General features: G+C 67.5%; 55 protein-coding genes (1 of these 55 cut by a window edge). 24 read left to right on the top strand and 31 right to left on the bottom strand.

The window, feature by feature from the left end; translation table 11 throughout:
- Positions 1–321: 321 nt before the first annotated feature.
- The 6 genes from KTR9_RS01835 to glf all read right to left on the bottom strand — a co-directional run bounded on the left by KTR9_RS01835 (position 322) and on the right by glf (position 8,606).
- Complete coding sequence (locus tag KTR9_RS01835; protein ID WP_004021369.1) at positions 322–1,311, bottom strand: alpha/beta hydrolase; 990 nt, start codon at positions 1,309–1,311, stop codon at positions 322–324.
- Positions 1,312–1,681: 370 nt separating this feature from the next.
- Positions 1,682–3,811, bottom strand: coding sequence for a flagellar motor control protein ZomB (gene zomB, locus KTR9_RS01830; RefSeq protein ID WP_014924963.1), 2,130 nt, complete (start codon positions 3,809–3,811; stop codon positions 1,682–1,684).
- On the bottom strand, positions 3,798–4,718 hold the full coding sequence (locus tag KTR9_RS01825; RefSeq protein WP_014924962.1) for a decaprenyl-phosphate phosphoribosyltransferase: 921 nt from the start codon (positions 4,716–4,718) through the stop codon (positions 3,798–3,800). The genes zomB and KTR9_RS01825 overlap by 14 nt, the downstream gene beginning before the upstream one ends.
- Positions 4,715–5,473: a phosphatase PAP2 family protein gene (locus KTR9_RS01820; protein ID WP_014924961.1), complete on the bottom strand. Its 759-nt coding sequence runs from the start codon at positions 5,471–5,473 to the stop codon at positions 4,715–4,717. The genes KTR9_RS01825 and KTR9_RS01820 overlap by 4 nt, the downstream gene beginning before the upstream one ends.
- Positions 5,454–7,397, bottom strand: a complete 1,944-nt coding sequence (locus tag KTR9_RS01815; protein ID WP_010844446.1) for a glycosyltransferase — start codon at positions 7,395–7,397, stop codon at positions 5,454–5,456. The genes KTR9_RS01820 and KTR9_RS01815 overlap by 20 nt, the downstream gene beginning before the upstream one ends.
- Entirely contained in the window at positions 7,398–8,606 is a 1,209-nt protein-coding gene (gene glf, locus KTR9_RS01810; protein WP_010844445.1) for a UDP-galactopyranose mutase, read from the bottom strand.
- 135 nt (positions 8,607–8,741) lie between these two features.
- Here glf and KTR9_RS01805 point away from each other — a divergent pair, with 135 nt between their 5' ends.
- The 5 genes from KTR9_RS01805 (at position 8,742) to KTR9_RS01785 (ending at position 12,759) form a co-directional block, all read left to right on the top strand.
- Positions 8,742–9,524, top strand: coding sequence for a glycosyltransferase (locus tag KTR9_RS01805; protein ID WP_014924960.1), 783 nt, complete (start codon positions 8,742–8,744; stop codon positions 9,522–9,524).
- On the top strand, positions 9,521–10,471 hold the full coding sequence (locus KTR9_RS01800; protein WP_014924959.1) for an acyl-CoA dehydrogenase family protein: 951 nt from the start codon (positions 9,521–9,523) through the stop codon (positions 10,469–10,471). Before KTR9_RS01805 ends, KTR9_RS01800 begins: the two co-directional genes overlap by 4 nt.
- The gene (locus tag KTR9_RS01795; protein ID WP_014924958.1) at positions 10,471–11,250 is read left to right on the top strand and encodes a PIG-L deacetylase family protein; all 780 of its coding nucleotides are present in this window, start codon (positions 10,471–10,473) and stop codon (positions 11,248–11,250) included. Before KTR9_RS01800 ends, KTR9_RS01795 begins: the two co-directional genes overlap by 1 nt.
- Positions 11,251–11,330: 80 nt before the next feature.
- On the top strand, positions 11,331–11,966 hold the full coding sequence (locus tag KTR9_RS01790; RefSeq protein ID WP_014924957.1) for a class I SAM-dependent DNA methyltransferase: 636 nt from the start codon (positions 11,331–11,333) through the stop codon (positions 11,964–11,966).
- 109 nt (positions 11,967–12,075) lie between these two features.
- Positions 12,076–12,759 carry a GAF and ANTAR domain-containing protein gene (locus tag KTR9_RS01785; protein WP_014924956.1) on the top strand — a complete coding sequence of 228 codons (684 nt, stop codon included), beginning with the start codon at positions 12,076–12,078 and terminating at the stop codon, positions 12,757–12,759.
- Between the two features lie 30 nt (positions 12,760–12,789).
- Here KTR9_RS01785 and KTR9_RS01780 read toward each other — a convergent pair whose 3' ends face one another.
- On the bottom strand, positions 12,790–14,373 hold the full coding sequence (locus tag KTR9_RS01780; RefSeq protein WP_014924955.1) for a SpoIID/LytB domain-containing protein: 1,584 nt from the start codon (positions 14,371–14,373) through the stop codon (positions 12,790–12,792).
- 497 nt (positions 14,374–14,870) lie between these two features.
- Between KTR9_RS01780 and KTR9_RS01770 the strand changes: the two genes are divergently transcribed.
- Entirely contained in the window at positions 14,871–16,598 is a 1,728-nt protein-coding gene (locus tag KTR9_RS01770) for a peptidoglycan recognition protein family protein (RefSeq protein WP_014924954.1), read from the top strand.
- 7 nt (positions 16,599–16,605) lie between these two features.
- On the opposite strand, the gene KTR9_RS01765 is transcribed toward KTR9_RS01770, so the two are convergent.
- The 5 genes from KTR9_RS01765 to KTR9_RS01745 all read right to left on the bottom strand — a co-directional run bounded on the left by KTR9_RS01765 (position 16,606) and on the right by KTR9_RS01745 (position 21,373).
- On the bottom strand, positions 16,606–17,445 hold the full coding sequence (locus tag KTR9_RS01765) for a Cof-type HAD-IIB family hydrolase (RefSeq protein ID WP_014924953.1): 840 nt from the start codon (positions 17,443–17,445) through the stop codon (positions 16,606–16,608).
- Positions 17,445–18,257 (bottom strand): lysophospholipid acyltransferase family protein, encoded by an 813-nt coding sequence (locus tag KTR9_RS01760; protein WP_044505648.1) that lies wholly within the window; start codon positions 18,255–18,257, stop codon positions 17,445–17,447. Before KTR9_RS01760 ends, KTR9_RS01765 begins: the two co-directional genes overlap by 1 nt.
- Before the next feature lie 90 nt (positions 18,258–18,347).
- Complete coding sequence (locus KTR9_RS01755; protein ID WP_044505647.1) at positions 18,348–19,118, bottom strand: lysophospholipid acyltransferase family protein; 771 nt, start codon at positions 19,116–19,118, stop codon at positions 18,348–18,350.
- A gap of 119 nt (positions 19,119–19,237) precedes the next feature.
- Complete coding sequence (locus KTR9_RS01750) at positions 19,238–20,041, bottom strand: PucR family transcriptional regulator (RefSeq protein ID WP_238554014.1); 804 nt, start codon at positions 20,039–20,041, stop codon at positions 19,238–19,240.
- Positions 20,042–20,308: 267 nt separating this feature from the next.
- Positions 20,309–21,373, bottom strand: a complete 1,065-nt coding sequence (locus KTR9_RS01745) for an alpha/beta hydrolase (RefSeq protein ID WP_238554012.1) — start codon at positions 21,371–21,373, stop codon at positions 20,309–20,311.
- Positions 21,374–21,575: 202 nt separating this feature from the next.
- On the opposite strand from KTR9_RS01745, the gene KTR9_RS01740 reads away from it, so the two are divergent.
- The 4 genes from KTR9_RS01740 to KTR9_RS01725 all read left to right on the top strand — a co-directional run bounded on the left by KTR9_RS01740 (position 21,576) and on the right by KTR9_RS01725 (position 25,794).
- Complete coding sequence (locus KTR9_RS01740) at positions 21,576–23,180, top strand: Rieske 2Fe-2S domain-containing protein (protein WP_014924948.1); 1,605 nt, start codon at positions 21,576–21,578, stop codon at positions 23,178–23,180.
- Positions 23,181–23,203: 23 nt separating this feature from the next.
- On the top strand, positions 23,204–23,818 hold the full coding sequence (locus tag KTR9_RS01735) for a TetR/AcrR family transcriptional regulator (RefSeq protein ID WP_014924947.1): 615 nt from the start codon (positions 23,204–23,206) through the stop codon (positions 23,816–23,818).
- 92 nt (positions 23,819–23,910) lie between these two features.
- Complete coding sequence (locus KTR9_RS01730) at positions 23,911–25,338, top strand: lipase family protein (RefSeq protein ID WP_014924946.1); 1,428 nt, start codon at positions 23,911–23,913, stop codon at positions 25,336–25,338.
- A gap of 243 nt (positions 25,339–25,581) precedes the next feature.
- Positions 25,582–25,794, top strand: coding sequence for a hypothetical protein (locus KTR9_RS01725; RefSeq protein ID WP_014924945.1), 213 nt, complete (start codon positions 25,582–25,584; stop codon positions 25,792–25,794).
- A 78-nt stretch (positions 25,795–25,872) separates the two neighbouring features.
- On the opposite strand, the gene KTR9_RS01720 is transcribed toward KTR9_RS01725, so the two are convergent.
- The 4 genes from KTR9_RS01720 to KTR9_RS01705 all read right to left on the bottom strand — a co-directional run bounded on the left by KTR9_RS01720 (position 25,873) and on the right by KTR9_RS01705 (position 29,152).
- The gene (locus KTR9_RS01720) at positions 25,873–26,379 is read right to left on the bottom strand and encodes a GNAT family N-acetyltransferase (RefSeq protein ID WP_014924944.1); all 507 of its coding nucleotides are present in this window, start codon (positions 26,377–26,379) and stop codon (positions 25,873–25,875) included.
- Between the two features lie 40 nt (positions 26,380–26,419).
- On the bottom strand, positions 26,420–27,673 hold the full coding sequence (locus tag KTR9_RS01715; protein ID WP_014924943.1) for a lipase family protein: 1,254 nt from the start codon (positions 27,671–27,673) through the stop codon (positions 26,420–26,422).
- A gap of 77 nt (positions 27,674–27,750) precedes the next feature.
- Positions 27,751–28,638 carry a hypothetical protein gene (locus KTR9_RS01710; protein WP_044505643.1) on the bottom strand — a complete coding sequence of 296 codons (888 nt, stop codon included), beginning with the start codon at positions 28,636–28,638 and terminating at the stop codon, positions 27,751–27,753.
- A gap of 97 nt (positions 28,639–28,735) precedes the next feature.
- Positions 28,736–29,152: a VOC family protein gene (locus KTR9_RS01705; RefSeq protein ID WP_014924941.1), complete on the bottom strand. Its 417-nt coding sequence runs from the start codon at positions 29,150–29,152 to the stop codon at positions 28,736–28,738.
- A 73-nt stretch (positions 29,153–29,225) separates the two neighbouring features.
- On the opposite strand from KTR9_RS01705, the gene KTR9_RS01700 reads away from it, so the two are divergent.
- Positions 29,226–29,801: a TetR/AcrR family transcriptional regulator gene (locus KTR9_RS01700; RefSeq protein WP_014924940.1), complete on the top strand. Its 576-nt coding sequence runs from the start codon at positions 29,226–29,228 to the stop codon at positions 29,799–29,801.
- Positions 29,802–29,883: 82 nt separating this feature from the next.
- Here the strand turns inward: KTR9_RS01700 and KTR9_RS01695 are convergent, their stop codons facing one another.
- From KTR9_RS01695 to KTR9_RS01685, 3 genes are all read right to left on the bottom strand, one after another.
- The gene (locus tag KTR9_RS01695) at positions 29,884–30,819 is read right to left on the bottom strand and encodes a hypothetical protein (RefSeq protein WP_010844421.1); all 936 of its coding nucleotides are present in this window, start codon (positions 30,817–30,819) and stop codon (positions 29,884–29,886) included.
- Between the two features lie 14 nt (positions 30,820–30,833).
- Entirely contained in the window at positions 30,834–32,093 is a 1,260-nt protein-coding gene (gene serS / locus KTR9_RS01690) for a serine--tRNA ligase (RefSeq protein ID WP_014924938.1), read from the bottom strand.
- Between the two features lie 66 nt (positions 32,094–32,159).
- Positions 32,160–32,573, bottom strand: a complete 414-nt coding sequence (locus tag KTR9_RS01685) for an ankyrin repeat domain-containing protein (RefSeq protein ID WP_014924937.1) — start codon at positions 32,571–32,573, stop codon at positions 32,160–32,162.
- Between the two features lie 81 nt (positions 32,574–32,654).
- Between KTR9_RS01685 and KTR9_RS01680 the strand changes: the two genes are divergently transcribed.
- Entirely contained in the window at positions 32,655–33,626 is a 972-nt protein-coding gene (locus KTR9_RS01680) for a cation diffusion facilitator family transporter (protein ID WP_014924936.1), read from the top strand.
- Between the two features lie 229 nt (positions 33,627–33,855).
- On the opposite strand, the gene KTR9_RS01675 is transcribed toward KTR9_RS01680, so the two are convergent.
- Together KTR9_RS01675 and KTR9_RS01670 are read right to left on the bottom strand one after the other, a co-directional pair.
- Positions 33,856–34,875 carry a crotonase/enoyl-CoA hydratase family protein gene (locus tag KTR9_RS01675; RefSeq protein ID WP_014924935.1) on the bottom strand — a complete coding sequence of 340 codons (1,020 nt, stop codon included), beginning with the start codon at positions 34,873–34,875 and terminating at the stop codon, positions 33,856–33,858.
- On the bottom strand, positions 34,868–36,517 hold the full coding sequence (locus KTR9_RS01670) for an acyl-CoA dehydrogenase family protein (RefSeq protein ID WP_014924934.1): 1,650 nt from the start codon (positions 36,515–36,517) through the stop codon (positions 34,868–34,870). Before KTR9_RS01670 ends, KTR9_RS01675 begins: the two co-directional genes overlap by 8 nt.
- A 122-nt stretch (positions 36,518–36,639) precedes the next feature.
- Here KTR9_RS01670 and KTR9_RS01665 point away from each other — a divergent pair, with 122 nt between their 5' ends.
- The 4 genes from KTR9_RS01665 (at position 36,640) to KTR9_RS01650 (ending at position 39,622) form a co-directional block, all read left to right on the top strand.
- Entirely contained in the window at positions 36,640–37,386 is a 747-nt protein-coding gene (locus KTR9_RS01665; protein WP_083888923.1) for a PaaX family transcriptional regulator C-terminal domain-containing protein, read from the top strand.
- Between the two features lie 109 nt (positions 37,387–37,495).
- On the top strand, positions 37,496–38,653 hold the full coding sequence (locus KTR9_RS01660; protein ID WP_010844414.1) for a septum formation family protein: 1,158 nt from the start codon (positions 37,496–37,498) through the stop codon (positions 38,651–38,653).
- 4 nt (positions 38,654–38,657) lie between these two features.
- Positions 38,658–39,008 (top strand): metallopeptidase family protein, encoded by a 351-nt coding sequence (locus KTR9_RS01655; protein ID WP_010844413.1) that lies wholly within the window; start codon positions 38,658–38,660, stop codon positions 39,006–39,008.
- A 113-nt stretch (positions 39,009–39,121) separates the two neighbouring features.
- Entirely contained in the window at positions 39,122–39,622 is a 501-nt protein-coding gene (locus KTR9_RS01650; RefSeq protein ID WP_010844412.1) for a hemerythrin domain-containing protein, read from the top strand.
- A gap of 34 nt (positions 39,623–39,656) precedes the next feature.
- Here KTR9_RS01650 and KTR9_RS01645 read toward each other — a convergent pair whose 3' ends face one another.
- The 3 genes from KTR9_RS01645 to KTR9_RS01635 form a co-directional block, all read right to left on the bottom strand.
- Positions 39,657–40,127, bottom strand: a complete 471-nt coding sequence (locus KTR9_RS01645) for a hypothetical protein (protein ID WP_049942554.1) — start codon at positions 40,125–40,127, stop codon at positions 39,657–39,659.
- A 203-nt stretch (positions 40,128–40,330) separates the two neighbouring features.
- A complete protein-coding gene (locus tag KTR9_RS01640) occupies positions 40,331–40,675 on the bottom strand; it encodes a hypothetical protein (protein WP_014924930.1) in 345 nt (114 codons plus the stop codon).
- 548 nt (positions 40,676–41,223) lie between these two features.
- Positions 41,224–41,505: a hypothetical protein gene (locus tag KTR9_RS01635; RefSeq protein WP_014924929.1), complete on the bottom strand. Its 282-nt coding sequence runs from the start codon at positions 41,503–41,505 to the stop codon at positions 41,224–41,226.
- Positions 41,506–41,780: 275 nt separating this feature from the next.
- On the opposite strand from KTR9_RS01635, the gene KTR9_RS01630 reads away from it, so the two are divergent.
- Complete coding sequence (locus KTR9_RS01630) at positions 41,781–42,530, top strand: hypothetical protein (RefSeq protein WP_148281135.1); 750 nt, start codon at positions 41,781–41,783, stop codon at positions 42,528–42,530.
- Positions 42,531–42,556: 26 nt separating this feature from the next.
- Positions 42,557–43,072: a hypothetical protein gene (locus KTR9_RS01625; RefSeq protein ID WP_231632762.1), complete on the top strand. Its 516-nt coding sequence runs from the start codon at positions 42,557–42,559 to the stop codon at positions 43,070–43,072.
- Between the two features lie 235 nt (positions 43,073–43,307).
- On the opposite strand, the gene KTR9_RS01620 is transcribed toward KTR9_RS01625, so the two are convergent.
- Positions 43,308–43,646 carry a hypothetical protein gene (locus tag KTR9_RS01620; RefSeq protein ID WP_044505638.1) on the bottom strand — a complete coding sequence of 113 codons (339 nt, stop codon included), beginning with the start codon at positions 43,644–43,646 and terminating at the stop codon, positions 43,308–43,310.
- Between the two features lie 366 nt (positions 43,647–44,012).
- On the opposite strand from KTR9_RS01620, the gene KTR9_RS01615 reads away from it, so the two are divergent.
- A complete protein-coding gene (locus KTR9_RS01615) occupies positions 44,013–44,603 on the top strand; it encodes a hypothetical protein (protein WP_014924926.1) in 591 nt (196 codons plus the stop codon).
- A 217-nt stretch (positions 44,604–44,820) separates the two neighbouring features.
- On the opposite strand, the gene KTR9_RS01610 is transcribed toward KTR9_RS01615, so the two are convergent.
- From KTR9_RS01610 to pheA, 5 genes are all read right to left on the bottom strand, one after another.
- Positions 44,821–45,846, bottom strand: coding sequence for a methionine synthase (locus KTR9_RS01610; RefSeq protein WP_010843961.1), 1,026 nt, complete (start codon positions 45,844–45,846; stop codon positions 44,821–44,823).
- A 25-nt stretch (positions 45,847–45,871) separates the two neighbouring features.
- A complete protein-coding gene (locus KTR9_RS01605; RefSeq protein WP_035717971.1) occupies positions 45,872–46,843 on the bottom strand; it encodes a putative oxygenase MesX in 972 nt (323 codons plus the stop codon).
- Between the two features lie 224 nt (positions 46,844–47,067).
- A complete protein-coding gene (locus tag KTR9_RS01600; RefSeq protein WP_044505632.1) occupies positions 47,068–48,021 on the bottom strand; it encodes a LysR family transcriptional regulator in 954 nt (317 codons plus the stop codon).
- A 236-nt stretch (positions 48,022–48,257) separates the two neighbouring features.
- On the bottom strand, positions 48,258–48,917 hold the full coding sequence (locus tag KTR9_RS01595; protein ID WP_010843964.1) for a histidine phosphatase family protein: 660 nt from the start codon (positions 48,915–48,917) through the stop codon (positions 48,258–48,260).
- Entirely contained in the window at positions 48,917–49,885 is a 969-nt protein-coding gene (pheA, locus tag KTR9_RS01590) for a prephenate dehydratase (protein ID WP_014924924.1), read from the bottom strand. The genes KTR9_RS01595 and pheA overlap by 1 nt, the downstream gene beginning before the upstream one ends.
- Before the next feature lie 154 nt (positions 49,886–50,039).
- Here pheA and KTR9_RS01585 point away from each other — a divergent pair, with 154 nt between their 5' ends.
- From KTR9_RS01585 to KTR9_RS01575, 3 genes are all read left to right on the top strand, one after another.
- Entirely contained in the window at positions 50,040–50,792 is a 753-nt protein-coding gene (locus tag KTR9_RS01585) for a DUF2470 domain-containing protein (protein WP_014924923.1), read from the top strand.
- Between the two features lie 73 nt (positions 50,793–50,865).
- Positions 50,866–51,663 (top strand): CPBP family intramembrane glutamic endopeptidase, encoded by a 798-nt coding sequence (locus KTR9_RS01580; protein WP_014924922.1) that lies wholly within the window; start codon positions 50,866–50,868, stop codon positions 51,661–51,663.
- A gap of 121 nt (positions 51,664–51,784) precedes the next feature.
- A complete protein-coding gene (locus KTR9_RS01575; RefSeq protein WP_014924921.1) occupies positions 51,785–53,032 on the top strand; it encodes an oxygenase MpaB family protein in 1,248 nt (415 codons plus the stop codon).
- A gap of 100 nt (positions 53,033–53,132) precedes the next feature.
- On the opposite strand, the gene KTR9_RS01570 is transcribed toward KTR9_RS01575, so the two are convergent.
- Positions 53,133–54,536 (bottom strand): APC family permease, encoded by a 1,404-nt coding sequence (locus tag KTR9_RS01570; RefSeq protein ID WP_014924920.1) that lies wholly within the window; start codon positions 54,534–54,536, stop codon positions 53,133–53,135.
- A gap of 288 nt (positions 54,537–54,824) precedes the next feature.
- Between KTR9_RS01570 and KTR9_RS01565 the strand changes: the two genes are divergently transcribed.
- Both KTR9_RS01565 and KTR9_RS01560 read left to right on the top strand, forming a co-directional pair.
- Complete coding sequence (locus KTR9_RS01565) at positions 54,825–56,048, top strand: LCP family protein (RefSeq protein WP_014924919.1); 1,224 nt, start codon at positions 54,825–54,827, stop codon at positions 56,046–56,048.
- 95 nt (positions 56,049–56,143) lie between these two features.
- On the top strand, positions 56,144–56,546 hold the 5' portion of the coding sequence (locus KTR9_RS01560) for a ferritin (protein ID WP_010843972.1). It continues 134 nt past the right edge of the window; the window shows 403 of its 537 coding nt (coding positions 1–403); it begins with the start codon at positions 56,144–56,146; its stop codon lies off the right edge, out of view.

Below are 56,546 nucleotides of genomic sequence, written 5' to 3'. Positions count from 1 at the left end.
GCTGTGACACGTGGGATTTGTGTGACAGTTGATATCTCGCCCTGCTCCCTGAGGAGCGCCCGGAGCTTGCGGAGGGCGCGCACGAAGGGTCCGGCGACCGAGGTTGCGAAACCCTTCGTGACGCTCGCAAGCTCGCTCCTCAGGGAGCAAGGATTGACGCTCGCAAGCTCGCTCCTCAGGGAGCAAGGATTGACGCTCGCACGCTTGCTACTCAGGGGGCAGTGGTAGCGCAGAGGTTTTCGCAGGACCCCACAACACGACGACGCCCCGCCCGGAAACCCGGGCGGGGCGTCGTGCGGCCGGAGGACCGGCGATGTCAGATCAGCGGAAGAATCCGCGGTTCTTGGCGTTCCAGATCATGTCCTGCCAGTAGCCCCAGGCGTGGGTGCCGTTGGCGTAGTAGGTCATCAGCGGGACGCCCTGCACGAAGGCCGCGGCCTCGAAGGCCTTGGACTGCGTGAACGCGAGCAACTCGAGAGTCGAACCCTTGAACAGATCGTCGAACACGTTGGGCAGTGCGTTGTAGCGGCCGAAGAGACCGTTACCGGAACCGACGAAGACCTTCATGCCGCGCATCAGGCCGATGTTCCAGAAGGGATCGTTCTGGAACCAGCGGATGCTCCACGGCGGGCCCCACATCGCGTCGATGTTCCATGGCTTCGGGTCGACGTCGAGCATCGCCAGACGCAGCGCGGTACGCATGCCGGGTGCGCTCAGGAAGTTGTAGCCCGAGAGCGAGCCGGCGCGGTCGAAGTGCTGGCGGTTCTGGGCGCCGAGGACGAGCGCGGCGTTACCGCCCATCGACAGGCCCATGATGGCGTAGCGCTTCGACGGTCCGACGCGGAAGCCGCGGGCGTCGAGTGCGCTGATCAGGGTCCGGCTGATGACGCAGTTCCAGCGGTACCGGTAGGGCTGCCGGTTGAAGTTGCTGGGCGCATCCCAGTCCGTGTAGAAGCTCGCGGGTCCACCGATGGGCTCGACGACGTTGACGCCGGACTTCACCATCTCCTGGACGTTGGTGTTGATCTCCCAGCCGCTGTAGTCGTACTGGGCGCGCATGCCGTCGAGAAGGATGACGGTCTTGTAGTTGCCGGGCTTCTTCCAGGCGCGGACCTTGACGTTCGGCATCCCGCAGCCGTTGACCCAGAACTCCTGCTTGCCGACCTGCGTTCCGCCGATCCGGGCGTTGGCCTGGCCGGCGACGACACCGGTCAGTCCCACGACTGTCAGGATGGCGACGAATGCGGCGATCAACCGGTTGCTCATCCGGTTGCGCGCAGGCCTCGGCGCCTCGGTGGCAGCTTCACGCATGTACAGAATCTCCCTCTTCAGCCGATCGACCGGAACTCGTAGTCCCTAGCGGCCGACCGATCCTTGTGCGTCACACATTTGTCGTCCCCCGGCTCATTGCGCGGCGCGACGTCGTTCACGAGTCGTTCTCGCATGCGATTCACCGTCGGCGAGCCTATTCGATGCCCCCGAACGTGACAAACCATGTGATAGCGATCACAACCCCCGTCACTTCGGCGTCCCAGCAGTTCAGAACGCCTCCGTCACGACCTTTCTATCGGCCGCTCCCACGGGGACGTTACCGATCCGAGATGTTCCGCGGCAACTCCACAGGTTCGACCCCGCGTTTTCTATGCGTTCTCTTGGTGTCGTGTGCTGGGGTGGGCGACGCTCAGCGCGGGTTCACCGGCGGGGGCATCTCCAGGCCGCAGCGCTGGATCTCGTACTCCGGCTCGCGCTGGATTCGATAACTGTTGAAGGTGAACGCCTGACGCAGGTTGTGTTTGAAGCGATCGAAGGACCACGGGGCCTCGAACGAGGCGAACCGGTCCTTGGTCTCCGGGCACTGCAGGGCGACCTGGGCCTGGCGGACCAGGTCCTCGTCGAGATACCCGGGCAGCACGGGACGCCGCGGGAACGCGCCGGCCTCGGCGACGACCCATTCGCTCGGCAGGATCTTGTCGTGCCCGATGCGGCCGTCCTCGAGGCGCTCGGTGTGCGCGGCGAGCGGGTACGCCAGACCCATCTGATCGATGACGCGCACATCCAGCGGTGCGTTCATGCTCGTCATTCCCAGATTGAGGAAATAGACGGTCACCTGCCGCTCGGCGCCCTTCGGCATGACCGGAGGCAGCTGCGCCACGTACCACTCGTCGTAGTTGAACGACGGCAGGATGACGCCGCCGTCCTCGCGGTACTCGTCGATCTTCTCGACCATCGCGCTCATACGCGGATAGTCGAGGTAGTCCTCGGCGGTCACCGGATTCTCGTTGCCCATGTTGGTGACGTAGAAGCGACGCTCGTCGACGATGCCGCTGCGGCCGATGTCGATGCCGGCGTTCGGCAGGACGTTGGCGTGCGTGGCGACCGCCCACACGACGACGGTGATCCACATGCCGCTCATGGCCACCGCGCCGACGAGCTGGGCCCGTGCGCGACGACGATCCGCCGGCCCGGGTGCGGCCGGCTCAGGGACGGGGCCGAGGTCCGGATCGTCGCCGACGGGATCGGAGATCACCGAGTCGGAGTCCTTCGGCGACCGACGACGGAACGCCGCGCCGACGTGCACGGGAATCGTCACCGGCACGACCATCAGCGGCAGCAGGGTGACGAAGACCGGAACCAGCAGCACCCGCCCGTGCATGAAGTCGCCACCCTGACGCGTCCAGTAGACGATCAGCACGATGCCGGCGAGCACCACGACGGTCACCACCGCGGTCGAGGACTGCAGCCGCCGCGACCATCCGGCGAGACGCGACGACCACGACGCCGTCGCGTCGGCATCAGCGGCGTCGGCTGGGTCGGTGGTCGCCTCGGCGACCGGGGCGTCGGAGCTCGTGGTCCGCATCCGGCCGCCGACGACCAGCAGCACGCCCGCCAGCATCACGAGCACGGCAGGCAGCACCAGCACGTAGGGGCCGAAGAGGTTGGTCAGATACGCGAAGCCCTGATCCCACTTGGCGCCGCTGGCGTCTTTCGCGACCGCGGGATTGGGAACCAGCAGGGCGTAGTAGCCCATGCGGAAGATCTGGTAACCGACCGGTAGCGCGCCCGCGACCACGACGACACCCAGTCGCATCTTCCAGCCGAGCGGCGCGAAGAACACCAGCAACAGGACCAGGCCGCCGAGTACCGCCAGTTCGGGACGGATCAGGGGGGCCAGTCCCGCGGTGAAGGCCAGCGCGAGAGTGGCCGCCGCGGCCCTGCGGCTCGTCTGCACCGCCGCGCCCCCACGGCTCGTGTGCGGGCCGCGACGGGCCCACGCGACGAGCTGACACCACAACAGCGCCGCCCAGAAGATGCAGAGGCCGTTCTCCAGTCCGCTGGTCGCGAAGTCGCGGGCGGGCGGGATGGCGATGTAGATGACCGCTCCGAACGGCAGCAGCAGGGTCCAGCCGTCGCCGGTGAGCCCGCCGACGCGAGTCCCGAACAGACGCGCGCTGCCGTACATCGCGATCGGGATCGCGGCGACCGAACACACCAGCGCCACCCACAGCGCGACGTACTCGAGCTGACCGTCGGTGATCCACGCCCAGAACCACAGCAGATAGGTCCAGGCGGTCGAGGTGTTCGCCTCGACACGCTCCCCGGCGTTGAACACCGGGCCGTTGCCGGCGAAGAGGTTGCGCAGCGTGCGCAGGACGATGAGCCCGTCGTCGGCGATCCATCGGCGCTGCCACGCGCCGATCGCGAAGAAGGTGGTGACGACGACTGCCCCCACGACGAAACTGACGGCCGCAACCTTGTTGCGGCCGGTGCTCAGCGCCCGGAAACCGGTTGGCGATCCATCAATTGACTGCATAGACCGCGACACCCACACACACCAGCCACGCCAGGGCGAGCAGCTGCAGGACACGATCGCCCAGTGCGATCTCCTCGGGCTCACCCGCGGCGCCGCCGTCGACATCGACGGCGTAGCGCAGGATCGCCACCGTGAACGGCACCATCGAGATGGCGTACGCGACGTTGGTGTCGTGGTCGGAACCCTTGTCGAAAGCCCAGAGGCCGTAGAAGATCACGACCGCGGTCGCCGACAGCGTCCAGACGAACCGCAGGTAGGTGGTCGTGTAGTACTCGAGCGCCTTGCGGATCTTGGCGCCGGTGCGTTCGGCGAGCTGGAGTTCGGCGTAGCGCTTGCCCGCCGCCATGAACAGCGAACCGAAGGCCATGACGAGCAGGAACCACTGCGACAGCACGATCTCGGCCGCGACGCCGCCGGCGATCGCGCGCAGCAGGAAGCCCGACGACACGATGCAGATGTCGATGACGGCCTGGTTCTTCAGGCCGAAGCAGTAGCCGAGCTGGATGACCAGGTAGATCGCGATGACCACGGCTGTCTGCCAGTTCGCCAGGAAGGCGATGCCGATCGAGCCGGCGAGCAGGACGACGGCCAGGACGTAGGCGAGCCGCACCGGGACGACTCCGGCGGCGATCGGCCGGAACCGCTTGGTCGGGTGGTTACGGTCGGATTCGACGTCCATCGCGTCGTTGACCAGGTAGATGCTCGACGCCGCGAGGCAGAACGCGACGAAGGCGATACCGGCGGAGGCCAGCACCGAGGCGTCGGTGATGTTGCCCGCGGCGAGCGGAGCGGCGAGCACCAGGACGTTCTTGACCCACTGCCGCGGCCGGACGGCCTTGATCAGCCCGGACGTCAGGTTCTTCGGCGGTCCGAGAACCTTCCCGTGCTCGATCGGCTCCTCGCTCATGCACTCTCCCTGTGTCGTGTCACCCGCGCGATGACGGGGGACGCGGCAAGACGCAGCGGCCCGCCGGGTACCGCGGCCGTGAGGCCGAGGCGGGCCAGAAGGCGCGCCGCGCGGCGGGCACGCCCGTGGTCCGGGTCGTTCCGGGTGGGTTCGAGCAGCACCTTATCGCCCGCGATGACCGCCGCTGCGCTCGCGGCACCGATCGCGGCACCCGCGGTCACATCACTCGGGTAGTGGACACCCAGCACCAGTCGGGACACGAGCATCGGCGGCACCAGGACGGCGGGCAGCACCTTCGGGTCCCAGCCGGCGGCACGGCCGATGAGGATCGCCGCCGCGGTCGTCGACGTGGCGTGTGAGGACGGGAAACTCAGCTTGCTCGGCGTCGACACCCCGATCGCGATGGCCGGATGGGCGGGACGCGGACGCCGCACGATCCGCTTGATGATCACCGACGCGGCGTGCGCGCCGAAGGCACCCACCCCCGCCTCGAGCCAGAGCTGTTGCGCACGGACGTCACCGCGGCGGCGGGCCAGCGCCCAGCCGGTACCCGAGATCGCGAGCCAGCCCAGCGCGTGCTCGCCGACGTGCGACAGGCCGCGCGCCGCCGGACGGACGCCGGGGCGGGCGCCGATCCCGGCCTGGATCGCGACGAGTGCCTTCTCCTCCCCGCTCAGGGGACGCGGGATGTCGTCGGCCGGGACCCGGCCCGTCTCCTCGACATCGTCCAACGGATTACTCAATTCCGAAGACACCCGCCCAGCTCTCCTTCGATGTCAGATCGCGGTGCGCAGACCTGTACTGCTGCTTCATCTCCGGGAACTTCTCTTGCAGTTCCTTCACGAGGGCGAAGTGTTCGCGCGCGAGCTCGATCATCTTGTCGCGATCGCGCTGCCGATAGACGACGCCGCGGCCGTCGGCGGTCGTGACGGTGACGCCGTCGACACGCCCGAGCGAGAACCACCGCGCCTCGATCGGCGGGAAGTTGGCCTGCGGCACCTCGTGATGCCGGGGGTCGGCCGGACGAACGTTGTTGACCACGGCGCCGGCCAGCGCCTTGATCTTGCTGATGGGGTTCAGCGGGATCGAAGTGCCCAGATGTGTTGCCTCGCCTGAGGTCCGGGGCAACTCGGTCGCCGACGGCAGGACCACCGCATCCGGATACTGCTTGCGCATCTGCGCGACCTTCGGCAGCGCGGTCGGCAGCAGGCTGCGGATGTGATCCGGCCCGGCCAGGAAGTCCCGGATCGCCTCGTTCTGGATCGCGACGGTGGAGTACTCCAGGCACAGAAGATGTTTGGCGGTCGCCTTGGTCATCGACCGGACGATGCCCTTGATCGGGCCGTCATGGTGGATCGACGCGACGACGAGCCGGTTGCGCAGGTGGAAGTACGCCTGCCAGTCGATGGCGTCGTCCTTGTCGCTCCAGGCCATGTGCCAGATGGCGATTCCCGGCACGGTGGCGGTGGGGTAACCGGCCTTGGCCGCGCGCAGCGCGAACTCCCAGTCGTCCCACTTGATGAACAGCGGCATCGGCAGACCGATCTGCTCCGCACACTCGCGCGGGATCATGCACATCCACCAGCCGTTGCCCTCGACGTCGATCCGCCGGTGCAGGTTCTTCGAGTTCTCGCGGTCACGCAGCGGGTACTTGGAGAAGTTGTGGTCGTATTCGACGAAGGGCGCCGCGGTCCACATGAAGGTGTCGCGGCGGATCACCTCACCCATGCAGTGCAGGTGACTGCGGTCCTGCAGGTTGAGCATCTGGCCGCCGACGAGCATGGGCGCCTTGGCGAATCGCGACATGGCCAGCGCGCGCAGGATCGAGTCGGGCTCGATCGCGATGTCGTCGTCCATGTAGAGCACGTAGGGCGAGTCGGTGAGCCGCAGCGCCTCGTACATGATGCGCGCGTACCCGCCCGAACCGCCGAGGTTGCCCTGGTCGAAGATGTGCAGGCGGTCGCCGAGAGCCGCGGCGGCCTCGGTGTAACCGGGTTCGTCGACCACCTTCTTCGTACCCTGGTCGGGCATCATCACCGCGTCGATCACCTCGTCGACCATCGGGTCGGAGGTCAACGCGGCCAACGCGTTCACCGCATCGGTGGGGCGATTGAACGTCGGGATCCCGACCGTGACGCGCTTGGTCTCCGCGTCCGGGGTCGGCGCCTCGACGGACGCATACCAACCGGCGGAGACGATCTCGGTCTCGGTGTCGGTGGTGACGTCGAACCAGATCCAGCCGCCGTCCTCGAAGGGACCGAGATCGAGCTCGAATTCGACCACGCCGCGGCCGGTTTCGTCGGTGTCGACGAGGTCACCGCCGATCCCGATCCGCGACCCGTCGATCTTCGACCGGTACAGGTCGACACGGCAGGTGCCGATCACCTCGACCCGCAACACCACCGAGTCGAGGATGCTCCAGCGACGCCAGTAGGCCGCGGCGAACGCGTTGAAGTAGGTTTCGAAGCTCACCTCGGACTCGGCGCCGAGGAGCACCGAGGTCCGGCTCGGGGCGTGTGCCCGGCGGTTGTTGCTGTCGGACTCGACGACATAGAGCGAACGGACGTCGAGCGGCTCCCCGGCACGCGGGAAGATCACCCGCTGCAGAAGGGATTTCGCTTTCGACGGTCCAACGCCCGCGTCGGGGATGTCGGACTGGTTCACGGGAGTCACCGTCATCTATTCGGCTCCTGCGGGATCGGCCACCAGCGGCGCACCATCACGCAGATGCGGTGCCAGGGTGTTGTCGAACATGGTGAGCGCGCTCGCGATCGCCATGTGCATGTCGAGGTACTGATAGGTTCCGAGGCGGCCGCCGAACAGCACGCCGGCGCTGGCAGTCTCGGTGCGCGCGAGTTCCCGGTAGGCGGTCAGCATCGCCCGGTCCTCCGGGGTGTTGATCGGGTAGTACGGCTCGTCGTCGTTCTCGGCGAATCTACTGAATTCCCGCATGATGACCGTCTTGTCATCGGGGTAGGAATCCCGTTCGGGGTGGAAATGCCGGAACTCGTGGATACGGGTGAACGGGACATCGGCGTCGTTGTAGTTCATCACCGGGGTGCCCTGGAAGTCGCCGGTGTCGAGCACCTCGGTCTCGAAATCGAGTGTGCGCCAGCCGAGTCGGCCCGCCGAATACTCGAAGTAGCGGTCCACGGGGCCGGTGTAGACGATCGGGGCGTCGGGACTGTCGGCTCGCAACTGATCACGCACATCGAACCAGTCGGTGGACAGGCGCACCTCGATGCGGTCGTCGGACGCCATGTTCTCGAGCCATGCGGTGTAACCGTCGACCGGGAGACCTTCGTACGTGTCGTTGAAGTACCGGTTGTCGAAGGTGTAGCGGACCGGCAGTCGAGTGATGTTGCCCGCGGGCAACTCCTTGGGATCGGTCTGCCACTGCTTGGCGGTGTAGTGCTTGATGAAGGCCTCGTACAGCGGACGGCCGATCAGGCTGATCGCCTTCTCCTCGAGGTTGCGCGCCTCAGCGGTGTCGATCTCGCTGGCCTGCTCGGCGATCAGCTTCCGCGCCTCGTCGGGGCTGAAGTACCGGCCGAAGAACTGGCTGACCAGTCCCAGACCCATCGGGAACTGATAGGCCTGTCCGTTGTGCAGTGCGAACACGCGGTGCTGGTAGTTCGTGAAGTCGGTGAACTGGTTGACGTACTCCCACACGCGCTCGTTGGACGTGTGGAACAGGTGCGCCCCGTACTTGTGGATCTCGATGCCGGTCGTCGGTTCGGGTTCGGAGTACGCGTTGCCGCCGAGATGCTCGCGTCGGTCCAGCACGAGGACCCGTTTGCCCAGCTGCGTCGCGGCCCGTTCGGCGACGGTGAGGCCGAAGAATCCGGAGCCGACGACGATCAGGTCATAAGTGCTACTGGTTGCCACGGGTCCTCAGGGTAACGGACCCTTCCTGAGGAATCTCCGAGCCACGTGGCCTGGCACGGAAGCCGGGTAATGTTTCGATCATCGGCCTGTAGCCTCCGGGCCCGTACCTTTTCCTGTGACCAGTTCGGGGTTTGAGTGACGCCGCTGTTCGTTCGACCGCCCGACGACGGGGCGCCCGCCGCCCTCTCGCGGCCCCCCGGGGAACAGACCGACGCCCCTCCGCACGCGGTCGAGCGCATCGTCGTCGTGGTGCCCGTCCACAACGAGGCCGAACGTCTTCCCGCGTGCCTCGACGCTCTCGAGGCCGCGGCGACGGCGGTGGAGATCCCGGTGGAGGTGGTCGTGGTGCTCGACGCCTGCGACGACGACTCCGCGACGCTGCTCACGGCAGGTGTGTCGATCGTCATCGTCGACGTGCGGAGTGTCGGGGCGGCTCGTCGAGCCGGCTTCGCGGCGGCGGACTCCCCGGCGACCCGGTCGCACACCACCTGGTTCGCCACCACCGATGCCGATTCGACGGTTCCACGCGATTGGCTCGTCGAACACCTCGCCGCCGCGGATGCCGGTGCGGACGCATATGTGGGCACCGTGGTCCCCGACGGTTTCGACGGGTGGCCGGCGGGGACCGGCGCGAGGTACCTGCGGGAGTACGACGCCAATCGCGGACACGGCCACGTCCACGGCGCCAATCTCGGCGTCCGGGCCTCGGTGTACGACGAAGTCGGCGGGTTCTCGGCGCTCGACGCCGACGAGGACGTCGATCTCGTCGACCGGTTGCACGCCGCGGGGGCGGTCATCGAACGGGGCGCTCACGCCCCGGTCCGCACGTCGACGCGGTGCGACGGTCGGGCACGCCACGGATTCGCCGGCTACCTGCGGCACCTCGCCGGGGACCAGGCCGACGAGGTGGCCGGGTGACGCCCGCACGGGCACGGGCACTCCTCGACGATCCGTCCGTCGCGCTCCCCCGCCCCGGTGAGGGACGCACCCTCGACCGGTTCGCCACCCTGGTCCGTGCCTGCTCCGACGACATCAGCACGGGCCGGCTCCTGGAGGCGCACGCCGACGCCGACGCCATCCTCGCGGAGATCTGCGGCGGTGGAACCGCTCCGGGAGAGTTCTGGGGTGTGTGGGCCGCCGAGCCGCGCGGCACCCGCGTCGACGCCCGGCCCGGCGCACAGGGCTGGGAACTGAGCGGGGTCAAGGAGTGGTGCTCCGGAGCCACCTCGTGCACCCACGCGCTGGTCACCGCACACACCGAGGCCGGCAATCGGCTGTTCGCCGTCGACCTCGGCCGCCCGGGGGTGTCCGCGGACAGCTCGGGGTGGGCCAACACGGGTATGCGCGACACCGACACCGGGACCGTGACCTTCGACGCAGTGCCCGCCGACGCCATCGGCGAACCCGGCGACTATCTCGACCGGCCCGGATTCTGGCACGGCGGGATCGGGGTCGCCGCATGCTGGTTCGGCGGGGCCCGCAAGGTCGCGGCACCGCTCTACCGCGCCGGTTCCCGCACCGACGACCCGCTGCTCCGCATGCATGTCGGCGCCGTCGACGCCCTTCTCGCATCCGGGTGGGCGCATCTACAGACCGCGGCTCGCGAGATCGACGCCGACCCGACCGGGCCGTCGAAGCGACTCGCCTTCGCCGTGCGCTGGTCCGTCGAACAGATCGCGACCGCGGTGATCGACCGGATGGGTCGCGCGCTGGGCCCCGGCCCGCTCGCCGCCGACCCCGACCACGCGCAGGCGGTCGCCGATCTCGTCGTCTACATCAGGCAGTCCCACGCGGACCGGGACCTCGCGGTGCTCGGCGGACTGACCGGGGGACGCATCCCCGGTCCGGGACCGGAGCCGTCGTGATGACCGACGATCCCATGTCGACCCGACGCTTCGGATCCACCCCGACGTCGGCGGACGGCACTCCGGAATCGGAGTGGCAGGAGTGGTTCGCCGCGCGTGGACCGTGGCCCGACTTCGAGCCGGACGTCCGTCGGCTCGTCGTCCTGGCGGCCCACCCCGACGACGAGATCCTCGGCGTCGGCGGTGTGATGGCGTCCGCCCACCGGCGGGGTGTCGAGGTGGTCACGGTCTGTCTCTCCGACGGCTCTGCGTCGCACCCGGCTTCGCCCACCCTGTCCCCTGCCGAGCTGGCAGTACGTCGACACGCCGAAGTGGACGCCGCGACCGCGATCCTGGGACTCGGTCCGACGCGATGGTGCGGGCTCGGCGACGGCACCCTCGCGAGCCGCGAGGACGAGATCGAGGCGATCGTCGACGCGACGCTCACGGAGAGCCCCGACATCCCGACAGCACTGCTCGCCGTGTGGGCGCACGACGGTCATCCCGACCACGAGGCAGTCGGGCGATGCGCCCGACGTGTCGGCGCTCGGCTCGGTGTCCCGGTCTGGATGTACCCGATCTGGATGTGGCACTGGGCGAAACCCGACGACCCGGAGATTCCGTGGGAGCGGATGCGGACCCTTGTCCTCGACGACGACGTCGCGACCGCCAAGCGCGCGGCCGTGCAGGCCTTCGAGACCCAGATCCATCCGCTGTCACCGGCATCCGAGGACGCCGCCGTACTCGGACCGCACATCCTGGACCGGCTGCTCCGCGACCGGGAGTTCGTCTTCGGGTGACCGGACATCGCCGAACAGGCGCGGGCCGGGCAGCGCGACCGGGCGAGAACAGAACGGGCGAGAAACAGGACGGCGAGGGCATGACCGACGACATCACCGAGGGCGACCGAAACGGACTGCCCGACAGCTATTTCCACGAGATGTATCAGGACAGCGATGACCCGTGGGGCTTCTCGTCGCGGTGGTACGAGCAGCGCAAGTACGCCCTGACCCTCGCGGCGCTGAGTTCCCCCCGATACGGGACGGTGTTCGAGCCCGGTTGTTCGATCGGTGTGCTGAGCGCCGAGTTGGCCAGGCGCGCCGACCGTCTGCTGTGCACCGACGTCAGCCCGCGCGCGGTGGAACTCGCCCGTCGCCGGCTCGACGGTCACGCCTCGGTCGAGGTGCGCGTCGGCGACATCGTCTCCGATTGGCCGCCCGGCCGTTTCGACCTGATCGTCCTCAGCGAAGTCCTCTATTACCTCGATGACACGGACCTCGACGACCTCATCGCACGTCTCCCCGACGCGCTGACACCGACCGGCGAAGTTCTGGCCGTCCATTGGCGGTGGCCGGTCGAGGAATATCCGCGGACCGGGGACGAGGTCCACGACGCGCTGCGGAGGTCGTCGTTGACCACGTCGGCGGAGTACGAGGACGCGGACTTCCGGCTGGATGTGATGACACCGTCACCTGGCACTTCAGTTGCGCAACGAGAAGGGATAGTCGGCGTCTGACCCGCGCGGGGTACGGCATAATGGTCTTTTCGACATCGGGTGTGTTCGAAGCCGCGCTCAGCTGTCGGCCCCAGCTGAGGCGCGCGGATGATGTCTCAGAGGAGGCAGGATGACTGAGTTGGCGGACTTCGGCGCGCAGATGACGCGCATCGCCGGTGAGATGCGCAAAGAGAGCGACGACACCGAGGCGGCGTTGCGTTCCATGACCAAGTTCGCGGTCGACGCGATCCCCGGAGCAGAGTATGCAACCGTGACCCTGGTCTCCGAGGACACGGTCGAGACACCGGTCATGGTGGGTGATCTCGGTGGCGAGGCGGACAGGCTGCAGCGTGAGCTCGGCGAAGGACCGTGTCTGCGCGCGGCAGTCGGCGTCCTCACCGTCTGCATCCACGACATGCGCACCGAGCCGAGATGGCCCGCCTTCGCCTCGGCTGCAGCCGAACTCGGTATCCGGTCGATGGCCTGTTTCTACCTGTACATAGACGGTGACAACTCGGGCGCCCTGAACCTGCACAGCACCGTCGCGAACGCGTTCACCATGGAATCGCTGCAACTGGGTGAGCTGTTCGCGGCCCACGCCGCGACGGCGTTGGGGGCGGTGCAGGAGAAGGAGCAGCTCAGGACAGCCCTGAGCTCACGAGACATCATCGGTCAGGCCAAGGGCATGATCATGGAACGGTACCGGCTCGGCGCGAACGAGGCGTTCGCGCTGCTCGCACGGCTCTCCCAGGACACCAACACCAAGCTCGTCGACGTCGCCGTCCAGATCGTGGAGGCCGGACCGGAGAGCTGAGGTGAAGCAGGGCTCCCCCAGGTACCCCGATCAGCGAAACGCGTCGCGCTTCGGGAAGCCCAGCGCGGGGATGCCACCGCGATCCTGGTAGCGCTCGAGCCCCTTGCCGACGAGTACCCGCGGTCCGGTGGCCGGGGTGAAGAACATCATCCCCTTCTCGAAGAGCTGGGTGACGCCCGCGGCGTCCGACGTGAGGGTCGGTACGCCCAGCACCTGACCCAGCGGTCCGGTGATCCCGCCGAGGTCCGCGAAACGTCCGTTCATCGCAGATGTCGCCATGTCGAGGAACTTCGACGAGCCGGGCAGGAACTGCTCGGCGAGCTGATTGAGGCTGCCGAAGTCGATACCACCGCCACCGGGCGACGCCGGACCGGTGGGCGGCTTGACGATCCGGGGCGGTGCGGGCTGACCCTGTACCGCGAACCACGACGACTTCAGCTGCAGCTTGGTACGCGCTTCCTCACCGCTCACCTCGGCGGTTCCGCCGGAACCGACCGCGCGCACCTTGATCGCACGACCGTGCTCGGCGCCCAGACCGTTGGCCTCGATGACCTCGAAGCTCCGCAGGGCACCGACACCGAAGGCCGATCCGATGCTGCCCGCACTGACGGTGGCGGTCCAATTGTGGTTGGGCGACACCGTGTCCCCCTCGTCGATGACCGCCGGGAAACGGCCACCCGCGGTGTATCCGCCGGTCGACGCGGAGAACTCCGTGAAGGCTGGCTGCCCGTTCTGCAACAGGATCTGGCCCGCGGTGGCGTCGGCGGCCGCGTTGGTCCGCCGGTCCTCGCCCGCGACGCCGCCGTAGACCTGCGAATTCTGGGTGTCGTCGATCTTCTTGCCGCCCGCGATCGCCGCGAGCGCGTAGGTACGGGCGGCCACGGCTTGCGCCTGCAGCGCCGCCGCGCCACCGGAGTCGCCCCATGCGGGCAGGCTCTCGCGTGGGATGACGCCCTTGACGTAGTCGTCGACGTGGATGCGGTTGACCACGCGCCCACCTTCGAGACCCATGGCCCCGCGATAGGCCTTGTTGGAACCGCAGAACTTGAGGAACTCACCGGCGGGCCGGTTGGGGGCCATGCTGAGAGGTTCGACGAATGTGGCCGGTACCGACCGCACCGGTCCACCGCCGCATCCGCTGAGGATGGTGGCCGTGCCCCCGGACAGGCTGACCGCCTGCCCGGGAGCCACCGTCTGACCACCGACTCGCATGCCGGCGTCCGCGTGCACATTCACCGAGCCCTGACCCGTGAGGGCCACCTGGATCTCGGGCCTGTCCACCTTCCCCGCGGTGGTGCCACCGTAGTAGTGGCGCAGGATCTGCTGTGCGGTCCAGCCCTTACGGGCGTAGCCGTACGCTCCCCATTGCCCCATTCCGCGGCCGTGGCCATGACCGTGCCCGATCAGCGTCACCGTCGACCCGACCGAAAGCTCGACCTGATCGGCCGATTCCGATGAACCCGCGACAGCGAGGCCACCGGCGAGCAGTGCGGGCGCCAGCCCCGCCGCGGCCCAGGTCAACGCTCGGTTACGGGCCCGTCCGGGCCGCGCACCGCTCGCCGTCCATCTCGGCAGAAGCCGTGTAGGTCGGGCTTTGGTCACTGCTGAACACATCCTTCGGTCGCGACGACACCAGCCGCGGGCGCCGCAACGTCGCGACCCCCGTAACGCCTGTGACTGATGTGACGATTGGGACTTAAGTGACCCTAGTGAACGAAGATGCGGATCACCAACCCGAGGGGATCACAACCGGATCACGAGTTGTCCGGGCCGCCGTGACCTCTGGCAGGGACCTCCGGCCGGGACCGGAGCGGCGGCTCGGATTCGTATGTCGTTGCGCTCCGATTCCGGGCTCGATGCCATACGGATGAACGCGCGTCGACACATTGATCACTTCTGTCACACAGATAACAAGAGCATCACGAGTTACCGGGTCGCGGCGTGTGTCGCCGTCGCGATCGGTGGCCGACAGCGACGATGACCGCCGTACCGAGCACAGTCGATGACGCTTCGGCGACTTCGGCTGCGCTGATGTCGACGGCTGACCGGACCCGACCACACACCCAGACCACGGGCGTGCCGCGGTCCGACCAACCTGCGAGGAGACCTGAGTGCGTTACCCCAGACCGAAACCCTCGATCGCGCTCGCCGCGATCGCCGCCGCGGTCGTCGCGACTCCGTTCGTGGTGATCGCGAGCGAGTCCGAGCCCCGGCTCGTGGACAACAAGCAGACGGTCTCCAACACCGAGATCGAGCAGGTCCCGCTGCGGGAACTGCCTGCCGCCATCGTCGACGTCGCGACATCCGGACTCGCCGCGGCGGGTGTCGAACTGCCGCCGATCGATCCGGACGCGTTCCCGCTGCCGGATCTGACCGTCCCGTTGCCAAAGGGTCTCGTCCCGGGCGCAGGTGGGGCGTCGACGAGTGCCGACCCGTCCGCGTCGCCGGAGTCGTCGACGCCGGAATCATCAACGTCGGAATCGTCGGTGCCGGAGACATCCTCGTCGGAGACGTCCGAGTCCTCGGCAACCCCCACCACCGATGCGCCCACCGGCGAGCGTCGGGCACCGTCGACGACGCGGGAGGCCCCCGACGACCCGACGGTCCCGGTTCCGCGCGGTGAGCGGACGCCCGGCAACCCGACCGGTTCGCCGTCGGCGAGTACGACGCCGGCGACACCCACGATGGCCGACGGGCGCGAGGTCGGGGCGGCGGTGACGCACATCGTGCGCGACGCGCCGATCAAGATGGTGGCTTTCACCTGGGACCGCCCGGTCGACGTCGATCTGAAACTGCGAGCCAAGAACCCCGACGGCAAGTGGGGACCGTGGACCGTCCTGGAACAGATCTCGCGCGGACAGGCGCCCAGCGCGAAGAATCCGGTCGGTACCGAGCCGGTCTGGGTCGGCGACGCGCGTGAGGTCCAGGTGGCCGCGAGCAAAGACGGACTCGCGATCCCGGCCGCCGAGACCCGGGGCGGCGATCTCGCCCAGCTGGCCGTCGGCACCGCGAGCACGGTGGTGACGAAGCTGGCCACGACCGCCCTGAACACGCTGAAGGCGACGCTCATCAGCCCGGAGAGCCTGCTGGGCCTGGGCTCGTCGCTGCTCACACCACTGACCGGCGGACCGCAGGTCGTGGCCCGCCAGGCCTGGGGCGCCGACGAGTCCATCCGCTGTTCACAGCCGGTGTACTCGCCGCAGATGCGCGGCGCGATCGTGCACCACACAGCCGGCAGCAATGACTACACCCCGCAGCAGTCCGCCGAGATCGTTCGGGGCATCTACGCCTACCACGCGCGCAGCCTGAACTGGTGCGACATCGGCTACAACGTGCTCATCGACAAGTACGGCCAGATCTTCGAGGGCGCGTTCGGCGGGCTCGACCGCAACGTCGAGGGCACCCACACCGGCGGATTCAACAAGGAGACCGTCGGGGTGTCGATGATCGGCAACCTCGAAGAGGTGCCGCCGACCGCGGCGATGGTGTCGGCGACCGGCAAGTTCCTGCGCTGGCGCCTCGGCAAGGCCGGCCTCAATCCCGCCGGTACGGCGACCTTGACCTCAGAGGGCTTCTCCGGCACCAAGTTCGCGGCGGGGACGCAGTCGAACCTGCCCGTGATCTCCGGGCACCGGGACTACAACAGCACAAGCTGCCCGGGCGTGCACGGCTACGCCGCACTGACCGCGATCCGGGCGCTCGCCGGGGGTGCCGCACCGGCACCGGAACCGGCGCCGCCCGCGGATCCCGCCGCCCCGGCGCCCCCGCCCGGCGAACCCGGTGCGCCCGCGCCGCCGGCCGATCCGGGTGCGCCCGCGCCGGTACCGCCGGCGGCCTGAGCCGGGTTCAGCGCTCGGCGAACCAGCGCTCGAGCACCTTGGCGACGCCGTCGTCGTTGTTGCCGACGGTGACCTCGTCGGCGGCCTCGAGCGCCGCCGGGTGGCCGTGGCCCATCGCGACGCCGTGCCCTGCCCAGGTGAGCATCTCGGCGTCGTTCGGCATGTCGCCGAACGCGATCACGGCGTCGACGGGCAGTCCGGTGAGGTCGGCGAGGCGCGCGAGCCCCGATGCCTTGTGGGTACCCGGCACCGACAGTTCGATGAGTCCGTTGTCGGTGGAGAACGTGACCTGGGCGAGGTCGCCGACCACGGGCCGCAGACGACGGGCCATCTCATCAGAGGCCATATCCGGTTTGCGGACAAGGAGTTTCACCGCCGGGTCACCGAACACCTCGTCGTCACCGACCTCGACGTGGTCGGGGTTGAGCCAGGCGTGTTCGTAACCCGAACTGGCCACGAACGGCGCGGTCGCCGCGTCGTGCGCGGACCGGCCCGCCCGCTCTGCCGCGATCCCGCATCCCGGGATCTGTTGGTAGGCAATCTCTCCGAGCTTGACGAGCGCGTCGGGTTCGAGGTTGGCCGACCACAGCACACGGTCGTTTTCGGCGTCGTAGATGATGGCGCCGTTGGCGCACACCGCGTACCGGACGAATGCCTCGGTGCCGGTGAACTGATCGGTGATCTCCGCGATCCATCGCGGGGGCCGTCCGGTGGCAAGCACGAACTCCACTCCGGCGGCGCGGGCGGCCGCCAGCACGGACACCGTGCGCGGGGAGACCCGGTTCTCGTCGTCGATGAGGGTTCCGTCCACGTCGCTGGCGATGAGTGTGGGTGGACCGAATGTCATCAGCGTCTGCTTCCTCTCGACCGAGCTCTCTCGGCGGCTCGTTTCGCCCGCGCCTCGGCTTTGCGCAGCGCCTCGTCGGCTTCGATCACGGCGGCCTCCTGGGGTGTCGGTGCCGAACCGCCCAGTCGCGACGGGACCCAGAACTCACCCCGTGGATGCGGTCCGTAGGAGTCCTGGACCTCGTGGAGCATCGAGTTCATGGTTTCGCGGAGCCTCAGCGTCTCACGCTCCGGTGTCTCGTCGAGTCGTGGGGTGAACGGCAGGCCGTACCGGACGTGTACCGGGAGACGGCTGCGCCCGATGTTCCGCACTCCCCCCTTGGTCCACTGGCGATGGGCGCCCCACACGATCGCCGGGATGATCGGGACGCCGGCCGCGGTGGCCATCCGGGCGGCCCCGCTCTTGAACTCCTTGAGCTCGAAGCTGCGGCTGATCGTCGCTTCCGGGTAGACGGCGACGATGTAGCCGTCCCGCAGGCGACCGAGCGCGGCGCGATAGGCCTCGGCGCCGCGCGACCTGTCGACGGGGACGGTCCTGGTGTGGTTGACCAGGAACCGCATGATCCCGATGTCCATCACCTCGGACTTGATCATGAAGCGGGTGCGGCGGCCGGCGCGCTGGACGCCGAGCGCGAGCGGGAGGAAGTCGGCGTAACCGGTGTGGTTGACACACAGGACGGCGCCGCCCGAGTCAGGGATGTTCTCGATGCCGGCGAAGTGCAGGTCGAGGGCCTGCGCCCGGACGAGCCCGTTGGCGATGAGTTCCAGGGTGCGATACACCGGCTCGCGGTGTCCGTGCCTCCCTGCGCTCATGCGTCCAGGTTAACTGGGCGCCGCGACACCCCCGGCGACGTCGGACACCGGCACCCCGGCCGGTCGACGGCCAGACGACCAGACGGCCGGTCAGACCACTCCGGGATCGTCTTTTCGCGGCTCGCGCTTGGCGGCGCGTTCGGCCTGCTCCTGGGCATCCATGCGGTTGGCTTCCTCGAGCGTCGGCGCGGAACCGCCGAGCCGGGCGGGAACCCAGAACTCGCCCTTCGGGTGCTCGCCGTAGGCGTCCTGGAGTTCCAGGAGTTTTGCGCTCATCACCTTGTGCAGCTCGGCGGTGAGGGCGTCGGCGCTGCCCGTGGCCTCGAGGGGCTCGCACACGCCGATCGAGATCTTGTACCCGGTTCGACCCAGTTGCTTGGGATGACCCTTGGTCCAGACGCGCTGGGCGCCCCAGATGACGGTGGGGACGATCGGCGCGCCGGATTCGAGGGCCATCCGAGCGGCGCCCGACTTGAAGGCCTTCAGCTCGAAGCTCCGACTGATCGTCGCCTCGGGGTAGACCCCGACGAGTTCGCCGCGCCTGAGGTAGTCCACCGCATTGCGATAGCTGTCCGCCCCCTGGGCGCGATCGACGGGAATGTGCTTCAGCGAACGCATGATCGGACCGGAGATCTTGTTGTCGAAGACCTCCTTCTTCGCCATGAAGCGGACCTTGCGGCGCCCCTGCAGGAAGGCCGGGATACCCGCATAGGTGAAGTCGAGGTAGCCGGTGTGATTGATGGCGACGACGCCGGGGCCCTCGGCCGGCACGTGCTCGACACCCGACACCGTGAACTTCAGACCTTCGGCCAGCCACAGCAGCCGGGCGGCGGTGATCACGGAGTCGTAGACGGGTTCCATGCGAGAGAGCTTAGCCACTCCATTCCGAGCCCTGGCGATCGTCCGTGGTGATTGCCGACAGGAGGTCGACGGCTGCTCGTGGCTGAGCTGGAGTCGACCGTGGAGCAGTCATGCACTGTCTAGAAGTGGCCGACTGTCATCATCATCGCGGTGGCACGTGCACGATTCTCGATCGCGTCGACACCGAAACCCAGATGGTCTGACAGCTTGGTCAGTCGGTATGCGACGGTGCTGTGATGCAGGTGCATCCTCTGCGCCGCCGCTCGCAGACTCGTCGCCTGCAGATATGCCCGCAGAGTCGACAGCAGCTCGAGGCCCTGGGAGCTCTCGCGCAGTTCGGTTGCTCGGGCGACATCGGGAACGAGCTCGAGGGGCAGCTCATTTCCAGGGGCCAACAGGTTCAGGGCGCCGAGGTCGTCGGCTCTGACCACGGTGACGGGGCCACCGGCTTGGCGACGTGCAAATCTTGCAGTGCCGACGAGGACATGCGCCTCGGACGCCTCCGCCGCGACAGAAATACCCATCCGCACGGACCGTGAAAGCGCCGTTGTGACGAACTCGGGCGTAATCGCGAAGGACGCCGGTACGAGCGCAATGACCTCGCCCTCCACCTCCACCTCGGTTGCGCGACCCGATAGACGCTCACCTGGCAGCAGCAGGCGTGGACCATCATCGGCGGCGTACGCAACCACACGCACCGGCGTCGACGGTTCGATCCTCAGAGCGGCGCAGGAAGTGAGCACCGCCAACTCATCCGGCGGAAACAGCAGGTTCAGGGTGTGTTCCACCTCGGACAACACACGTCGCTGTTGGAGGATGATCGCGGCGGTCAGCGCCATCCGGTCCACGAGCATGTCATCGAGCGGCAGAGCCGGACCCGGGCGCTCGATCCAGACCGAGCCGACGACCACATCGTCGACCACGACCTCCTGCGACGCGCTGGGCGCTTGTCGATTCGGCGGTGACCACCGCCCCCGTGCATCGCAGCGACGCGGATCGGAACGGATTGACCCGTCTGCGATGTCGATACCCACCACGCAGTTGGCCAGCGCAGCACTCGCCCGCAACATCGCGGCGGTATCGGCGCCGTGTCTGATGAGCGCGTCGAAGTAGTCGATCACCCGCACCAGACCCGCCGAATCTGCATCGAGTTCGGCGAGTCGGTACATGAGTCCCTGCATTCGGCAACGCTACGAGGCCTGTGACCCCAGGCGCAAGCCTCGCCGCAGGGCTCCGAACGCCTCTGCCGTCGCTCTCTTGCTGACCTCCGCTGTCGCCACCATTGCGGAACCGTGGAAGGTGCCGGGGAACGAATGAAGCTCGACACTGACACCCGCGCGAAGCAGTTTCAGAGCATAGTCGATTCCCTCATCACGGAGGGGATCCAACTCCATGGTGCAGATATAGGTGGGGGGAACGCCGGAGAGGTCGGTTGCGCGGGACGGCGCGGCGTAGATCGACACATTCTGGTCGTCGGGTCCGGTGTAGGTCTCGCCAAGGTAGTACTTCCAGGACAAGATCGCATTGCCCCGGTGCCATACCGGCGTGTCGACGAAAGCTGTCATCGACGCGCTGGTCAATCGGTCATCCAGTTCCGGGATGTCCAGCAGCTGAAACGCAACGGGCACGACGCCCTCGTCTCGGGCCCGTAGGACGGTTCCGGCGGCGAGCCCACCACCTGCGCTCTGCCCGCCGATCGCTATGCGGGAGGGATCGACACCGAGTTCCGCCGCATGGTTGTGGACGTGAGTCAGAGCTGCGTAACAGTCGTCCAGCGGGCCCGGGAACGGTGTCTCTGGCGACAGCCTGTAGTCGACACTGGCGACTGCGATTCCGAGTTGCCGAACCGCTTCGACACAGTAGGGATCGGAGTCCGACGCCATTCCCGTGGCGAAGCCACCCCCGTGAATCCACAAGAGAACGGGCAGAGGTCCTTCGGCTGTCTCCGGAGTGAAAAGGCGGATGTCGACATCGGGATCCCCGCCGATTCCCGGTACCGACAGCTGCTGTCGGCGGACTCCTTTCAGTGACAACTCCGCCAACTGCGGGGCGACGAGCGTTTCGAGCGTTCGACGCGCAGAGGCAAGATCAGAGAAGTCCATATCCGGGATCATCGAGACAGCTGCCGCGAGTTCGGGGTCGAGCTGTGGGAATTTTGTCGTCATGACCCCAGCATCGCCCCCGATGTGGTCCCCGTCACCAGCTGCGCGTTGAGCATTCCGGCAGCTTATTCCGACGAGTGTCGGAGCAGTCACCTGTCTCTGCCCGGGGCGACGCCCTCGAACGTTCGGTACCTAACCCGTGGATTCCGGCCCCGTCGCCCGTCATTCGTGAGTGTCGTCACCGTCGGGCCTGGTCAGGACTCATGGCCCACGCACCCGCCCGGCACGGCTCGATATCCTGGACGTTTGTAGTGCCCTGCCGCGCAGCCCCGCGCACACCATGAAAGGCCCCTTCGTGCAGATCACCAGCATCGGTCATGCCGGTTTCCACATCCAGACCACCGCCGGATCGATCCTCTGCGACCCCTGGGTCAACCCGACGTACTTCGCCTCCTGGGTGCCCTTCCCGGACAACTCCGAACTCGACTGGCAGACGCTCGGCGATTGCGACTACCTGTACGTCTCGCATCTGCACCGGGATCACTTCGACGAACGCAACCTGCGGGAGAACGTCAACAAGGACGCCACGGTTCTGCTGCCCGACTACCCGGTGCCGGATCTGCGCCGCGAACTGGAGAAGCTCGGGTTCACCAAGTTCGTCGAGACCACCGACTCGGTCAAGACCACGGTCACGAACGACAAGGGTTCGCTCGACGTCATGATCATCGCGCTGCGCGCGCCCGCCGACGGCCCGATCGGCGACAGCGGGCTCATCGTCTCCGACGGTGAGACGGTGTGCTTCAACATGAACGACGCACGACCGATCGACCTCGACGTGGTCGGCGAGGCGTTCGGGCCCGTCGACGTCCATCTGCTGCAGTACTCGGGCGCGATCTGGTACCCGATGGTCTACGACATCCCGCGGAAGTCCAAGGCCAACTTCGCCTCTCAGAAACGCCAGCGCGGAATGGACCGCGCGCGTTCGTACATCGAACAGGTCGGGGCGACCTGGGTGGTCCCGTCGGCCGGACCGCCCATGTTCCTCGACGAGGACCTCTTCTACCTCAACGACTTCGGGTCGGGTGAGACCGCGGACGTCACCTCGATCTTCCCAGACCAGGAGACGTTCCTGGAGCAGATGCGCATCCACGGAACCGACGACGGCGAGAAGCACCGCGGCCTGATGATGGTGTCCGGTTCGGTCGCCGAGTTCTCGGGTCCGGTGCTGAACGAGGTCACGCATCCGTACGCTCCCGCCGACGTCTTCGGCGAGAACAAGCGCGCCTACCTCGAGCGGATGAAGGAGAAGTTCGCTCCGGTCATCGCCGCGGACAAGGCCACGTGGGCGCCGGCCGACGGCGAGCCGCTGATCGGCGCGCTCCGCGAACTGTTCGAGCCGATCATGGCGCAGTCGGATCTGATCTGCGACGGCATCGGATACCCGGTCGGACTGGTGATGACGCCGGGCGGCGGCGCGGCCAACGAGGCCACCGAGACCGTCGTCCTCGACTTCCCCAACCGCATCGTGCGCGAGCCCAAAGAGGGAGAGGGCAAGTACCGCTACGGATTCCGGATCGCCACCGAGCTCGTGCGGACCGTCCTGCGCGACAACGAACCCGACTGGGTCAACACCATCTTCCTGTCGACCCGGTTCACCACCTGGCGGATCGGTGGCTACAACGAGTTCCTCTACACGTTCTTCAAATGCCTGACCGATGAGCGGATCGCCTATGCCGACGGCTGGTTCGCCGAGGCTCACGACGACTCGGCGTCGATCACCAAGGACGGCTGGGAGATCCAGCGGCGGTGCCCGCACCTCAAGGCCGACCTCGGCAAGTTCGGGGTCATCGAGGGCGAGAAGCTGACCTGCAATCTGCACGGATGGCAGTGGGATCTGCCCACGGGACGCTGCCTGACGTCGAAGGGCCACGACCTCCGCGCCTCCAGGCTCGACTCCTAGTCGCGGGCGGATCACGACCAGAGATGACATCCGAGCGCACGTACGGCGGCCGCGCGGTGAGCGACCGCGCCGCCGAACGCCGGCAGCGCTTCCTCGATGCCGCGCTGGTCGAGTTCACCGACACCGGTTATGCGAAATCGTCGGTCACATCGATCTGCCGGGTGGCGGGACTGTCCCGCCGGCAGTTCTATGCGGAATTCACCGACCGCGAGGAACTGCTGGTCGCCCTGTACGACACCGTTCAGGGCGCCGCGCGCGTAGCGGTGGCAGAAGCACTGGCCGCGTGTCCTTCTCGCGACCTCCGCGACCTGAGCACTGCGGCGATGCGCGCCTACATGGAATCGGTGGGCACCGATCCCCGGCGCGCTGCGGTCTCGTTCGTGCAGATCGTCGGGGTGAGCTCACGCGTCGAGCAGCACCGCCTCGACGGCCGCGAGGAGTGGGCGGACTTCTTCGTCGCCGCCATGGCCGATTTCGCCGGCCGCCCGGCAACCGAGAGACAGCGCCATCTGGCCATCGCCTTCGTCGGCGCACTGACCGGACTCGTCCACAGATGGAGCGAGACCGCAGATCCCGCCGCCCTCGATGACATCGTCACCGTGCTGGCCGACATCCTGCTCGCCTTCGCGCGTCTCTGATACCCCGGTCGTCCATTGTGTTCTGCGACACATCGGGTGTATGTTCTGCCGCAGTGTGAGACACGGTCGTCTCACTTATTGAGGAGGAATCCATGCGGGGATGGGTACAGCGCGGGCTCGCGCGACTGCTGATCGCGATGATGACGGTCGCGATCACGGCCGTCGCGGTGGTGGGAGGCACGATCAGCGCCGGGGCCGCGAATGCCGTACCGGTCGCCCCGCCGCTGCCGTTCCCGGTTCCGCCCGCGATTCCGGAGTTCGACAAGGCCTTCTACCTACCCGACCGGTCGGTGGTCGCGGCCAAGAAGCCCGGTGAGCTCATCGCGGCGCGTCGAGTGCATGTGGCGGCCCTGTCGGTGATCCCGGTCAACGTCGACGCCTGGCAGATCTCGTACCGTTCGACGAACACGCGAGGTGCGCCGATTCCGGCCGTGGCAACGCTGCTCAAACCCAAGGGACCGGCCAAACCCGGACCATCGAAACTCGTGTCCTGGCAGTCCGCGGAGGACTCCACCGCGATGTACTGCGCGCCTTCCTACGCACTCCAGCAGGGGTCGATCCCGGGCCAGCTCACCGGGTCGGTGGACTCGAGCTACGAGGTCCTGCAGATCACCTCGCTGGTCGGTGCCGGCTGGTCGGTCGTCATCCCCGATCACCAGGGTCCCGAATCCGCTTTCGCGGCAGGGCCTCTCGCGGGTCGCATCACCCTCGACGGCATCCGGGGCGCGCGGGACTTCGCCCCGCTGGGACTCAAGAACGACCTGCGTGTGGGTCTGATGGGTTACTCGGGCGGGGCGATCGCCACGGGTTGGGCGGCCGAGCTGCATGAGGCATACGCCCCGGAGCTGCCGATCGTGGGAGCCGCCGAAGGCGGTGTGCCCGCGGACATCCGCGCGCTGGTCGACCTCGCCGACAGAAACGCGGCGTCCGGGCTGATCATGGCCGGGATCATCGGGGTCAGCCGTGAGTATCCGGAGCTGGAACGCTTTCTCCGACGCCACATGAATCCGCTGGGCACAGCGTTGCTGGCGAGCAAGAACCCGCTGTGCCTCACCTACCAGGCGGCGCTTGCACCCTTCGTGAACATCAAGGGCCTGGTGAACCTGCCCGGCGATCCACTCGATCATCCGGTTCCGCGAAAGGTGCTGGGAAAGCTCAGAATGGGAGAAACGACGCCCGACTTCCCGATGTTCATCTATCAGTCGAACCCCGACTGGATCGCCCCCGTGGGGCCGGTCAATGAGCTGGTCCGCACCTATTGTGACGATGGCGCGAGTGTGCGGTATGTGCGCGACCATTTCAGCGAGCACATCACGCTCGCCGTCGAGGGTTTCGCCCCCGCCATCGTCTGGCTACGGGACCGTCTCGACGGCAAGCCGGCGCAGAGCGACTGCACCACAAGCGATCAGGGATCGATGGCTCTCGACCCGGCCACCTGGCGCGCGTTCGTCAACCTCGTGGGCAACAACCTCGCCCTGGCGATCAACCAGCAGTTGGGCAATCCGCCGCGGGTGCCGTGACCCTCCCCCGGCCGGCTCCAGAGCGGGCGGCGTGTTTGCCGACCACGGATGTGGGTAGACCTCCAGCACGGCAGAGAGCCGCCGAGTCGATCGTTACCGACCCGTTGCATGCAGACACGATCCGACGTCGACGAACGCGCATCGAGACGACGGAGGCAAGTCGATTCATACGATGGCGTCAGGGCTTTCGGCCCGCGAGGACGTTAGGACCGGACGTCGAACTTCGACCGTGAGGAGAACATCATGGCCCAATACCGCGTAGTGGACGCCAGCGAGAACGTCGTCGAGGAGAAAGAGTTCGACGACGCCACCAGCGCCTACGACTGGTTCAAGACCGTCGCCGCCCCGGACGACAGCCTGGGCACCGTCATGCAGGTACACGATGCCGGTGAGTGGAAGAACTTCGAGGTGTCCGACGGCGGCACCAACGCCAGTCCGTCGGCCGACGCGGACTGAACCTCCCCCTCGGCGGGGGTTCCGTCGACATCGGTTTTCGCGCCCCAGGGATCGTTCCCTGGGGCGCGCGATGCGTCTTCAGACCCTGAACGCCGCCGGATAGGCGATGGTCCCGCGCGGGACGGGGCCGTCGTCGAGCGGCAGTGCCATCATCGCCTCGTCCGGGACGTCGAACGGCGCACGAATCCCGAAGCGCGAGGCCGGAACGAAGCCGAATCGCGGGTAGTACCCGGCATGACCGAGGACCAAGACCAGGTGCTCGCCGAGATCTCGGGCAGCGGCGAGACCGGCCACGAGGGTGGCCGACCCCGCCCCGGTCCGCTGCCGCGACGGCAGGACCGAACACGGTCCGAGCGTGAGTGCGGGCGCGCCGTCGATGTGGCACCTGGAGAACAGTGAATGCCCGACGAGGACGTCTACGGCGTCGGTCGCGACGATCGACAGGCCCTCGATCCAGGCGTCCGGGTCGGCGCGCAGCTCGTCGACGATCCGCGCCTCGTCGGCGGTCGGGAAGGCCGCGATCACCACTTCCCGGATCGCGTCGGCGTCCCCCGCGCGCTCGGCGCGGGTCGTCCACCGGCTCACCGCATCGCCCGACTCCGGCGCAGGTTCGCGAGAGATTCCGTCACCGGCCGCACCCGCCGGCAGGCTGCCCGGAGAATCGGCGGTCGAGGAAACCGAGTGCTTCGGCGCTCCACGGGATGAACGCGCGGGTGTGATTCGAACCGCGGTACTCGGTGAACGTCGTCGGCACCCCTCGGCTGCAGAACGTGCCGGCGAGCCGGGCGACGTCGGCGGCGATCATCACACCGTCGCCGGTGCCGTCGACATTGCCGACCCCGAGCATCATCGGACTGCGCGGGGTGCCGAGCGTGCCCATCACGTTCTGCGCGACGGCCTGTCGCACACCGGGGACGTCCAGGAGGCCGCCGACCGTCGGTACGAGGAGCTGATGATCGGTCAGACCCGGGTACTTGTCGGCGAATGCCTCGATGCACTCCCCCGCCACCTGTCCGAGTACCCGCTTGCCTTTCGGGGAGAGGTAGGGCTGCAGGTCGATGCCGTACGTCTCGCCGTACACCGCCATCAGTGCCGGGATCACCCCGGCCCAGTCCTCGCTGCCGTTGACATACCCCAGGTTGTTGGCCGGGTTCACCACCACGCCACCCGCCGCGGCGCCGACGATGTTCAGGTCCGGCGCGTACCGCGGAGCCAGCTCCGCGCCGAAGCCGGTGGGGACCGAACCGCCGGAGTAGCCGAACAGTCCGACGGGCGTCCGGGCCGGTGCACGCAGGTGGGCCAGCGCAGTGCGGACGCCATCCAGTGCCGCGTACCCCGACTCACGCGCCATCGTCCAGCGCAGCCCGCGGCCCTCGTAGTCGGGAGCGGCGACGGTGTAACCGGCGGCGAGCAGCCCGGAGATGAGGGTGATGTCGATCGGCGCCTCCTTCGCGTTCCCACCACGCAGCGTGTAGGACGGGTCGCACTGCGAGCCGAGTGCGTCGTAGAACGAGTGGTAGGAGACGACGCGCCGCGGCGTTCCCGCACCGGCGCCCGGGGGCGAGATGACCGTGGTGACCGTCGCCGTCGGTCGGCCGAACTGGCTCGTCGTCCGGTACAGGATCTGGGTCGCCGTGATCGGGACACTGGTTCCGCGCCAACCTAATTCAACGTGACGCGTCCGCAGGGCAGCACCCGGTGAACGCGATTCGTAACCGGCAGGCGGGTCGTAGAACGGGTCCTGGGACGGCAACTGCGCCGGCGCTCCCACAGGTGCGGGGACGGGCGCGGCCGACACCGTGGGCGCGAGGACGGACAGGGTCGTCGTCAGCCCGAGGATCGCGGTCAGCGCTCCGAGGCTGCGGGAGAGAAGCCGCATGGGTGGTAATCATGCCCGATATGCGCCGTCTACAACGCCTTTCGTTCCGACTCCGCGGCCTGGCCCGGCTCGCCGTGTCACCCGGTGGCGGCGTCCCTCACCGGACTCTCTCCGGCCCGCTCGACCGCCTCGACCACCGGCGACATCGCGACCACCACCGCACCGACCACCGCGGCGACGAAGGCGATCACCGCGACGACGCCCCAGCCGGCGCGCGTGGTGTCACCGAGCACCACGATGCCGATGACACCGGGCACGACCGTCTCGCCGACGACCAGGGCGGCCGACGCCGCGCTGACCGCCCCCTTCTGCAGCGCGACGGTGAACATGTAGAAGCCACCCGGTCCACACAGGACGATCGCGTACAGCGCCGGATCGGTGAGCAATTCGCCGAGATCGAAGGGATCGAGGCCGTCGAGGATGCGCACGGCGACGGCGAGGATACCGAACAGCACGCCGCCGGAGAGGCCCGCGAGTACCGCCACACGACGGTGCATCCGCGGCAGGATCGCGGCGCCGAGACCCAGGATCGCCGCTCCCACGACGAGTACCGCCCAGTGCAGCCACCACTCGTGCTCGTGCCCCTCGTCGCCGGCCGAGAAGCCGAGCAGGACCAGCGAGACCACCACGACCGCGATCGCCGTCCAGTCGCGAACCGACAACCGCGCGTTCAGGAACAGGGTGGCGAGCACGACGGTCACCACGAGGTTCGCGCTGACGATCGGCTGCGCCAGGAACAGCGGGATCATGCGGGCGGCGACCATGTTGCCCAGGAATCCGATCCCGTCGAGCGCCATCCCCGCGAGGAACGACACCGTCAGCATCGCGGTGATCGTCGACCGCAGCGACGGCGCCTCGCCCGGCCCGCCGGCGTCCTCGACACTCTGCGCGCCGCGCGCCTGCAACACCGAAGCGGTGCCGTACGCCAGCGCCGCGAACACCGCCGCGAGGATCCCGATCAGCATGGTCGAACAGTAGCTACCACCGGGCGGTCATGCGGGCCGATGCCGATGTCGCCGCGTGCGCGCGTCGGGGCAGCCGGATGCGGCGAGCGGGATCAGGTCAGTCCGACGCCACGGTGACGTATGCATCGGCGAACTCGCCGACCGCGGGAATCGGCTGGATGCAGTCGAGGAGCACCCCGTCGGGACCTTCGACGATGAAGTGCCGCTGACCGAAGTCCTCGTCGCGCAGATCGAGCACCGGGCGCAACCCGCGTTCGTCCGTCAACCGTCGGTACAGGCCGTCGACATCGTCGACCTCGATGTTGACCAGCAGTCCGGCAGCGGGCCGGCGATAGCCGTCGGGGATCGTCGGATGGTTCGCGTCCACGAGCGCCAACTCGAACACGCCGGTGCGCATGCTGACGTACCAGTCGGCCGAGAAAGTGACGTCGAAGCCGAGAACCTGCTGGTAGAAGGCCGACGCCGACCCTACGTCCGCGGACATGAGGACCGGGTACACGCTGGTGACGGTCATGATGGATCTCCTTTACGTACGATGAGTATGTATAGAAGACTATACATACGCTACGTACGTAAAGGGGTGCTTCGTGCCGAGAGCCTCTGCCGAGGCAGCAGCCGAGACGGCCCGCGCCGTCCTCGCCGCCGCCACCGACCAGTTCGCCGAGCGTGGATTCGCCGACGTGTCCCTCGACGACGTCGCCGAGGCCGCGGGCGTCACCCGCGGCGCGGTCTATCACCACTTCCGCAACAAGGCTGCGCTGTTCGCGGCGGTGGCGGCGGCCTGCCACCAACACGTCGCCGACGCCGTTGTCGCGGCCGCCGAAGCCGCCGGCCCCGACCCGGCTCACCAGCTGAGCGCCGGCTCGCACGCCTTCGTCGATGCCATCACCAGCGGGACCGCTGTACGAATCCTGCTGATCGACGGCCCGGCCGTCGTCGGTTGGGAGGAGTGGCGCCGACTCGACGAGGCCGGCTCGGCAGCCCATCTACGTGAAGCGCTCGGCGCCATCGGAGTCGACGACGAGTTGATCGACGTCCTCACGATGCTGTTGTCGGGCGCGATGAACGAGGCCGCACTCTGGCTGGCCCGGCACCCCGACGACGACACCGCCCGCGACCGCACGCATCGCGCGTTGGATCGGATCCTCGGCGCCGTCATGTGACGCGCAGGCGGGAGATCACGTTGAGATCTGTCCCGGGATCCGGGACATGACGCAACCGGATCCCGAGGACCCTGTCGGCGCCTTATCGATGATCGAGCTCGCGAGGCGGATGTCCGTATCCGCCGGGCGCATTCGCGGCATCGGCGGTCTCGACCGCGGTGACCGCACCCGACGACGCCAGGACCACCCCGCCGAGAACGGCTGCGACGAATGCCACGATCGCGACCGGACCCCATCCGGCACGGGTGACGTCGCCGAGGAACGCGATGCCCACCGCGCCGGGCAGGACCGTCTGACCGACGACGAGTGCAGCGGCCGCCGCGTTGACCGAACCGGTCTGCAGCGCCACCGTGAACAGGTAGAAGCCGCCGATTCCGCTGAGCAGCAGGGCATACAGCGCGGGATCGGTGAACAGCACCGACAGATCGAGTGGGTCGAGTCCGTCGAGGATGCGCGAAGCGACCGCCATCACGCCGAAGACGGCCCCGGCGATGAGACCGGTCACCGCCGCGATGTGCGTGCGCAGCCGGCGCATCATGATCACGCCCAACGCGATCAGTGCCGGCCCGGCGACGAGCACCGCCCAGTGCATCCACGCGGTGTGCTCCACACCTTCGCGACCCGCCGAGACCGCGAGCAGCACCAGCGACACCACGATCACCGACCCGGAGATCCAATCCCGCAGCGTCAGTCCGACCTTGAGGAACACCATCGCGAGCAGCGCGGTGGCCAGGAGCCGGGCCGAGATGATCGTCTGCGACAGGAACAACGGGATCAGTCGCGCCGAGGCGATCGTCGCGACGAAACCGATGATGTCGAAGACGAATCCGATCAGGAACGGCACCGTGAGCATCGTGGCCGCCGTCGAGCGCAACGACGGATGCGCGGCCGCGGATCGCCGGCGCTCCTCACGGATCGCCGCCCGCTGCGCGACCTGCTCGGCGCCCAACGCCTGCAGAACGGCTGCGGCGGCGAACGCCAGCGAGCCGATCACCGCGATGACGATGCCGGCGGTCACGACACGAGCTCAGCTCAGCGCGGTGCGAGCACGTCGGTACCGACGAACTTCGCGAGTTCGGCGGGTAGCCGGACCGAACCGTCGGGCTGCTGGTGGTTCTCGAGGATGGCGACCAGCCAGCGGGTCGTCGCCAACGTGCCGTTGAGTGTGGCGGCGGTCTGCGGTTTGCCGTTCTCGTCGCGGTAGCGGATGGAGAGGCGTCGCGCCTGGAACGTCGTGCAGTTCGACGTCGAGGTCAGCTCGCGATAGGTGCCCTGCGTCGGGATCCAGGCCTCGCAGTCGTACTTCCGCGAGGCCGACGAGCCGAGGTCACCGCCGGCGACGTCGATCACCCGATAGGGCACGTCGATGGCGGCGAGCATGTCCTTCTCCCAGCCCAGCAGACGCTGGTGCTCGGCCGCGGCGTCCTCGGGCCGGCAGTAGACGAAGCCCTCGACCTTGTCGAACTGGTGGACCCGGATGATGCCGCGGGTGTCCTTGCCGTAGCTGCCCGCCTCCCGGCGGAAGCAGGTGGACCATCCGGCGTAGCGCTTGGGACCGTCGGACAGGTCGAGGATCTCGTCCATGTGATACCCCGCGAGCGGCACCTCCGACGTACCCACCAGGTAGAGGTCGTCGTCCTTGTCCAGGTGGTAGACCTCGTCGGCGTGAGCGCCGAGGAACCCCGTCCCCTCCATGACCTCCGGCCGGACCAGCACCGGCGGGATCATCAGGGTGAACCCGTTCGCGGTGGCCTTCTGCGCGGCCATGTTCAGCAGCGCGAGCTGCAGGTGCGCCCCCTGGCCGGTGAGGAAGTAGAACCGCGACCCCGACACCTTGGCACCGCGCTCCATGTCGAGGAGTCCGAGCGACTCCCCGATCTCGAGGTGGTCCTTCGGGTTCTCGATGTCGCGTGGCTCGCCGACGTGCTCGAGGACCACGTAGTCGTCCTCCCCGCCCGCCGGCGCGCCCTCGGCGACGATGTTGGAGATCGCCCGGTGGGCCTTCGTCGCCGCCGCATCGGCCTCGGACTGGCGCGACACCGCCGCCTTGACCTGCTCGGCGAGTTGCTTGCCCTTGGCGAGCAGCGCCTGCTTCTCCTCGCCCTGCGCCTTGCCGACCTGCTTGCCGAGGGATTTCTGTTCGGACCGCAACGCATCCGCTTCGACGATGGCCGCCCGTCGCTCCGCATCGGCGGCGAGCAGCGCGTCCACCAGGCCCGGGTCCTCGCCGCGGGAGCGCTGTGAGGTGCGGACGAGGTCGGGGTTGTCGCGAACAGTCTTCAGGTCGATCACGACTTCAAACCCTACTTGAGAGCGCGGTGCGAACCCGATCACGCCGCCACGGTCCGGCCGGCGGACTCAGGTCCACAGACGGCGCAGATCCTCACGGCCGAACATCGACGCCGCGGTGTCGGCGGTCGGGGTTCCGCCGTGCGGGTCGGCCCCGGCGGCGACGAGGACGCGCACCACGTCGTCGAAACCCTTGAACACCGCGCCCGCGAGCGGCGTCTGACCCTTGTCGTTCGGGAGGTCGGCGTCGGCGCCGCGGTCGAGGAGAGCCGACACCGTCGACGCGTGCCCGTTGTAGGCCGCGAGCATGAGCAGCGAGTCACCGGATTGGTTCCGCAGATCCGCCGGGACGCCGGCGTCCAGATAACCGCTCAGCGTCTCGGTGTCCCCGTCGCGGGCCATGTCGAAGAGCAGCGTTGCGAGCTCCATGACCTCAGGACTCGGGGCGCCGTCGGCGGGTCGATCGTCGGGATGGTCTGCCACCCCACGGAGTGTAGGCCCGCTCCCGCACCCCTCCGCCCGGATGGGACCGCCGGGGACCCCTCGTGTGGGAGACTGGGCGCGGTGTCTCCCCGTCCCGAAACACAGCACGAATCCGCAGGCCCGAGCGAGAGTTTCCTGACGGTCGTCATCGCCTTCGTCTCGAACCTGCTGATCGCCGTTGCCAAGACCGGCGCGGCGATGATCACCGGGTCGGCGTCGCTCGTCGCCGAGGCGGCGCACTCGTGGGCCGACACCGGGAACGAGATCCTGCTGCTGATCGCGGAACGTCGCGCCCATCGGCCTCGGGACTCCCGCCATCCGCAGGGATACGGACGCGAGGCCTACATCTGGTCGATGTTCGCCGCGTTCGGACTGTTCGCCGTCGGCGCGGCGGTGTCGGTCCAGCACGGCATCTCCGAACTGCTGTCGCCGGAACCGGCCACGGATTACGGCATCGCCTACGCGGTTCTGGCGATCGCCGCGGTGCTCGAGGGCATCTCCTTCGTCCGGTCCTACCAGCAGGCGAAGCGCGGCGCGGTCAAGCGCCGGATCAGCCTGCTCCGTCAGGTGTTCGCCACATCCGACCCGACCCTGCGCGCCGTCTTCGCCGAGGACGCGGCGGCGCTCATCGGCCTGGCGATCGCCTTCGTCGGCGTGCTCCTGCACCAGGTCACCGGGTCGGCCACGTACGACGCGATCGGGTCCATCCTGGTGGGCCTGCTCCTCGGCGTCGTCGCGATCGTCCTGATCAACCAGAACCGACGGTTCCTGCTCGGGCAGGCGGTCGACGACGCGGTCCAGCAACGGGTTCTCCGGGACCTGCTCGCGCACAGCAACATCGATCGCGTGACCTACCTACATGTCGAGTACACCGGGCCCGTTCAACTGTTCCTTGTCGCCGCAGTCGATTTCGCGGGCGACGACGTGGAGTCCTCGGTCGCCGTCGCCCTACGCCAACTGGAGAACGAGCTGGAGCGCGACCCGCGGATAGCCGAAGCGGTGCTGACCCTGTCCGCGCCGGGGGATGTCGACCTCGTGCCCGACGCGTCCTGATCTCGCCGGACCCTTCGAGGCTCGTCGCTTGCGCTCCTCGCACCTCAGGGAGCAGGGGGTGGCTGCTTCGCTCGCATCTGGAGAGGGAGCAGGGGGTGGTTGCTTCGCTCGCATCTGGAGAGGGAGCAGGGGGGCTTGCGCTCGCATCTGGAGAGGGAGCAGTGGGGCTTGCGCTCGCGTCTGGAGAGGGAGGAGTGGGGTCCGCACCCTCGCAGCTCAGGGCGCGGGATCACTCCGGCGGCGGACGGAACTGGGCCCGCTTCCAGTCGCCGTTGATCTCGTCGCGCTCGCGGACGGCCTCGCGGAAACCGGCGGTCGCGGCGCGCTGCTGGAAGGCGTATCCCTCCCGGGTGTGACGGGAGATCCCGTCGAACACCGTGCTGATCATCCCCGAGTTGGCCACTCCCTGCGCCAGGAGCGCACTGTTGAGTGCGAGTTTGGCCATCACCAGCTGGTTGACCGGCATTCGCGCGATCCGCTCGAGGAGTTCCTCGGTGCGGGCGTCGAGCTCGTCCGCCGGCGGCGCCTCGACGGCCAGCCCCCACTCGTGCGCCTGCCGGCCCGACAGGCAGTCGCCGGTGAACAGCAACCGTTTGGCGCGCTGATCGCCGAGCCGGTGCGCCCACATCCCGGCGGCGGGGATGCCCCACACCCGGGTCGGTGGGTACCCGATCTTCGTGTCGTCGGCGCAGATGATCTGGTCGGCGTAGAGGGCGATGTCCGTGCCGCCCGCGACCGCGAATCCGTGCAGCTTGGCGACCGTCGGCTTGTTCGCGTGCAGCAGGCTGGCGAACCCGCGGTTGAACCTGCTCATCATCGCGTAGTCGATCATCGGATCCCAGGTGCGGTTCGGGTCGTGATTGCGCGCCTGCACAACGGGATCGAGGACGGTGCCGGTCCGGGGATCGACAGAATGCGACGGGTCGCCCCCGTTCTCCGCGAAGATCGACAGGTCGTATCCGCCGCAGAAACCCTTGCCCCGCCCGGACACGACGATCACGTGGACGCCGGGGTCGAGATCGGCTCGTTCCACCGCGTGCGACAGTTCGACGGGGGTGTCGATTGTGATCGCGTTGCCCTGATCGGGCCGGTTGAAGGTGATGCGGGCGATCCGGCCGGTGACATCGTAGGTGAGAGTGCGGTATTCGATGTCCGGTCCGCTCGCCGCCCGGCCGGCGAACAACGAGTCCTCGCCGTCGCGGAGGCCGTCGCGCCACCCGGCCGGCCGCGACCCGTTCGACTCAGCCATGAGTGTTGCCCTGCACCGTCTTCGGGACCACCCGCTCGATGATCGACGCCGTGTCGACCCCCGACGGCAACGTGCCGAACACGTCGCCCCGGTCGTTGCCGAGTCGGCTCGCGACGAAGGCGTCGGCGACCGCCGGGTGCCCGTACCGCACCAGCAAGGACGCCTGCAGGAGCTGGGCCATCCGGCCGACGACCCGGCGAGCCCGGTACTGCATCGCATCGAGGTCACCGAACTCTCGCCGGAGTTCGACCGCTGCGGCGTCGAGCCTCCGGTCCGCCCCTGTTGCGCAATCGATCTCGTCGAGGAACGCGGTCACAGTGGCCGGTTGCTTGGCCATCGCGCGCAGTACGTCCAGGGCGGCGACGTTGCCCGAACCCTCCCAGATGGACATGAGCGGCGCCTCCCGATAGAGCCGGGGCATCCGCGACTCCTCCACATATCCGTTGCCGCCGAGGCACTCCAGCGCTTCGGCCGCATGCATCGGGGCGCGTTTGCAGACGTAGTACTTGCTGACCGCGAGGGAGATCCGTCGGAGGGCGTCGGCCCCTTCGTCCCCGGCACCGGCCTTGTCGGTCAGCTCGGCGAGCCAGAGCGCCGTCATCGTCGCGCCCTCCGACTCGACCGCCAGATCGGAGAGAACGTTGCGCATCAACGGCTGATCGACGAGCGCGGCGCCGAATGCCCTGCGATGGGTGGCGTGATGCGCGGCCTGCGCGACGCCGACCCGCATACCGGTCGCCGAGCCGAGAGTGCAGTCCAGGCGGGTCATGTTCACCATCTCGATGATCGTCGCCACCCCGCGGCCCTCCTCGCCGACGAGCCACCCGACCGTGCCGTCGTACTCCACTTCGCTGCTCGCGTTGGAGTGGTTGCCCAGCTTGGCTTTCAACCGCTGGAGCAGAAAGGTGTTGCGCGTCCCGTCGGGAAGGACCCGCGGGACGAAGAAACACGACAACCCGCCCGGCGCTCGGGCGAGCACCAGGAACACGTCGCACATGGGCGCCGAAGTAAACCACTTGTGACCGGTGATGCGGTACGTCCCGTCCGGTTGCGCGACGGCGGTCGTCGTGTTCGCCCGGACATCGGAGCCGCCCTGCTTCTCGGTCATCGACATCCCGGCCGTCAATCCCGCTTTCGACAGCGGGGTGCGCAGTCCCGGGTCGTAGGTCGTGGAGACGAGCAGCGGCTCGTACATGCCCGCGAGTTCGGGGTTGGCCCGCAGTGCCGGGACGACCCCGTAGGTCATCGACATCGGACAACCGTGCCCGGCATCCACCTGCCCCCACACGCTCGACTTCACGGCGCGCTCGAAATGGGCCGTCGGGCTCGGGTCCGACCATGCGGTTCCGCCCAGGCCCAGGCCGATGCCCGTCTGCATGAGGTGGTGGTACGCGGGGTCGTAGACGACCTCGTCCACCCGATTGCCGTACCGGTCATGGGTCCGCAGCTCCGGCGGATGGGATTCGGCGAGATCGCCCCACCCGAGCGCCTCGGCGCCGCCGGCCAGGCGGCCGATCCGGTGCAGTTCCTCGAGCATGTGGTCGGCGCCCGCGCGGTGGACCGCCTCGGAGATGGCCGGATTGTCCGCGGCGTCGAAGTCGACGAGCTCGGGGACCTGATTGGTGACGGCATGGGTGGACATGGCGGGCCCGCCTTCCTGATCGGAGTCGCGACCCACGCTATTACACTTTTCACACGACCGCCAGAGATCTGTAATATCCCTGCGTGCCGCTGTCCCGGACCTCGCGGACTAGCATCGACGGCGTGCCCGAACGCGTGAACATTCCCAAGCTCACGGCGCGTTCGGTCATCCTCAGCGCCCTTCTCGGCCTCGACTCGCCCGACGCCTCGATCAACGGAATCCTGGCGATGACGACTGATCTCGGGCTCCGCGAATCGACGGTCCGGGTGGCCCTCACACGGCTGGTCGCCGCAGGAGATCTGGAACGCACGAACGGCCGGTGCCGGCTCTCGCCACGACTCGTCGAACGGCAGCGACGACAGGACCGCGCGCTGCATCCGGCGCGCCGCGACTGGGACGGCATGTGGGATCTCGCCGTCGTGACCGTCGGTTCCGAGAGTTCGACCGACCGCGCCCTCCTCCGTGACGCGCTGCAGAAGGCGCGGCTCGGCGAGATCCGGGAGGGAGTCTGGGCGCGTCCCGCCAACCTCGACATCGAGTTCCCGTCATCGGACCTGCGCCGTCGGCTGAACCTCTTCCGAGCCGTTCCCGAAGAGGCATCGGCAGACCTGGCAGCGCGACTGTTCGCGCCGTCGACCTGGGCGGAATCCGCGGTCGACTTGCTCGACGCCCTGGCAACCGCACCCACCGTCGCGGAGCGGTTCGAGGTCGCCGCCGCGTGCGTGCGCCACATCCTGCGCGACCCGCTCCTGCCCGTCGAACTGCTCCCCGAGCCGTGGCCGGGAGACCGTCTCCGCGACGGCTACGAGCGCTTTCGGAACGAGCTCACCGGACTCGCCGCACGGCACCTCACGCCCGACGACGCGTGAACAACCGGCGCCCCACCGACCGTCGACCTCGATCGAGGGGCATCGGCCGGGTCGGGCATCCACGCACGAGGGTGTGCCCGGTCGGGTCCGTTAGGCATGATGGAACCCGATGAACGCGCCCGACCCCGACCGCAGCCGCCCCGCCGACGCCGACGCACCGCACGCGTCGGCATCCGGCCGACCGGCCGGCGGAGCCCGCCGACCAGGCAACATCGCCCGCAATCCGGTCTTCGTGATCCTCGGCGCGATCGTCGTCGGCGCGATCGTGGCGGGCGGGATCGCCTTCACCATGGGCGTCTTCGACGACAGCGGCAGCGTCGGCGGCAGTAACATCGGCGAAGGCGAACGGCTCACCGAGAACGCCTTCACGAAGTCGGTCGCGGGCGACTGCCTCGACTGGCCGGCCGGAAACCCGGGGCAGCCGGTCGACGTGCCGTGCGAGCAGAAGCACCGCTTCGAGGTCGCGGGCGCCATCGACACCGCACTGATCCCGGGTGCCGAGTTCGGCGAGGACGCACTCTGGCCGGGCGCCGAGCGCTTCGCCACGATCCGCGACGAACAGTGTCCGGTGATGGTGGACCAGTATCTCGACGGACGTCTCGACCCGCAGGGCCGCTTCGCGGTGGGCATGATGTACCCCTCGCAGGCGCAGTGGGACAAGGGCGCGCGTCAGCTGCGCTGCGGGGTCCAGGAGAACGGCGCCGACGGTGCGCCGGTCCAGTTCTCCGGTCGGGTCGCCGACCAGAACCAGTCGTACGTCTGGCCCGAGGGAACCTGCGTCGGGATCAACACCGAAACCCGTGCCCCGACCGGGTTCGCGGTGAGCTGCGCTGAGCCGCATGCCTTCCAGACCACCGGGATCGTCGATCTGTCGGTCCGCTTCGGTGACCGGATGTCAAACAAGCCGTGGCCGCCGACGGGTGCGCAGAACAGCTACCTCGGTTCGATCTGCCCGGTCCAGGCCGAGCGGTTCGTGGGCGGGCGAAAGCCGCTCGACGCGACCACGCTCAACGTCCAGTGGTCGGTGCTCAGCGAGCCGAGCTGGCTCGCCGGGAGCCGCAAAGTCGTCTGCTACCTGGGCCTCCCGGACAAGCGCGGCGGGTTCGCGACGCTGGTGGGCGACGCCAAGGGCGGGGCCTTGCTGATCAACGGCCGCGCGCCGGTCGCGCCGCCCGAAGCACCCCCGGGACGTGCCCTGCCGACACCGGTACCGCTGCCTCCGGGGATCGCGCCCAACCCCGACGAAGCACCGGCCCCGGCGGGCTGACGCGATGTCCGTCATGATGTCCGACGACGAGTTCGACGGACTGGTCTCCGACGCGCTGGACACCATCCCGACCGATCTGACCGACGCGATGAACAACGTGGTCATCCTCGTCGAGCCGTTCAATCCCGAGGAGCCGGGCATCCTCGGGCTCTACCACGGTGTCGCGCTCACGATGCGGACCAGCGACTACGGCGGCTTCCTGCCGGACACGATCACCATCTACCGCGACCCCATCCTCGCGATGTGCCACTCGCGGGAGGAGGTCGTCCACGAGGTCGCGGTCACCGTCGTCCACGAGATCGCCCACCACTTCGGCATCGACGACGAGTGGCTGCACGCCAACGGCTGGGGATAGAGGTAAGCGGACCCGGCCGGGTCCGCCCCGGATCGTTCTCGATGTTTGACCTGCGGCGGAACGCGGTACGAGGGGTAGCAGATCGAGCAGCCCTCTATCGCAGGAGTCAGCCCATGTCCTCAGACGCCATCGTCATCCTCCGGGACGACCACAAAGAGATCCGCAAACTGTTCCGCGACTTCAAGTCGCAGGGCGACAACGCCGTCAAGACCAAGGGCAAGATCGTCGACAAGATCATCGAGGCCCTCACCGTGCACACCTACATCGAGAACGAGGTGATGTACCCGGAGATCCGCAAGCGGGTCCCCGATCTGGAGGACGACATCCTGGAATCGTACGAGGAGCACCATGTCGCGGACGTCCTCGTCGTCGAACTCGCGGCACTCTCGCCGGACGCCGAGCGATTCGACGCCAAGACCACCGTCCTCATCGAGAACGTCGAGCACCACATCGAAGAGGAAGAGGACGAGTGGTTCCCGAAGGTCCGAGAAGCCCTGAGCCGCAAGGAGCTCCGGGAGATCGGTGAGGAGATGATGCGTCGCCGGGAGAAGGCCCCCCGCCGGCCGTCGCAACCCTCCGCCCTGAAGAAGACGGTCGACGCCATCATCAAATAGCCCCTGCCCCCTGAGGTGCGAGCCTGGCTCTGGCCTATGGGATTTGAACGTAGTAGGACACGCCCTTGTTGAGGTTCGGGTGGGTGGTGAAGGACATGAGGTTGATGCCTTGTCCGACTCCGCGGAGCTTCACGCGGACCGGCGCCTCTGGTCGTGGTCCGAGGTCCATCGGCACCACTCGTTCGCGGTACTGGATGCCGGACCAGTAGCCGATCGCGACGTTGACCTTGCAGGAGGGGTTGCGGCCCCAGGCGGGTTGGGTGCCGGTGAATCCGCGTGAGGTCAGGTGGATGGTGGCCTGGCCCCGCTTGGCGGGGTTGGTGTCGATTCCGACGTGGATGGCTCCGTGGCAGAAGGCGTTGTTGCCCATGACCCAGATGTCGTCTCCGAGGATGCCGAGTCGTGGTGCTGGCGCTGCTGATGCTGTCGCTGGGACTGCGAGTAGCAGTGCCGACAGTGCGGCGACGGTGACCAGAGCCCGAGTGGTGATCGTCTTCATTGTCATGTGTCGCAACGCTACTGTAGGTGTCGCTGGCGCCTCGGACATCGGCGTCACGGCCCGATTGGGCTCCCGCATCGGGCATCAATCGCACTGCTACGTGCAGCTTTTGCCCACGTCACCGAGCGAGGCTGTGTCCATGCGTTTGAGCGATACCCAAGCGGTCGAGGGCCGGGCGTCCCGAACGTGGGTGCCCGGCCCTCTCGGGGTTATCCGTAGATCACCTCGCCGTAGATGCCGGCTTGGGCGATGACGTCGGCGGTGATGGCGTCGACGTCGCCGGCGTCGTTGCTGCGGCTGGCCGCTCGGATGAGGTTCCGCAGGTAGTCGGAGTCGGAGACCGCTACCGAGCCGTCGGCGATGGCGTTGATCCCGCGGGCGATCGTGTCGAGGGTGATCTCGTGTACTACGTCTTCGAGGTCTTCGATGACGGCGCGTTGGGTGGTGCTCCACCGGTATTCGATGCAGGTCGACCAGTAGCCGATGCCGCCTTCGAGGGCGCAGACGTAGATGTCGGTGAGGAACTGGGTGCGGGCGTTGGTGCGAGTGGTCATGGTGACTCCTTCCGATTGCGCGACCCGGTGTCGCGTCCACCCTTGGGGACACGGTGAGGGTGGCCGGTCAACCCCGTAGAGCGCAGCGTGGGTTGAGGGGTCGCTCCCCCGGCGTGTCTCAATGAAAAGACGTGTGACAGAACTTCTTTCACCGCATCGTGGCCAGAGAGGCTGGTTCTGTGCGGCGTCAGCCGCTCCGAGGTCTGCATCGAGCTGGTCGGCGAGCGCGGCCAGGGCTCTTAACGGCCGTGTCTCGCGGGGCCACGCTGGATTGAGAAGAGTGGCGACGGCACGCGATGCTTAGCGATTCGTAATAGTGCGCGTGCCAGATGCGATATGGGTGGGTGAGGATGGCGCCCGACCGCCGGGGAGGACGACTCGGGCGCCATCCTCGTCCGCGGTCCGGCGGGCGGATGTTCCGGTGCGCGCGGCGCGCCTACGACAGCCAGCCGAGCGGCACCGGTTACGTCACGTGACGAACAACTATGTCGATTTCTCTCGGAATCGTATCTGCCGCAGTTGTTTTCAGGTGCCGATTACTTATCTGGCTATCGGCCTTCTCCTGCGTCTCGGGTGGCGAGGATGTTGATGAGGGTCAGGATGCTGTGACGGTGATGCTCGGGAAGTCGGTGGATGTCGGCGGCCAGCCGATACAGGTGGGGCCATGCGGCGTTGGCCGCCCGTACTCGCTGCGCCATCGACTGATCGCGATGTTGGTGGTGGAACTCTCGGGTGAAGAACGCGATGTCCACACCGAATCCGTCGGCGATTGCCGCGATGATGGTGAAGCCCGGTTCGGTCGCCCGGCCTGTCCGCAATGAGCTGAGCATCGGTTCTTTCAACCGCCCTGGGCTGGTCTGGTTGGCGCGCCGACACACTTCCCGCCCGGTCGGCCGCACGCCGGGCGCCGGGCCGGGTGCGTGCTCGAACACAGCGCGTTGACCAGCTCCACCCACGGCAAGCACTTGCTCATGACCGCGTCGGCGACGGTTGGGTTGCCGTTCGGCGACTCTGTCACCAGCACACCCCCTCTTTCCCCGGATCAGGCGACCCCGGTCGATTCGCAGGCAGCGCCTGAACCCCGACGACCCCGCCTCATCGCTGTGTGTGGCATCCCACACCCACCGACATCCCCACCGCCGGCCAAACCCCCATCGTCCCGATCCCGGGCCAACAGCCGCCGCCGGGCACACCGCGGGTCGACCCACCCACCCCCGCGGCCGCTGAACGGCCACAACCACTGCCAGAGATTCCCGGTCGCGTCGAGGTCGATCGAGCTGATGAACCTGCTGCCCCAACACGCAGCATTGACGGACAGGCGCGCCCCGCCGAGATCCCTGGCGATCAAGCCACCTACGACATCGTGTCGAAATCGCCCACGCTGCAGGCCCAGTGGAAGCAGATCAAAGACGACTGGAGGGTTGAGTACCGCGATGGGGAGGGTTCCTACACCAGTTACCGAGACAGGTTGGTCGTCATCCAGAAAGGCTCGCCGACAGCGCAGGCGCAACTGATTGCGCACGAGTTCGGGCATGCGGTGTACCCGCTCACGATCGACCACTCTTCCACAGAGTCCTGCATCAACTCTCAGCTCGACAACGAGGGTGCGGCGACCTTCAACAACATCAAGATCCAGCGCGAGATCATCGCCAACGGCGGCCCTGACATCGGCATCGCCGGCGGAAACGAAGCCGGATTCAACGCCATCTACGATGAGTACCTTGGCAGCCAACGCAGTGACGCCGAGTATCAGAAGGCCATTCGCAAGATGGGCGCCTTCTACGGCGAAAACCTAAACCCCTCGACCGCACCAGAACTCAACTACCGCCAGTACTACGAGAAGGGCTGCAACTGATGGCACTCACTCGACCACGATCGACGATGATGACCACGGCCGCGGCCACGCTCGCGGCGGCAGTGATGGTGGCCACCAGCGCGTGTGGAGGAGGAGACACCGTGAGCAACGCCAGCACACCCGGCATGCCTGCTGATCCCACGGTGTGGCAGTTCATCGACACCGCCAGCGCCCATATGCCCCTGACCCAGGAATCGACGTCGACACTCCTGGATACCCCGGCCGAGCAGATCCTGCCCCGACGTTGGGAAACCGAGCCGATCACTCTAGGCACACACTTGAAAAACGTTGCCTCGACGATCTTCTACACCGACGACCAGCAGTGGGAACGCACCTACCTGAAGTTCACGCCCGACACGTGCATCACCCTCGACGGACTCAAAGCCCAGTACCCCGACATCACCCTCGAACGACTGGCCTCCGGCCACTCGCCAAAGGAAGTCAACGAGTACGGCACGACCCGCGACAACACCCACTTCATCTTCACCATCGAGGCCGGTAGCGGCTGCCTCACTGGCGTTGACCTCTCGCCGAAGCAGTAGCCGAGCCGCGGATCGGCTGTCGCCCGGATATGCCCTCTCCTACAGCACCTCCAGCTCGACTCACTGTCCAGTGGCGCCCCGGTCGTCGGGTCAGGCGAGTCGGGGTGGTCAAAGAGTGAGATCGGTGATCGTCTTGCCGAGCTACGCCTCGACCGGTACCGCTACCGCGACCGCTTGATTCAATGCGGCGTCCTTTCTTCACGGTCCGGAGCGCGTCCGCAGGCTGGGCCGGTCTTTATCCGTAGACGAGGGAGCCAAAGAGTGCTGCTTGAACGATGGCGTCTGTATCTGTCGCGTCGATGGTCTCGGCATCGTGGGTGCGGTCAGCGGCGGCGATCCTACGACGCTGTCCATCCGGGATCATCGCTGCGCCACTGACGATGGAGTTCACGCCCCGGGCGATCGTGTCGAGCGTGATCACGTGCGGATTGCCGGAGATTTCCTCGACGGTCGCTCGCGGATCACTGCTCCAGCGATAGTCGGTGCAGGTCGACCAGTAGCCGATGCCGCCTTCAAGTGCGCAGGTGTAAACGTCGGCCAAGAACTCGGTGCGCACCGTGGTCCGCGTTGCCATGATCGGCCTCCTCGAACTGCGAGTTTGGGTTGCATGACGTCACTGGTGACGAAATATACAGTAGCGCAATGTGTTTCGCCGATAATCTACGTTATGTCGCTATGCCCCACACGGGTCTATCACCCGCCGCCGATCTCGGTCTGAGCTCGCATCTTGTTTGCATACTCTGGGTTGAAGAGCCTCAGGGGCACGCTCTCGACAGCATCGGCACCGAACTCACTCACCTGAAGCAACTCTCTCGTCCTGTCGGCGTCAGGGCGACCAACGGGATGTCTTATGTGGTGTCAATGATGCACCAGATGAGACTCTCTAGGCTCGTCTCACGTCGTCTGTAGCGCGCACCGGCGACCTGGGACACTCGGTCACGTGGACGAGATCAGCGACGTTGGTGAGAAAGCGGCGGTCATCCTTCGAACTGCGGGAGTCGAACTCGCCCCTGGCCTCACCGACGCCGAGTTCGATGCAGTCACAGAGCAGCATGGGTTCAGGTTCAACCCCGACCATCACAGTCTGCTTGCGACCGCTTTGCCCGTCGGAGACCGTTGGCCCGACTGGCGCAATGGCGATGAGACGTATCTGCGTCAGATGCTCGACTGGCCGGCCCGCGGAATGGTCTTCGACGCACTTCGCCAGGACCCGCCATTCTGGGGCGCCTCATGGGGCCACCGGCCGGCAGCAGAAAGTGACGTCGAGGCGGTCACGCGGCGTGAGTTGGCAAAGTGGCCACGGCTCATACCGATCTTCGGCCATCGCATGACACCTGCAGCTCCCTCACCGTCTGGGTCGCCGGTGTTCTCTGTCTGGCAGACCGACGTCATCTTCTACGGGGCCGATCTCCTCGAGTACCTCGAGAACGAGATGGCCGGGTACGGAATTCGGCACCTCTCCCCTAGAAGGGTCGACGTTCCTTACTGGACCAAGTTTGTCGAGGCAGCTAACAGCGCCGATGTGATCTGATGTCGCCGACGGAAGGACCATCACGCAGGGCGGTGTTCGGCCGCTCAGCGCACCCGATCTTGCCAGTGTCCTCATCGACCTCGATCTCTCGACGACGCTCTGCCTAGGAACACGCAGTGAACGAATATGCGGTGATACCAGCAAGGCACTGATGGTGTCACGCCCGACTCGTTCCGGGGCGGAATGCTCAACGGCCATGGCGTGTGCCGCTTGAAGTTCAGGAGAGCTCTTTGCGAAGCAGGGCAGCGCCCTGGGCGAGCGCGACCATCTTCTGCCGTGCGACGCCACGAGCGAGCGGCGCCATACCGCAGTTCCCGCTCGCGTAAAGCTTGTTCTTGTCGACGAACGGGAGTGCGCTGCGCAACGTCGCTGCGACGTCCTCCGGCGTCTCGATGGCGTCGCTGGCCACGTCAATGGCGCCCAGCATGACCGTCTTTCCGCGAAGCAGTTCGATCACCTCGACAGGAACCCGCGAGTTGTGACTCTCCAGCGACACAATGTCGATCGATGACTGCTGCAACAGCGGGAACGACTCCTCGTATTGGCGCCACTCAGCCCCCAGCGTCGCCTTCCAGTCGGTGTTGGCCTTGATGCCGTAGCCATAACAGACGTGAACGGCGGTCGTGCAGCTCAGCCCTTCGGTCGCACGCTCGAGCGCTGCGACACCCCAGTCCTTCAGTTCGTCGAAGAACACGTTGAACGCGGGCTCGTCGATCTGGATGATGTCGACGCCGGCCGCCTGCAGGTCCTTCGCTTCCTGGTTCAGGATGGTCGCGAACTCCCACGCGAGCTGCTCGCGACTCCGGTAGTGGTCGTCGAAGAGCGTGTCGACCATCGTCATCGGACCGGGCAGAGCCCACTTGATCGGCTGATCGGTCTCGGCGCGAAGCCGCTTCGCGTCTCCTGCGAAGACGGACTTCTCGCGAGTCACCGCACCGACAACCGTCGGGACGCTCGCGTCGTAGCGGTCGCGGATGCGCACGGTTTCGCGACGGTCGAAATCGACGCCACTGAGGTGCTCGATGAACGTCGTCACGAAGTGCTGGCGCGTCTGTTCACCATCGCTGATGATGTCGAGCCCGGCACGACTCTGATCGTGTGCCGCGAGCGTCTGGGCGTCGAGCTTCCCTTGCCGCAGTTCGTCGTCCGCCAACTTCCACGGGGACCAGAGCTTCTCCGGCTCGGAGAGCCACGAGGGCTTGGGCAGGCTGCCGACGATCGTGGCAGGCAGGAGCGTGTTCATCTCGAGTACCTCATTTCTCGCGTGATCAGGCCGATTGCTTTGTCGCCCAGCGCTGTAGGACATCGCCGTACGGTTTCATGAGACTCACCTCGGTGAGCTTTCCCTGGATGGACGCGAGCTGAGTGCGCTCGACACGGTCGTAGGTCACCTGCGGCAGCGAGTAGTTGCTGTAGTCGAGACTCGGCCGGTACACCTCTCCCGCCGCCGCGTTCGCGTTGTAGATCTCCGGACGGTAGATCTTCTGGAACGTCTCCATCGTCGCGACCGTTCCCGCGAGCGCTATGAACGAATAGTCGTTGAGCAGATCGCCGCGGTGGTAGAAGGCGAGCGGGGCAACGGAACCCGGAGGCATGAAGTAGCGGACCGTGAGCCCCATCTTGCCGAAGTACTCATCGGTGAGCGACAGCGCGTCCGCCACATACTCCACCCCGAGAATCGGGTGATGGTTCGTGAGCCGGGTGTAGGTTCGCGACGTCGAGACGCTGATGCAGATGACCGGCGACTGGGAGAACCGTTTGCGGTACTCGTCCGATTCGAGGAAACGCTGAAAGACCTGTCCGTGCAGATCGCCGAAGTCGCTGGGAACACCTGTCGCCTGGTGCTCAGGGAGCCTAACGCTGAAATCGTAGTCGCGAATGTAGGAAGAGAGGTTGTTTCCGACGATGCCCTCGGTGCGGGTGCCCGTGGCGGTATCGACGACGTCCACGTCGAGCACCTCGATCACCGGAAACGCGGCGTCGTCCCCGGCCGATGTCAGATGCAGGTCCACCGAGACGATGTCGAGTTCGAGTTCGTAACGGTCGCCGCGCGGATTGTCCCAGTGGAGCAGCTCGTTGACCCGGGTGTTCATCATCGTCACCGCATTGCGCAGGTTCTGCTGACGGTCGTCGCCGCGTGCGAGATTCGCGAAGTTCGTCGTCCCGCGAGAGCGGCTCGACGGGGTGTAATCCTCGTCGAAGCGCGTCGTACCGATGCTGAAGACACATTCGTCCGTCATGTTGATCAGATTCCCCATCCACTTTCGCCGCGCTCGACGACGGGCGCGACCGCACGATTCACTGTCCGAGTTTCGAGGCACTTCGATGTCGGTCCCGACGGCCGAGCGCCAGTCGGCAAGGCCGACAACCGGAGTCGGCGGACCGAAGCGGCGTTGACAGCAGCCTATATAGAGGCGTGCCCATAGCCTAATTAGGCTGTGCGATAGCTGGATATAGGAATCAGCTATGTCAGTAGATCGACTCCGAAGCTCGAGACCACGTCGCGCATCTCCGCCACGAACCGCTCCGCCTGGGCGGTCAATGAGACCGACCCATGCCTGATCCAACCGATCTCGATGCGTTCGTCCACGTCGAGTGGGACAGCGACAATCGACGGATCCAGATCGTCGGAGATGATGCCGGTCGAGATGGTGTAACCGCCGAGACCGATCATCAGGTTGAAGATGGTCGCTCGGTCGCTCACGCGGATGTCTTGCTTCGATGAACGCGTGGAGAGGATCTCTTCGGCGAGATAGAACGAGTTGTTCACGCCCTGGTCGAACGTGAGCCGCGGCAGGTCTTCGAGATCCTCCAGCGTGACACTCTCTTTCCCGGCTAGGGGGTTCGTGCGGGCGATGAAGATGTGCGGTGTCGTGAAGAACAGCGGCGTAAAGGTCAGACCCGCTTCGCGGAGCAGCTTATTGATCACGTTCGCGTTGAAACTGTTGCGATAGAGCACGCCGACCTCACTCCGCAGAGTGCGGACATCTTCAATGATGTCCCACGTCCGGGTCTCCCGAAGACTGAACGCGTACTCGGCGGCGTCAGAGGCTTTCACCATGCGAGCAAAGGCGTCAACGACGAACGAATAATGCTGAGTGGATACGGCAAGGAGCCGGCGCGAGGGACCGCGCCCGAGATAGCGCTGTTCCAGCAGCTCCGCTTGCTCGACGACCTGGCGCGCGTAGCCGAGAAACTCCGCCCCGTCGTCGGTGAGGGTGACTCCCCGGTTCGAACGGACGAACAATGAACGTCCAAGCCGACTTTCGAGGTCCTTGAGCGCCGCGGACATGGTCGGTTGAGCCACGTAGAGCGTGTCCGCAGCGGCACTGATCGAGCCCTCCGCTGCCACCTCCACGAAGTAGCGCAATTGCTGCAGGGTGAATCCACGTAGCGCGCCCTCAGCCTGCCGTGCCATCCCAGAAGACTAACGAAGCCACCGCCGTCACCAGTGCCGGGCACGCGAGATACGAGGCAGTCCTCAATCCGACGGTGCGATTCCCACCACGACCGTGCTGGCCCCCACCTGCGAGGCGGGTCGTTCGAACACCCGCACCGCGAGCCACCGTCGTCGCTCGCCGTCATCGTCACGGGCCGGGTAGAGCTCCACCGAGAACTGCAACGCGTCGCTACCTGGGCATTTGAGGCGTGCCCTCAGCCCATCGGTTCGTCGACGAGCGGCTCGTCGACGATCTCGAACGGAGCCGTCGCGGCACCCCATCGCCGGCACACCCACAGTCCGTCGGAGTACTCCAGTTCGATGGAACCGGTGTTACCCAGGTGGGTTGCCGCGGCGAACCGGGAGTCGATGCCGGCCAGACGTGCGGCGACCAGGCGAATGGCCGCACCGTGACTCACCAGGAAAACATCGCGCTGGTCCGGTCCGGAGAGGTACATGTCGGCGAGGTCCTCGACCGTCGGCAGGTACCGGTCGTAGACCATCGCGAGCGATTCGCCGCCCGGGATGCGTGCGTCGAGGTCACCGTCGTGCCAGCGATGCATGATGTCCTGGAACACCTCGTACGACTCGCGGTCGGTGCGGTCCTCGAGGTCACCGGCCTGCACCTCGTGCACTCCGTCGACGGCCGCGGTCTCCACATCCCACACCGATCCGATCAGCTCGGCGGTCTGACGTGCACGGAGTGCGCGCGAGCTGAGCAGCACCGCGTGGTGTTCCGGAGTGTTCTCCAGGCCGAATCGAACACCTTGGCGCGCACCGAAATCGGTGAGTGCGGCACCGGGCAGGGCGGTGTCCAGTCGGCGCATGACGTTCGACGTGGTCTCGCCGTGTCGGACCAGATGCAGGCGTGCCATCACTTGCCCCCTCGTCGCATCGATTCGACCCAGGCGAGCGACTCCGTGTGATCGGGTGGTGCCGAGCCGGTGGTGCGCACCGCGGGCCACGACCCGAGGAACACCACGCGCTCGCACCGGCGCTGGAGGGCGGCAAGCGCTTCGGCGACCGCCGCGTCGTCGATGTGCCCGACGGCGTCGAGGAAGAATCGGTACCGTCCGGCGATGCTGCGGCCCTGGGCCTCGTCGCGCTGCGGGCGCGACTCGATACGCGTGAGGTCGATTCCGCGCGAGGCGAATTCGTTCATCGCCGCCATCAGGCTGCCCGGCTCGTTCGACAGGTCGAGTATGACCGAGGTCCGGTCGGTGCCGGTGCGGGGCAACGGGATCCCCGGACGCCCCAGGAAGAGGAATCGGGTGGTCGCCTCCCGCGCATCGGCGACACCGTCGGCCAGCACGACGAGCCCGGACAGTCGCGCCGCGAGCCCGGTGGTGACCGCGGCGTCCGCCTTCCCGGCCGCAACATCCTGCGCGGCAGCGGCATTCGAACTCGAGATGACGAACTGCGCATTCGGGAACAGCTCACCCACCCGACGACGCACCTGCGCGGACGCAACCGGGTAGGCGGCGATGGTACGGACCTCGGCCGCGGGCAGCGGCGAGACCGCGGCGATCGTGAAGGAGATGTCGAGCACGGTCTCCGCGAACGCCTGCACGCGCCCATCGGCGTCATCGGAGGTCGAGGGCACCAGCGCATCCATCGTCGCGGGCACCGAACCCTCCATCGAGCTCTCGATCGGCACACAGCCGTAGTCGGCCTCACCGCTGCGGACCATCGCAATCGTGGCGGCGGGACTCGACGCGGCCACCCGGTCGATCCCGCCCGACAGGTCGAGGCCGGCACTGGACTGATGCGCGGCGAGGACCGCGTCGAGTGCCATCTCGGTGAAGGTTCCGGGCGGGCCGAAGTAGGCGATCACAGGCACCACACGAGCCTAGTGGAAGCCGCTCCGGCGGGACCGTTCGCGCTCGACCGACATCGACGCATCCGCACCGAAACCATTGACGCGTGCGCTCCGGGAATTTAGGTTAGGGTTACCTTTCAAGCCCGCCGCCCCCGCGACGCCGACCGGAGAGACAGTCATGACGAGAACGACGACCGACCGCCCGACGGATGCCGAGATGATCCAGACGGCCTGTCGTCGGGTCGGTTCCGCCATCCTGGCCATCGAGGGTGCCGACGCCACCCCGATCGAGGTCGTCCACCTCTTCGAGTCCCAGGCGTTCGTCCTCGTCCCGACCACCGGTGATGCCATGCGGGCAGTCGACGAGGCCGAGGGCGTGCCCGCGATGCTCGAGGTGACCGACTGGGCGCCCATCGACCTGCGCGAACGCGTGCGGTCGGTGATCTGGCTGAACGGCACCCTGCACGAGGTCCCGCGCGACCTGGAACGTGACCTGGCGATCGAGATCGCCGCCGAACACCCCGACGACGGGCTGCTCGACATCGGGCACGGCGCATCGATGTTGCGACTGCAGGTCGACACCGCGGTGATCGCCTCGTCGGACGGTGCGGCCTCGGTGCCTGCCACCGAACTCGCCGATGCCGACCCCGACCCGTTCTGGGAGCACGAGGGCAGCTGGCTCGAGCACCTCGACACCGACCACGCCGACATCGTCGGCCAGCTGGTCCGCAAACTCCCCGCCGACCTGCGCACCGGACGGGTGCGGCCGCTCGGGCTCGATCGATTCGGCATCCGCTTCCGCATCGAGGGACTCGATGGCGACTCCGACGTCCGGCTCCCCTTCGCCCGTCCGGTCTCCGACGTGTTCGAACTCTCACGCGCGCTGCGCAACCTCGCGGGTTGCCCCTTCCTGAACTCGATGCCCGACTGAGTCGCGTCTCGCGGCGACAACGCCCGCCGTCTGCCGATGTCGCCGCCCACCGCGGGGTTTTAGGCTGACCGGCATGGCCCTGCGCGAGTACCTGAAGCCGTCCCCGCACGGCATCCCGGTGGTCACCGACCGGGTCGAACGACGCGGCATCATCGTCGAGCTGGTCATCGTCGGCGTCCTGACGTTCGCGTTCTCGGCACTCTCCGCGGCGCTGGCACTGCTCGAGGCCCAGCTCGCCGGTGGGATCGGCGAGACCACGGTCGCCCTCAATCCCAGTCGCTCCGACCTCGGACCCATCGACGCCGTCCGGCAGATCATGAGCGGGCTCCGTCTGTTCGCCATTGCCGCCCTGGGCGTGTATCTGTTGTGGCGCAGCGGGATCGGACTCTCGCGAGTCGGACTTGGCCGGTGGACTCCACGCCGCGACGTTCCCGCCGGGCTGGTTCTCGCCGCCGTCATCGGCCTCCCCGGGCTGGCCCTCGTCGCCGTGGCCCGCGCCCTCGGCCTCAACGCGAGCCTCGTGCCCAGCCAGGCCGACACCTGGTGGGAGTGGCCGGTTCTCGTGCTGATCGCCATCGGCAACGCCGCCGCCGAGGAGATCGTCGTGGTCGCCTACTTCATCACCCGGTTGCGTCAGCTCGGCGCGTCCGACGGCGCGTCGCTCGCGGCCAGCGCGCTCCTCCGCGGCGGGTATCACCTGTATCAAGGCTTCGGTGCCGGCGTCGGCAACCTGGTCATGGGAGTTGTCTACGGCCGCTTCTACCAGGTCAGCGGTCGCGTCTGGCCGCTCGTCATCGCCCATGCGGTCATCGACGTGGTGGCCTTCGTCGGATACGGGCTGCTGCGCGATCATCTGTCCTGGGTCGGATGACGACCCCGACCGCCGTCGACCGTGCGCCCTTTTTCGTCGACCGTGCGCTGGTTTTCCGTCGACCGTGCGCGTCTACCGGACCGGTGTTGAACACCGTGAGATGATTCTATAGATTCGTCTCATGACCGTCGATGTGCCGCCCGGCCCGACCGCCGCGCCGGCCGACCTCCCGTTTCCGCGACGCCATCGAGCCGCCGAGTCCCGCGGCCGACGCATCGGCAAACTCCTGAAGGTCTACAACCATCTCCGCGAACCCACCGACGACGAGCTCGCTCGGCTCGGGCGCCGGCTGCGCGCACGGGACGAACCCGCTGCGGCGCTGGTCCGGGCCATGCGTCTCCCGAGGGATGCCGACGGCCGGGTGTCGATGCGCCAGTTCGAGCAGGCGCTCGCCGGCGACATGCCGTCCGACGCCCCGGCCGCCCTCCGCGACTTCTTCGCCCTCGTCGAAGACACCCCGGACTGGGTCGATCCCGATCTCTGCGACCGCGGCGCCGCGGTCTACCGACGGTTCGGCCAGAACGCCAACGACGTCCTCTTGCAGCTCTCGCTGATCGGCGGTTACCGCTTCGGCGGGCCCGCCGATCTGCTGGTCGCAACCGGCGGCCTCACCGGGAACACCGTCATCCGACGGCTCGGCGAGACACAGACCTGGGCCATCGCGGTCGGCGAACCGGGCGGCATGGCACGCGACGGCGCGGGCTGGCGGCTCACCGTCCACGTGCGTCTCATGCATGCCCTCGTGAACGAGAGGTACGAGCACAACGGCCGCCGGGACATCGACCAGTGGGGTCTGCCGATCAACCAGTCCGATCTCGCCGCAACGCTGAACCTCTTCAGCGGCGCACTGATGATGGGGGTCCGCGCCCTCGGCGTCCCGGTGAGCCGCGACGACTCCCGCGCGCTGATGCATCTCTGGAAGTACGTCGGCTGGCTGATCGGGGTCGACGACGACTGGCTCTTCGACTCCGAACGTGAGCAGCACCAGCTGAGCTACGCGGTCCTGCTGGCACAGCACGACGTGACCGACGCCGGCGCGGCGCTCACCACGGCGATCGTCGACGCACAGGATCGCCTGCACTACCGGCTGTTCCCCCGGCTGGCCGCGCGCTACACCCGGGCCCGCCTGGTCAGCATGCTGCAGGGTTTCCTCGGTGTCCGCGGGATGCGCGACCTCGGATTGCGGCCCGCCCTGCCCTGGGCCTTCGGTCTCGCGTGGATACGCAACACGCTCACCTACCAGGTCATCGCGCGAACGCCGGCCGGCCCGCGCTATCTGGAATGGACCGGTGCCCGCGCCCGACGCCGAGCCCTCTTCCGCCACTTCGGCCCCGACACTCCCGACATCGGTTCGCTCGCGGAGCGCTGACGGCCCTGTCCGGTCCGGTCGTCGAAAGCAATCGATATCGACGACCCGGCACAAGCAAGCCTGTCAGCACGGATACGCTCACCGCGCGAACAACATCGCGTCAGGTGAGGCCCTCGGCACGGTCATCGTCGACGTCCGGTCGTCCACCCGACCCGGTGACCCGCGCGAGGAGGTAGAGCCCGAGCCCGACGACGATCAGGATGCCTGCACGCAACCAGGTCGATGCGCTCTGCTGCGTCATGAGGACGACGCAGGAGATCACCGCGAGTACCGGCAGGATCGTCGGCGCCCGGAAGTGGTCGGTGTCCGTCCGGTCGCGGCGCAGCACGAGAACCGCGACGTTGGTGCTGACGAACACGAACAGCAGCAGGAGCACCACGGTTTCGGCGAGTGCCGCGACCGTGCCCGTTGCCGCGAGGACCATCGCGACGGCGGTGGTGGCCACGATCGCCGTCCACGGCGTGCGACGACGGGGCAAGACCTTCGCGAGCGCGCCGGGGAGCAATCCGTCACGAGCCATGCCGAAGGTCAGGCGCGACGCCATGATCATCGTGAGCAACGCGCCGTTCGCGACGGCGATCAGCGCTATCAGGGAGAACACCTGGTCGGGTATCCCGACATCGGCGATGGAGACGACCTCCAGCAACGGACCCGACGACTCCACGAGCCGCTCGGGTGGTGCGACCACCGACACCGCCAGACCGACGAGCACGTACACCACGCCGGCGGCGAGTAGCGCGCCGAACAGCGCCTTCGGGTACACCCGGCGCACGTCGCGGACCTCTTCGGCCATGTTCGCCGAGGTCTCGAACCCGACGAACGAGTAGTAGGCGAGCAATGCGGCGCCGAGTACGGCGAGCGCCGGTGTGGTCTCGTCGGTGAACTCCAGCACCCGCCGCGGCTCGCCGTCACCACGACCCAGCACGATGCCGGCCAGCACGACGACGAGGACGAGTCCGGAGACCTCCACGACGGTCATCACCACGTTGGCTCGCAGGGACTCGGTGATCCCGCGGGCGTTCAGTGCCGCGACCGCGACGAGAAACACCAGCGCCGCGACCGTGGTGGGCACATCGAGAAAGACCTGCAGGTAGTCGCCGGCGAAAGCCAGCGCGAGCCCGGCGGCGCTCGTCACCCCGGCGGCCAGCATGCAGAACCCGACGAGGAAGGAGACCAGCGGATGGCGGTAGGCGTGTCGCGCGAAGACCGCGGCGCCACCGGCCCGCGGGTACTTGGTGACGAGCTCTGCGTACGACGCCGCGGTCAGCATCGCCAGCGCGAGGGCCAGCGCGAGCGGCACCCAGATCGCTCCGCCGACCTCCCCGGCGACCTCGCCGACCAGCGCATATATTCCCGCGCCGAGGACATCGCCCAGGATGAACAGGAACAGCAACTTGCCGGTGATGGCGCGGCGCAGCGGGGTGTGGCCACCGTCGGTTCCGGTATCGCCGCTCCCGGTGTCATCGGAAGTGCCGCCGGCCTCGGCGACGTGTTTCTCGGTCATGGCCGGTCCTGTACCCCGTTCGGGCCGGAACAAGACCTCCGCGGCAGATCTCTCTGGGGAGTCGACGCCCACATCGGCACACCAACCGACCGACATCGGATACGGCGGCCCATGCGTACATTTGATGGGATGAACGAGCAGGACCCGCCGATCCTCCGGCGAGGTCGCCCCGGACCGCCGATGTCGTCCGGGCGGCCAGCGGGCCCGCCCCCGCGCCCGGGGCCGCCTCCCGGCCAAGGCCACCGCCCACCTCCCGGCGCCGGTGTTCCGTCCGCTCATCCGCAGGCCATGCCGCGAATCCCCGCGCACGGCCCCGACCCGCGCCGCGCTCCGGGTCCCGGTCCCAGCGGCCGACCACCGCATCCCTCCCCTGCCGACCGGCCGTCCCCGTCGGCGCGGCCCGGTCCCGCCGGGTATGCCCCCACCCAGAAGCCCGAACCGATTCCGGACCATCGGTCCCGCGGCCCCCGGCCGCCGCACGCGGACCGTCGCGACCGTGACCGGTCCGCAGGCCGACCACCCGCGCCGCCACGACCGGTCACTCCGCCTCGTCCCCGACGCACCGGCCGCCGCACGGTCCGCGTCGGCAGGATCCTGCTGATCCTGCTGCTCGTCGTCGTCCTCGGTTCCGTCGGACTGCTGTTCTACTACGACTCGAGACTCGACCGCATCGACGCGCTGCGCGCCTACGCGGGACGCCCGTCGGACACACCCGGCACCAACTGGCTCATCGTCGGCACCGACTCCCGAGCCGATCTCACCGAAGAACAGCGCCGGGCGCTGGCCACGGGTGACGCCGCCGGTTCCCGCACCGACACGATCATGCTCGTCCACAACCCCCCGGGCGGCGGCAAGGCGATCGTGGTGAGCATTCCGCGCGACCTGTACGTGGAGGTTCCGGGTCACGGCAGCCTGAAGCTCAATGCCTCGTTCGGCATCGGCGGTCCGGCACTGCTCGTGCAGACCGTCGAGAACCTCACCGGAATCCACATCGACCACTACGCCGAAATCGGTTTCGGCGGATTCGACACCCTCGTCGACTCGGTCGGCGGCGTCGACATGTGTATCGACCAGCCGCTGAACGATCCGAAAGCGGGCCTGCGCCTTGCGAAGGGCTGCCATCGGCTCGACGGCCGCCAGGCGCTGGGACTGGTCCGAACGCGCGCCTTCCCGCGAGCCGACCTCGAGCGTGTGGTCAACCAGCGAAAATTCCTCGCGGCACTGGTCTCTCGCGCCACCAGTCCGACGGTGCTGCTCAATCCGTTCCGGCTCTTCGGTTTCGTCGGCGGCGCCATCGACGCACTGACGGTCGATGAGCGAGATCACATCTGGAACCTCGCGTCGCTCATGTTCGCACTTCGCGACCCCATCACGACCACGACACCCGCCGGCGAGAGCACCTTCACCGACGAGGGGCTGGCGCTACCGGTCAACGAGCAGACCGAGGAGTTCTTCGGCCTCCTCCGCGCAGGTCAACCCATCCCCGACGAGCTCCTCGTCGACGCCGGATGACCGTCGTGGAAAGGGTCCCCAAACGCAGGCGAGACTAGCCTTACTTAGCCTGAACTTGCTGGTGAGAGCCATTTTTCGGCTCTACGATGGGCCGCATGACCGAACACACCAAATTCCACCAACTGCTGCACGACCAGATCAGCAACGAGTTCTACGCCTCCCAGCAGTACATCGCGGTCGCCACCTACTTCGACAACCACGACATGCCGCAACTCGCCAAGCTCTTCTACCGTCAGGCAGTCGAAGAGCGCAATCACGCGATGATGATCGTGCAGTACTTCCTCGACCGGGACATGGAGATCGAGATCCCCGGCATCCCGGCACCCAACAACCGCTTCGACGATTACCGCGCACCCATCGATCTCGCTCTCGCACAGGAGAAGACGGTCACGCAACAGGTCGTCGACCTCGCCAAGTCGGCCCGCGACACCGGCGACTACCTGGGGGAGCAGTTCGTGCAGTGGTTCCTCAAGGAGCAGGTCGAAGAGGTCGCGACCA

Origin of the sequence: Gordonia sp. KTR9, from assembly GCF_000143885.2 — a bacterium.
Lineage (GTDB): Bacteria > Actinomycetota > Actinomycetes > Mycobacteriales > Mycobacteriaceae > Gordonia.
The sequence above is the reverse complement of the archived record's forward strand: the minus strand, read 5'-3'. Positions and strand labels throughout refer to the sequence as shown.

What these genes read in the sequence shown, in the direction of transcription:
- KTR9_RS01835 (WP_004021369.1), bottom strand. Translation starts at nt 1,311, where the DNA reads ATGCGTGAAGCTGCCACCGAGGCGCCGAGGCCTGCGCGCAACCGGATG.
- zomB (WP_014924963.1), bottom strand. Translation starts at nt 3,811, where the DNA reads ATGCAGTCAATTGATGGATCGCCAACCGGTTTCCGGGCGCTGAGCACC.
- KTR9_RS01825 (WP_014924962.1), bottom strand. Translation starts at nt 4,718, where the DNA reads ATGAGCGAGGAGCCGATCGAGCACGGGAAGGTTCTCGGACCGCCGAAG.
- KTR9_RS01815 (WP_010844446.1), bottom strand. Translation starts at nt 7,397, where the DNA reads ATGACGGTGACTCCCGTGAACCAGTCCGACATCCCCGACGCGGGCGTT.
- KTR9_RS01795 (WP_014924958.1), top strand. Translation starts at nt 10,471, where the DNA reads ATGACCGACGATCCCATGTCGACCCGACGCTTCGGATCCACCCCGACG.
- KTR9_RS01790 (WP_014924957.1), top strand. Translation starts at nt 11,331, where the DNA reads ATGACCGACGACATCACCGAGGGCGACCGAAACGGACTGCCCGACAGC.
- KTR9_RS01785 (WP_014924956.1), top strand. Translation starts at nt 12,076, where the DNA reads ATGACTGAGTTGGCGGACTTCGGCGCGCAGATGACGCGCATCGCCGGT.
- KTR9_RS01780 (WP_014924955.1), bottom strand. Translation starts at nt 14,373, where the DNA reads ATGTGTTCAGCAGTGACCAAAGCCCGACCTACACGGCTTCTGCCGAGA.
- KTR9_RS01765 (WP_014924953.1), bottom strand. Translation starts at nt 17,445, where the DNA reads ATGACATTCGGTCCACCCACACTCATCGCCAGCGACGTGGACGGAACC.
- KTR9_RS01760 (WP_044505648.1), bottom strand. Translation starts at nt 18,257, where the DNA reads ATGAGCGCAGGGAGGCACGGACACCGCGAGCCGGTGTATCGCACCCTG.
- KTR9_RS01755 (WP_044505647.1), bottom strand. Translation starts at nt 19,118, where the DNA reads ATGGAACCCGTCTACGACTCCGTGATCACCGCCGCCCGGCTGCTGTGG.
- KTR9_RS01735 (WP_014924947.1), top strand. Translation starts at nt 23,204, where the DNA reads ATGACATCCGAGCGCACGTACGGCGGCCGCGCGGTGAGCGACCGCGCC.
- KTR9_RS01730 (WP_014924946.1), top strand. Translation starts at nt 23,911, where the DNA reads ATGCGGGGATGGGTACAGCGCGGGCTCGCGCGACTGCTGATCGCGATG.
- KTR9_RS01725 (WP_014924945.1), top strand. Translation starts at nt 25,582, where the DNA reads ATGGCCCAATACCGCGTAGTGGACGCCAGCGAGAACGTCGTCGAGGAG.
- KTR9_RS01715 (WP_014924943.1), bottom strand. Translation starts at nt 27,673, where the DNA reads ATGCGGCTTCTCTCCCGCAGCCTCGGAGCGCTGACCGCGATCCTCGGG.
- KTR9_RS01710 (WP_044505643.1), bottom strand. Translation starts at nt 28,638, where the DNA reads ATGCTGATCGGGATCCTCGCGGCGGTGTTCGCGGCGCTGGCGTACGGC.
- KTR9_RS01705 (WP_014924941.1), bottom strand. Translation starts at nt 29,152, where the DNA reads ATGACCGTCACCAGCGTGTACCCGGTCCTCATGTCCGCGGACGTAGGG.
- KTR9_RS01675 (WP_014924935.1), bottom strand. Translation starts at nt 34,875, where the DNA reads ATGGCTGAGTCGAACGGGTCGCGGCCGGCCGGGTGGCGCGACGGCCTC.
- KTR9_RS01670 (WP_014924934.1), bottom strand. Translation starts at nt 36,517, where the DNA reads ATGTCCACCCATGCCGTCACCAATCAGGTCCCCGAGCTCGTCGACTTC.
- KTR9_RS01660 (WP_010844414.1), top strand. Translation starts at nt 37,496, where the DNA reads ATGAACGCGCCCGACCCCGACCGCAGCCGCCCCGCCGACGCCGACGCA.
- KTR9_RS01655 (WP_010844413.1), top strand. Translation starts at nt 38,658, where the DNA reads ATGTCCGTCATGATGTCCGACGACGAGTTCGACGGACTGGTCTCCGAC.
- KTR9_RS01650 (WP_010844412.1), top strand. Translation starts at nt 39,122, where the DNA reads ATGTCCTCAGACGCCATCGTCATCCTCCGGGACGACCACAAAGAGATC.
- KTR9_RS01645 (WP_049942554.1), bottom strand. Translation starts at nt 40,127, where the DNA reads ATGACAATGAAGACGATCACCACTCGGGCTCTGGTCACCGTCGCCGCA.
- KTR9_RS01640 (WP_014924930.1), bottom strand. Translation starts at nt 40,675, where the DNA reads ATGACCACTCGCACCAACGCCCGCACCCAGTTCCTCACCGACATCTAC.
- KTR9_RS01635 (WP_014924929.1), bottom strand. Translation starts at nt 41,505, where the DNA reads ATGCTCAGCTCATTGCGGACAGGCCGGGCGACCGAACCGGGCTTCACC.
- KTR9_RS01625 (WP_231632762.1), top strand. Translation starts at nt 42,557, where the DNA reads ATGATGACCACGGCCGCGGCCACGCTCGCGGCGGCAGTGATGGTGGCC.
- KTR9_RS01620 (WP_044505638.1), bottom strand. Translation starts at nt 43,646, where the DNA reads ATGGCAACGCGGACCACGGTGCGCACCGAGTTCTTGGCCGACGTTTAC.
- KTR9_RS01610 (WP_010843961.1), bottom strand. Translation starts at nt 45,846, where the DNA reads ATGAACACGCTCCTGCCTGCCACGATCGTCGGCAGCCTGCCCAAGCCC.
- KTR9_RS01605 (WP_035717971.1), bottom strand. Translation starts at nt 46,843, where the DNA reads ATGACGGACGAATGTGTCTTCAGCATCGGTACGACGCGCTTCGACGAG.
- KTR9_RS01600 (WP_044505632.1), bottom strand. Translation starts at nt 48,021, where the DNA reads ATGGCACGGCAGGCTGAGGGCGCGCTACGTGGATTCACCCTGCAGCAA.
- KTR9_RS01595 (WP_010843964.1), bottom strand. Translation starts at nt 48,917, where the DNA reads ATGGCACGCCTGCATCTGGTCCGACACGGCGAGACCACGTCGAACGTC.
- KTR9_RS01585 (WP_014924923.1), top strand. Translation starts at nt 50,040, where the DNA reads ATGACGAGAACGACGACCGACCGCCCGACGGATGCCGAGATGATCCAG.
- KTR9_RS01580 (WP_014924922.1), top strand. Translation starts at nt 50,866, where the DNA reads ATGGCCCTGCGCGAGTACCTGAAGCCGTCCCCGCACGGCATCCCGGTG.
- KTR9_RS01575 (WP_014924921.1), top strand. Translation starts at nt 51,785, where the DNA reads ATGACCGTCGATGTGCCGCCCGGCCCGACCGCCGCGCCGGCCGACCTC.
- KTR9_RS01570 (WP_014924920.1), bottom strand. Translation starts at nt 54,536, where the DNA reads ATGACCGAGAAACACGTCGCCGAGGCCGGCGGCACTTCCGATGACACC.
- KTR9_RS01565 (WP_014924919.1), top strand. Translation starts at nt 54,825, where the DNA reads ATGCCGCGAATCCCCGCGCACGGCCCCGACCCGCGCCGCGCTCCGGGT.